43 protein-coding genes, 2 tRNA genes and 1 pseudogene are annotated in these 50,486 nt (G+C 58.5%); 38 read left to right on the top strand and 8 right to left on the bottom strand.

The genetic code is table 11. The features are described 5' to 3' along the window. The 15 genes and pseudogenes from B9Z31_RS15010 to B9Z31_RS14940 all read left to right on the top strand — a co-directional run. A pseudogene (locus tag B9Z31_RS15010) lies at window positions 1–131 on the top strand (elongation factor Tu); the annotation flags it as partial. Window positions 132–142: 11 nt separating this feature from the next. Beyond that, window positions 143–218 (top strand) — tRNA-Trp (locus tag B9Z31_RS15005). Window positions 219–317: 99 nt separating this feature from the next. Continuing rightward, on the top strand, window positions 318–701 hold the full coding sequence (gene secE / locus B9Z31_RS15000) for a preprotein translocase subunit SecE (protein ID WP_100120363.1): 384 nt from the start codon (window positions 318–320) through the stop codon (window positions 699–701). Continuing rightward, the gene (gene nusG / locus B9Z31_RS14995; RefSeq protein ID WP_100120362.1) at window positions 701–1,282 is read left to right on the top strand and encodes a transcription termination/antitermination protein NusG; all 582 of its coding nucleotides are present in this window, start codon (window positions 701–703) and stop codon (window positions 1,280–1,282) included. Before secE ends, nusG begins: the two co-directional genes overlap by 1 nt. 125 nt (window positions 1,283–1,407) lie before the next feature. Beyond that, the gene (gene rplK, locus B9Z31_RS14990) at window positions 1,408–1,839 is read left to right on the top strand and encodes a 50S ribosomal protein L11 (protein WP_100120361.1); all 432 of its coding nucleotides are present in this window, start codon (window positions 1,408–1,410) and stop codon (window positions 1,837–1,839) included. Next, window positions 1,840–2,535, top strand: coding sequence for a 50S ribosomal protein L1 (rplA, locus tag B9Z31_RS14985; RefSeq protein ID WP_100120360.1), 696 nt, complete (start codon window positions 1,840–1,842; stop codon window positions 2,533–2,535). Between the two features lie 258 nt (window positions 2,536–2,793). Then, a complete protein-coding gene (gene rplJ, locus B9Z31_RS14980; RefSeq protein ID WP_100120359.1) occupies window positions 2,794–3,300 on the top strand; it encodes a 50S ribosomal protein L10 in 507 nt (168 codons plus the stop codon). Window positions 3,301–3,340: 40 nt separating this feature from the next. Next, window positions 3,341–3,715, top strand: coding sequence for a 50S ribosomal protein L7/L12 (gene rplL, locus B9Z31_RS14975; RefSeq protein ID WP_100120358.1), 375 nt, complete (start codon window positions 3,341–3,343; stop codon window positions 3,713–3,715). 301 nt (window positions 3,716–4,016) lie between these two features. Further along, window positions 4,017–8,141: a DNA-directed RNA polymerase subunit beta gene (gene rpoB / locus B9Z31_RS14970; RefSeq protein ID WP_100120357.1), complete on the top strand. Its 4,125-nt coding sequence runs from the start codon at window positions 4,017–4,019 to the stop codon at window positions 8,139–8,141. 23 nt (window positions 8,142–8,164) lie between these two features. Next, window positions 8,165–12,379 (top strand): DNA-directed RNA polymerase subunit beta', encoded by a 4,215-nt coding sequence (gene rpoC / locus B9Z31_RS14965; protein ID WP_100120356.1) that lies wholly within the window; start codon window positions 8,165–8,167, stop codon window positions 12,377–12,379. A gap of 102 nt (window positions 12,380–12,481) precedes the next feature. Further along, entirely contained in the window at window positions 12,482–13,030 is a 549-nt protein-coding gene (locus B9Z31_RS14960) for a hypothetical protein (RefSeq protein ID WP_100120355.1), read from the top strand. A gap of 19 nt (window positions 13,031–13,049) precedes the next feature. Continuing rightward, window positions 13,050–14,405: a 16S rRNA (cytosine(967)-C(5))-methyltransferase RsmB gene (gene rsmB, locus B9Z31_RS14955; protein WP_233201003.1), complete on the top strand. Its 1,356-nt coding sequence runs from the start codon at window positions 13,050–13,052 to the stop codon at window positions 14,403–14,405. 73 nt (window positions 14,406–14,478) lie between these two features. Then, window positions 14,479–15,000 carry a DUF4390 domain-containing protein gene (locus tag B9Z31_RS14950; protein WP_233201002.1) on the top strand — a complete coding sequence of 174 codons (522 nt, stop codon included), beginning with the start codon at window positions 14,479–14,481 and terminating at the stop codon, window positions 14,998–15,000. Window position 15,001: 1 nt separating this feature from the next. Next, window positions 15,002–17,299: an ATP-binding protein gene (locus tag B9Z31_RS14945; RefSeq protein WP_100120353.1), complete on the top strand. Its 2,298-nt coding sequence runs from the start codon at window positions 15,002–15,004 to the stop codon at window positions 17,297–17,299. A gap of 20 nt (window positions 17,300–17,319) precedes the next feature. Continuing rightward, the gene (locus B9Z31_RS14940) at window positions 17,320–17,979 is read left to right on the top strand and encodes a response regulator (protein ID WP_100120352.1); all 660 of its coding nucleotides are present in this window, start codon (window positions 17,320–17,322) and stop codon (window positions 17,977–17,979) included. A gap of 137 nt (window positions 17,980–18,116) precedes the next feature. Here the strand turns inward: B9Z31_RS14940 and B9Z31_RS14935 are convergent, their stop codons facing one another. After that, window positions 18,117–19,583: a serine hydrolase gene (locus tag B9Z31_RS14935; protein WP_100120351.1), complete on the bottom strand. Its 1,467-nt coding sequence runs from the start codon at window positions 19,581–19,583 to the stop codon at window positions 18,117–18,119. A 137-nt stretch (window positions 19,584–19,720) separates the two neighbouring features. Between B9Z31_RS14935 and B9Z31_RS14930 the strand changes: the two genes are divergently transcribed. Further along, the gene (locus tag B9Z31_RS14930) at window positions 19,721–20,881 is read left to right on the top strand and encodes an MFS transporter (RefSeq protein WP_100120350.1); all 1,161 of its coding nucleotides are present in this window, start codon (window positions 19,721–19,723) and stop codon (window positions 20,879–20,881) included. Window positions 20,882–20,920: 39 nt separating this feature from the next. Here the strand turns inward: B9Z31_RS14930 and B9Z31_RS14925 are convergent, their stop codons facing one another. After that, complete coding sequence (locus B9Z31_RS14925) at window positions 20,921–21,787, bottom strand: dienelactone hydrolase family protein (RefSeq protein WP_158235692.1); 867 nt, start codon at window positions 21,785–21,787, stop codon at window positions 20,921–20,923. A 332-nt stretch (window positions 21,788–22,119) separates the two neighbouring features. On the opposite strand from B9Z31_RS14925, the gene B9Z31_RS14920 reads away from it, so the two are divergent. Beyond that, window positions 22,120–22,195 (top strand) — tRNA-Phe (locus B9Z31_RS14920). 267 nt (window positions 22,196–22,462) lie between these two features. Further along, window positions 22,463–24,274: a hypothetical protein gene (locus B9Z31_RS15420; RefSeq protein WP_143473860.1), complete on the top strand. Its 1,812-nt coding sequence runs from the start codon at window positions 22,463–22,465 to the stop codon at window positions 24,272–24,274. 66 nt (window positions 24,275–24,340) lie between these two features. On the opposite strand, the gene B9Z31_RS14915 is transcribed toward B9Z31_RS15420, so the two are convergent. The 3 genes from B9Z31_RS14915 to B9Z31_RS14905 all read right to left on the bottom strand — a co-directional run bounded on the left by B9Z31_RS14915 (window position 24,341) and on the right by B9Z31_RS14905 (window position 27,621). Next, window positions 24,341–24,634 carry an RNA-binding protein gene (locus B9Z31_RS14915; protein WP_019425964.1) on the bottom strand — a complete coding sequence of 98 codons (294 nt, stop codon included), beginning with the start codon at window positions 24,632–24,634 and terminating at the stop codon, window positions 24,341–24,343. A gap of 358 nt (window positions 24,635–24,992) precedes the next feature. Continuing rightward, window positions 24,993–25,916, bottom strand: a complete 924-nt coding sequence (locus B9Z31_RS14910) for an MBL fold metallo-hydrolase (RefSeq protein ID WP_100120348.1) — start codon at window positions 25,914–25,916, stop codon at window positions 24,993–24,995. 19 nt (window positions 25,917–25,935) lie between these two features. Then, a complete protein-coding gene (locus B9Z31_RS14905) occupies window positions 25,936–27,621 on the bottom strand; it encodes an AMP-binding protein (protein WP_100120347.1) in 1,686 nt (561 codons plus the stop codon). Window positions 27,622–27,846: 225 nt separating this feature from the next. Here B9Z31_RS14905 and B9Z31_RS14900 point away from each other — a divergent pair, with 225 nt between their 5' ends. The 8 genes from B9Z31_RS14900 (at window position 27,847) to B9Z31_RS14865 (ending at window position 36,543) form a co-directional block, all read left to right on the top strand. Continuing rightward, window positions 27,847–28,521 (top strand): GNAT family N-acetyltransferase, encoded by a 675-nt coding sequence (locus tag B9Z31_RS14900; RefSeq protein ID WP_233201000.1) that lies wholly within the window; start codon window positions 27,847–27,849, stop codon window positions 28,519–28,521. A gap of 116 nt (window positions 28,522–28,637) precedes the next feature. Next, a complete protein-coding gene (locus tag B9Z31_RS14895; RefSeq protein ID WP_100120346.1) occupies window positions 28,638–29,522 on the top strand; it encodes an HlyC/CorC family transporter in 885 nt (294 codons plus the stop codon). Continuing rightward, window positions 29,519–31,081, top strand: a complete 1,563-nt coding sequence (gene lnt / locus B9Z31_RS14890; protein ID WP_100120345.1) for an apolipoprotein N-acyltransferase — start codon at window positions 29,519–29,521, stop codon at window positions 31,079–31,081. The genes B9Z31_RS14895 and lnt overlap by 4 nt, the downstream gene beginning before the upstream one ends. Before the next feature lie 70 nt (window positions 31,082–31,151). Further along, window positions 31,152–32,057, top strand: a complete 906-nt coding sequence (gene glyQ, locus B9Z31_RS14885) for a glycine--tRNA ligase subunit alpha (protein ID WP_100120369.1) — start codon at window positions 31,152–31,154, stop codon at window positions 32,055–32,057. Between the two features lie 11 nt (window positions 32,058–32,068). Then, the gene (gene glyS / locus B9Z31_RS14880; RefSeq protein ID WP_100120368.1) at window positions 32,069–34,213 is read left to right on the top strand and encodes a glycine--tRNA ligase subunit beta; all 2,145 of its coding nucleotides are present in this window, start codon (window positions 32,069–32,071) and stop codon (window positions 34,211–34,213) included. 35 nt (window positions 34,214–34,248) lie between these two features. Continuing rightward, entirely contained in the window at window positions 34,249–34,845 is a 597-nt protein-coding gene (gene gmhB, locus B9Z31_RS14875; RefSeq protein ID WP_100120344.1) for a D-glycero-beta-D-manno-heptose 1,7-bisphosphate 7-phosphatase, read from the top strand. A gap of 12 nt (window positions 34,846–34,857) precedes the next feature. Beyond that, window positions 34,858–35,607, top strand: coding sequence for a 1-acyl-sn-glycerol-3-phosphate acyltransferase (locus B9Z31_RS14870; RefSeq protein WP_100120343.1), 750 nt, complete (start codon window positions 34,858–34,860; stop codon window positions 35,605–35,607). Window positions 35,608–35,625: 18 nt separating this feature from the next. Further along, window positions 35,626–36,543, top strand: a complete 918-nt coding sequence (locus B9Z31_RS14865; RefSeq protein ID WP_100120342.1) for a M48 family metallopeptidase — start codon at window positions 35,626–35,628, stop codon at window positions 36,541–36,543. Window positions 36,544–36,552: 9 nt separating this feature from the next. On the opposite strand, the gene B9Z31_RS14860 is transcribed toward B9Z31_RS14865, so the two are convergent. Continuing rightward, on the bottom strand, window positions 36,553–37,698 hold the full coding sequence (locus tag B9Z31_RS14860; protein WP_100120341.1) for an MBL fold metallo-hydrolase: 1,146 nt from the start codon (window positions 37,696–37,698) through the stop codon (window positions 36,553–36,555). 104 nt (window positions 37,699–37,802) lie between these two features. Between B9Z31_RS14860 and B9Z31_RS14855 the strand changes: the two genes are divergently transcribed. The 10 genes from B9Z31_RS14855 to B9Z31_RS14810 all read left to right on the top strand — a co-directional run bounded on the left by B9Z31_RS14855 (window position 37,803) and on the right by B9Z31_RS14810 (window position 45,780). Continuing rightward, the gene (locus B9Z31_RS14855) at window positions 37,803–38,207 is read left to right on the top strand and encodes a MerR family DNA-binding transcriptional regulator (RefSeq protein WP_100120340.1); all 405 of its coding nucleotides are present in this window, start codon (window positions 37,803–37,805) and stop codon (window positions 38,205–38,207) included. A gap of 88 nt (window positions 38,208–38,295) precedes the next feature. Further along, window positions 38,296–38,751, top strand: coding sequence for a PaaI family thioesterase (locus B9Z31_RS14850; protein ID WP_369804718.1), 456 nt, complete (start codon window positions 38,296–38,298; stop codon window positions 38,749–38,751). Window positions 38,752–38,807: 56 nt separating this feature from the next. Further along, window positions 38,808–39,989: an isovaleryl-CoA dehydrogenase gene (locus tag B9Z31_RS14845; RefSeq protein ID WP_100120339.1), complete on the top strand. Its 1,182-nt coding sequence runs from the start codon at window positions 38,808–38,810 to the stop codon at window positions 39,987–39,989. Window positions 39,990–40,018: 29 nt separating this feature from the next. Continuing rightward, entirely contained in the window at window positions 40,019–40,687 is a 669-nt protein-coding gene (gene can / locus B9Z31_RS14840; RefSeq protein ID WP_100120338.1) for a carbonate dehydratase, read from the top strand. Between the two features lie 43 nt (window positions 40,688–40,730). Further along, a complete protein-coding gene (locus B9Z31_RS14835; RefSeq protein ID WP_100120366.1) occupies window positions 40,731–41,915 on the top strand; it encodes an acetyl-CoA C-acyltransferase in 1,185 nt (394 codons plus the stop codon). 514 nt (window positions 41,916–42,429) lie between these two features. After that, complete coding sequence (locus B9Z31_RS14830) at window positions 42,430–43,107, top strand: SDR family oxidoreductase (protein ID WP_100120337.1); 678 nt, start codon at window positions 42,430–42,432, stop codon at window positions 43,105–43,107. Between the two features lie 20 nt (window positions 43,108–43,127). Beyond that, entirely contained in the window at window positions 43,128–44,255 is a 1,128-nt protein-coding gene (locus B9Z31_RS14825; RefSeq protein ID WP_100120336.1) for an acyl-CoA dehydrogenase family protein, read from the top strand. Between the two features lie 12 nt (window positions 44,256–44,267). After that, the gene (locus B9Z31_RS14820) at window positions 44,268–44,699 is read left to right on the top strand and encodes a rhodanese-like domain-containing protein (protein WP_100120335.1); all 432 of its coding nucleotides are present in this window, start codon (window positions 44,268–44,270) and stop codon (window positions 44,697–44,699) included. After that, the gene (locus tag B9Z31_RS14815; RefSeq protein WP_100120334.1) at window positions 44,699–45,088 is read left to right on the top strand and encodes a YchJ family protein; all 390 of its coding nucleotides are present in this window, start codon (window positions 44,699–44,701) and stop codon (window positions 45,086–45,088) included. The genes B9Z31_RS14820 and B9Z31_RS14815 overlap by 1 nt, the downstream gene beginning before the upstream one ends. 44 nt (window positions 45,089–45,132) lie before the next feature. Then, entirely contained in the window at window positions 45,133–45,780 is a 648-nt protein-coding gene (locus B9Z31_RS14810) for an HAD family phosphatase (RefSeq protein WP_100120365.1), read from the top strand. A gap of 26 nt (window positions 45,781–45,806) precedes the next feature. On the opposite strand, the gene B9Z31_RS14805 is transcribed toward B9Z31_RS14810, so the two are convergent. Next, window positions 45,807–46,565 carry a response regulator transcription factor gene (locus tag B9Z31_RS14805; RefSeq protein WP_100120333.1) on the bottom strand — a complete coding sequence of 253 codons (759 nt, stop codon included), beginning with the start codon at window positions 46,563–46,565 and terminating at the stop codon, window positions 45,807–45,809. Continuing rightward, entirely contained in the window at window positions 46,562–48,406 is a 1,845-nt protein-coding gene (locus B9Z31_RS14800; protein WP_158235691.1) for an ATP-binding protein, read from the bottom strand. The genes B9Z31_RS14805 and B9Z31_RS14800 overlap by 4 nt, the downstream gene beginning before the upstream one ends. A gap of 182 nt (window positions 48,407–48,588) precedes the next feature. Between B9Z31_RS14800 and B9Z31_RS14795 the strand changes: the two genes are divergently transcribed. Both B9Z31_RS14795 and B9Z31_RS15740 read left to right on the top strand, forming a co-directional pair. Then, window positions 48,589–50,358 (top strand): ShlB/FhaC/HecB family hemolysin secretion/activation protein, encoded by a 1,770-nt coding sequence (locus tag B9Z31_RS14795; RefSeq protein WP_233200998.1) that lies wholly within the window; start codon window positions 48,589–48,591, stop codon window positions 50,356–50,358. 3 nt (window positions 50,359–50,361) lie between these two features. Then, window positions 50,362–50,486 (top strand): ESPR domain-containing protein (locus B9Z31_RS15740; protein ID WP_199174520.1); only part of this gene is annotated, 125 nt, incomplete at its 3' end.

Raw genomic sequence — 50,486 nt, 5'->3', positions numbered from 1 at the left:
TGCCGGGTGACAACGTGTCGATCACTGTGAAGTTGATCAACCCCATTGCGATGGAAGAAGGCTTGCGCTTCGCTATCCGCGAAGGTGGCCGCACGGTTGGCGCTGGCGTTGTTGCCAAGATCATCGCCTGAAAATCATCTGTAGGGGTATAGCTCAATTGGCAGAGCGTCGGTCTCCAAAACCGAAGGTTGTAGGTTCGATTCCTACTGCCCCTGCCACCTGAAAAGGTGGATTTCCAAGCCCGCTAGCCCCTAGCGGGCTTCCTTGTCTGATAAGGGTCTTCGTTCATCGGGGGCTCAACAAAGGTTTCAAGCCGTATGGCAACGTCTGAAGTTCAAACAGTGAATGCTGCGGGTGACAAGATGCGAGTGGCGCTGGCTGCTGCATTGGTCATTGGTGCGCTCGTGGCCTTTTACATGTTGGCCGGCCGAGGTGGTTGGGTTCAGTGGGCGGGCTTGTTGGTCGGCTTGCTGGCTGCGGTGGCTGTGTTCTTCACTTCCGAGTCAGGCCGCCAATTGATCGCTTTCGGTCGCGATGCCGTGCGTGAAGTCAAGAAGGTTGTATGGCCCGAGCGCAAAGAAGCCATGCAAATCACGGCTTACGTTTTTGCTTTTGTGGTGGTGATGGCCCTCTTTTTGTGGCTCACCGACAAAACTCTGGAATGGGTTTTCTACGATCTGATTCTTGGGTGGAAAAAATAATGAACGATGCTGTAGTCAACGCCCCCATGGCGGGCTCTTCGACCAATCCAGATCTGAAGTGGTATGTCGTGCACGCTTATTCCGGTATGGAAAAAGCGGTCGAGCGAAACATCATCGAACGCATTGCGCGCTCTGGCATGGAGATCAAATTTGGTCGCATTCTGGTGCCGACCGAAGAGGTTGTAGAAGTTAAAAACGGCCAAAAGCGCACCACAGAGCGCAAGTTTTTCCCTGGCTATGTGCTGGTGGAAATGGTCATGGACGACGAAACTTGGCATTTGGTCAAGCACACCAACAAAGTCACGGGCTTTGTGGGTGGCGCCAAAAACCGACCCGCTCCGATTTCCGAAGCCGATGTCCAGAAAATCGTGAGCCAGATGCAAGAAGGCACGGACAAGCCACGCCACAAGGTTGAATTTGAAGTGGGTGAATACATCCGCGTCAAAGAGGGCCCGTTCACCGATTTCAATGGCACGGTCGAAGAAGTCAATTACGAGCGCAACAAAATGCGTGTTTCGGTGACCATTTTCGGTCGCGCCACACCCGTTGAGTTGGAGTTCGGACAAGTCGAAAAAACCTGATCGGTTTTTCTCAATTCCCTGTTTGGCGCTACCCGACTCGGCGCCCAACACTATTTCAGAGTCGTTAACCCCGGGGAGCCCAAAGCCGATTGGTTTTGAGCGTTAAAACCCGCAAGGAGAAAAGCATGGCGAAAAAAATCGTCGGCTTCATCAAGCTGCAAGTGCCAGCTGGTAAAGCCAATCCATCACCACCTATTGGTCCTGCACTGGGTCAACGTGGTTTGAACATCATGGAATTCTGCAAGGCGTTCAACGCCCAGACCCAAGGCGTTGAGCCGGGCCTGCCATTGCCAGTGGTCATCACTGCGTTTGCAGACAAATCCTTCACCTTCATCATCAAAACACCGCCAGCGGCCACTTTGATCAAGAAGTCACTGAAGCTGGACAAGGCTTCGACCAAGCCAGGTCTGGAAAAAGTGGGCAAGATCACCCGCGCTCAGCTGGAAGAGATCGCCAAAACCAAGATGAAAGACTTGACTGCTGCCGACATGGACGCAGCTGTTCGCACCATCGCTGGTACTGCCCGTTCCATGGGCGTGAATGTGGAGGGCGTGTAAATGTCCAAGCTCACTAAAAAACAAAAAGCCCTCGTTGGCAAAGTTGACAGCCTGAAGTTGTACGCTTTGGCCGATGCTTTGACCATGGTCAAAGAGTGCGCCACCGCCAAGTTCGACGAGTCCATTGACGTGGCCGTTCAATTGGGCATCGATGCCAAGAAATCTGACCAAGTGGTTCGTGGTGCTGTCGTGTTGCCTAACGGCACCGGTAAAACCGCACGCGTGGCCGTGTTCGCTCAAGGCGCCAAAGCTGAAGAAGCGCTGGCTGCTGGCGCAGACGTGGTCGGCATGGACGATTTGGCTGCACGCGTGAAAGCGGGCGATATGCCTTTTGACGTGGTGATTGCTGCGCCTGACGCGATGCGCGTTGTGGGTACTTTGGGTCAGATCCTGGGCCCACGTGGCCTGATGCCTAACCCCAAAGTCGGCACTGTGACCCCTGACGTCGCCACAGCTGTGCGCAACGCCAAGGCCGGTCAAGTCCAGTTCCGCGTTGACAAAGCCGGTATCGTGCACGGCACCATCGGTCGTCGCTCGTTCGACACCGACAAGTTGCAAGGCAACTTGGCGGCACTGATCGAAGCTTTGGTGAAAGCCAAGCCCGCCACCAGCAAGGGTGTTTACCTGCGCAAAGTGGCCGTGTCCTCGACCATGGGTGTGGGCGTTCGCGTCGACACACAATCCATCGCAGCTTGATGGCGATAAAAATTTGAGTCGGCTGAAAAGCTGGCTCGATGTGGTGGGCTGCAGTCCTTGCTAAAGGGTCTGCAGGCCATCCAAGACCGTTGGTGCACACAGAGGTGTGCTTAATCAACAGACCGCCAAGTTCGCTTGAAGGTTTGGGCCAACGCAGATGGCGATCCCGCTGCAGATGGATGAAGATCCTGAACAGTTGGTCGCTGCAAATAGGCGTGTTTTAGGGGCAACCCGACAACACATATAAAGGAGTAGACCTTGAGTCTGAATCGCAGTGAGAAAGAAGCGGTCATTTCCGAAGTGACCGACCTCGCCGGTAAAGCTCAAACGCTTGTGATGGCGGAATACCGTGGTATCACGGTCGCTGACATGACCAACCTGCGTGTCAAAGCTCGCAGCCTCGGCGTATCGCTGACGGTGTTGAAAAACACCTTGGCTCGCCGTGCTGTGACAGGTACGCAGTTTGAAGTTGTCGCCGACCAGATGACCGGTCCGCTGATCTATGGCTTCTCTGAAGATGCAGTCGCCGCCGCCAAGGTGGTGGCTGACTTCGCGAAAACCAACGACAAGTTGGTCATTCGTGCAGGTGCATTTGCAGGTAAAGCTTTGGACGTGAACGGCGTTAAGCAATTGGCAAACATCCCTTCGAAAGAAGTTTTGTTGGCCCAGTTGTGTGGCTTGTTGATGTCGCCCATGTCGCGTACAGCCGTTGTGCTGGGTGCGTTGGCGGCCAAAAAAGGCGAAGGCGAAGCTGTTGCCGCTTAAGGCCAGCATTCGTGTTTTAACCAATTGTTAGGAAATAAAAATGGCATTCGATAAAGACGCATTTTTGACCGCGCTGGACAGCATGACGGTCATGGAACTCAACGAACTGGTGAAAGCCATCGAAGAGAAGTTTGGTGTGAGCGCTGCCGCTATGGCTGCTCCTGCTGCTGCTGGTGGCGGTGCTGCTGCTGCCGCTGAAGAGAAGACTGACTTCAACGTCATGTTGCTCGAAGCCGGCGCCAACAAAGTGTCCGTGATCAAGGCTGTGCGCGAAATCACCGGTCTGGGCTTGAAAGAAGCCAAAGACTTGGTGGACGGCGCTCCTAAGGCGGTCAAAGAAGGCCTGCCAAAAGCTGACGCTGAAGCCGCTAAGAAAAAGCTGGAAGAAGCCGGCGCCAAGGCCGAACTCAAGTAATTCGGTTTTGTTCCAAGGCTGGAGTGTCCGAAAGGGCCTCCAGCCTTTGGTGCTTGAAGAGCACACCGAAAAGCAGACCCTCATCAGTCTTGTTTTCAGCGTTTTAACGAAACACCGGAAAGCAGATTGATCCCAGTCTTCTTTCCAGTGTTTTCTGACCCGACTGCAGAAGACCCTTGGTTCGGGTTGCGTGCAATGCGCAATCGTCCGCCAAAGCTGGTAGAGGCCAGCCGCCAAGCCCGTTGTGCGAGCCTAAAACTCGCGCAACACACAGTTCTGAAAGATCAAGCCCGGAGATCTCATGGCCTATTCATACACCGAACGCAAGCGAATCCGCAAAAGTTTCGGCAGCCGCGAAAGCGTGCTCGAAGTTCCTTACCTGCTGCAAATGCAAAAAGACGCTTACACGTCTTTCCTGCAAGCGGGTGTTGTTTCATCCAAACGCACACACGAAGGTCTGCAAGCCGCATTTGAGTCGGCATTCCCGATCGTGTCCCACAACGGTTTTGTGGAGATGAAATTCGTCGAGTACAACTTGGCCAAACCAGCGTTCGATGTGCGCGAATGCCAGACGCGTGGTCTGACCTTCTCGTCGGCTGTGCGCGCGCGCGTTCAGCTCATCATTTACGACCGTGACTCTTCGACCTCACAAAACAAAGTGGTCAAGGAAGTCAAGGAGCAAGAGGTCTACATGGGCGAAGTGCCTTTGATGACCGACAAGGGCTCCTTCATCATCAACGGAACAGAGCGCGTGATCGTGTCTCAATTGCACCGCTCGCCTGGCGTGTTCTTTGAGCACGACAAGGGCAAAACCCACAGCTCGGGCAAACTGCTGTTTTCCGCCCGCATCATCCCTTACCGCGGTTCGTGGCTCGACTTCGAATTCGACCCGAAAGACATCCTGTACTTCCGCGTTGACCGTCGTCGCAAGATGCCCGTGTCGATTCTGCTCAAAGCCATTGGCTTGAACCCTGAGTCGATCTTGGCGAACTTCTTCGTCAACGACAACTTCCGTCTGATGGACAGCGGCGCACAGATGGAATTTGTGGCCGAGCGTCTGCGCGGCGAAGTGGCCCGTTTTGACATCACCGACAAGTCCGGCAAAGTGGTGGTGGCCAAAGACAAGCGCATCACAGTGCGCCACACCCGTGAGCTCGAACAATCGGGCACCACGCACATCAGCGTGCCAGAAGACTACCTCTTGGGTCGTGTGGTCGCGCGCAGCATTGTGGAAGCCGATACGGGCGAAATCATCGCCAAGGCCAACGAAGAGTTGACCGAAGCGCTGCTGAAAAAGCTGCGCACCTCGGGCATCCAAGACCTGCCTTGCATCTACACCAACGAGTTGGACCAAGGTGCGTACATTTCGCAAACCCTGCGCATCGACGAAACCGTCGACGAATTTGCTGCTCGCGTGGCCATCTACCGCATGATGCGTCCTGGCGAGCCGCCAACAGAAGACGCCGTGCAAGCCCTGTTCCAGCGCTTGTTCTACAACCCCGACACCTACGATTTGTCACGCGTCGGTCGCATGAAGTTCAACGCCCGTGTCGGTCGTCCAGACTCCACAGGCCCCATGGTCTTGACCAACGAAGACATCTTGGCAGTGGTCAAGATTTTGGTGGACTTGCGCAACGGCAATGGCGAGGTCGATGACATCGACCACTTGGGCAACCGCCGCGTGCGTTGCGTGGGTGAACTGGCCGAAAATCAATACCGCACAGGTTTGGCGCGCATCGAAAAAGCCGTGAAAGAGCGTTTGGGCCAGGCCGAGCAAGAGCCGCTCATGCCGCATGACCTGATCAATTCCAAGCCGATCTCGGCAGCGCTCAAAGAGTTCTTTGGCGCATCGCAGCTGTCCCAGTTCATGGACCAGACCAACCCCTTGGCCGAGATCACCCACAAGCGCCGTGTTTCGGCCCTTGGCCCAGGTGGTTTGACCCGCGAGCGTGCAGGCTTTGAAGTGCGTGACGTGCACGTGACCCATTACGGTCGCGTCTGTCCCATTGAGACGCCAGAAGGTCCCAACATCGGTCTGATCAACTCGCTGGCTTTGTATGCCCGCTTGAACGAGTACGGTTTCATCGAAACCCCTTACCGCCAAGTGATCGACGGCAAAGTCACGATGAACATCGACTACCTGTCGGCCATCGAAGAAGGCAAGTACGTCATTGCCCAGGCCAACGCCACGTTGGACAAAGACGGCAAGCTGACCGGTGACTTGGTCTCGGCCCGTGAAAAAGGCGAATCCATCCTGTGCGGTGCCGAGCGCATCCAATACATGGACGTGTCGCCAGCCCAGATCGTGTCTGTGGCCGCATCTCTGGTCCCATTCCTGGAACACGATGACGCCAACCGCGCTTTGATGGGTGCCAACATGTCGCGTCAGGCTGTGCCTGTGCTGCGCCCTGAAAAGCCCATGGTCGGAACCGGCATCGAGCGCGTTGCAGCGGTCGACTCCGGCACTGTGGTCACCGCGACACGCGGCGGTATCGTGGACTATGTCGACGCCACCCGCATCGTGATCCGCGTGAACGACGCCGAGGCCTTGGCGGGTGAAGTGGGTGTGGACATCTACAACCTGATCAAGTACCAGCGTTCCAACCAGAACACCAACATCCACCAGCGCCCCATCGTCAAGCGTGGCGACAAGTTGGCCAAGGGTGACGTGATTGCCGACGGCGCATCGACCGACCTGGGCGAAATCGCCATTGGTCAGAACATGCTGATCGCTTTCATGCCATGGAACGGCTACAACTTCGAAGACTCGATCTTGATCTCTGAGCGTGTGGTGTCGGAAGACCGCTACACCTCGATCCACATCGAAGAACTCGTGGTCATGGCCCGTGACACCAAGCTGGGCGCCGAAGAAATTTCGCGCGACATCCCCAACTTGTCCGAGCAGCAATTGGGTCGTTTGGACGATTCCGGCATCATCTACGTGGGTGCAGAAGTGCAGCCCGGCGACGTGTTGGTGGGCAAGGTCACACCGAAAGGCGAGACCACCCTCACGCCTGAAGAAAAACTGTTGCGCGCCATCTTCGGCGAAAAAGCCAGCGATGTGAAAGACACCTCCTTGCGCGTGGACCAGGGCTCGCAAGGCACTGTGATCGACGTGCAGGTCTTCACCCGTGAAGGCATCGTGCGTGACAAGCGTGCTCAACAGATCATTGACGACGAACTCAAGCGTTTCCGCCTGGATCTGAATGACCAGTTGCGCATTGTTGAAGCCGACGCGTTTGACCGCATCGAGAAGTTGCTGGTGGGCCGCGTGGCCAACGGCGGCCCTCAAAAGTTAGCCAAAGGCACCAAGCTTGACAAAGCCTACATGGAGTCGGTTGAAAAGTTCCACTGGTTCGACATCCGTCCAGCGGAAGACGACGTGGCCATGCAACTCGAGTCCATCAAGAACTCGCTGGAGCAGACCCGCCACAGCTTTGACTTGTCGTTTGAAGAAAAGCGCAAGAAATTGACCCAAGGTGATGAGTTGCCCGCAGGCGTGCTCAAGATGGTCAAGGTCTATTTGGCCGTCAAGCGTCGCTTGCAGCCAGGTGACAAGATGGCTGGCCGCCACGGCAACAAGGGTGTGGTCTCCAAGATCGTTCCCGTTGAAGACATGCCTTACATGGCTGACGGTACACCTGCCGACATCGTGTTGAACCCTTTGGGCGTTCCTTCACGCATGAACGTGGGTCAGGTGCTGGAAGTTCACTTGGGCTGGGCTGGCAAAGGCATCGGTCAGCGCATTGGCAACATGCTGCAAGCCGAAACCCAGCGCATGGAAAAGATTGCCGATCTGCGCAAGCTGTTCGAGCAGCTGTACAACAGCATGGGCCGCAAGGAAGACCTGTCGCAACTGAGCGACGACGAGGTCTTGGCCATGGCCGGCAACCTCAAAGAAGGTTTCCCATTCGCCACGCCCGTGTTCGACGGAGCTGCCGAAGAAGAAATCCGCGCGATGCTGCACCTGGCTTACCCAGAAGACCTGGCCAAAGCCAAGGGTCTGACGGCCACACGCACACAAGCCAACTTGTTTGACGGCCGCACAGGCGACGCCTTTGACCGTCCAACCACCATTGGCTACATGCACTTCTTGAAACTGCACCACTTGGTGGACGACAAGATGCACGCCCGCTCGACCGGTCCTTACAGCTTGGTCACTCAGCAGCCGCTGGGTGGTAAGGCGCAGTTCGGTGGTCAGCGTTTCGGTGAGATGGAAGTGTGGGCACTGGAAGCGTATGGCGCCTCTTACGTCCTGCAAGAGATGCTCACCGTGAAGTCCGACGACGTGCAAGGCCGTACCAAGGTGTACGAGAGCATCGTCAAAGGCGAACACTCCATCGAAGCGGGCATGCCCGAATCGTTCAACGTGCTGGTCAAGGAAATCCGTTCGCTGGGCCTTGACATCGAGCTCGAGCGTTCTTAATTCACAGGCAAAGGATTTAAACCATGAAATCACTACTCGACCTGTTCAAGCAGTTCACGCCCGATGACCATTTCGATGCGATCCGCATCGGCCTGGCATCGCCCGAGAAGATCCGTTCGTGGTCTTTCGGTGAAGTGAAAAAGCCGGAAACCATCAACTACCGCACCTTCAAGCCCGAGCGCGACGGTCTGTTTTGCGCCAAGATTTTTGGCCCCATCAAAGACTACGAATGCTTGTGCGGCAAGTACAAACGCCTCAAGCACCGCGGTGTGATCTGCGAGAAGTGCGGCGTTGAAGTCACACAAACCAAAGTGCGTCGCGAGCGCATGGGCCACATCGATCTGGCTGCGCCTTGCGCCCACATCTGGTTCCTGAAGTCTTTGCCGTCGCGTTTGGGCCTGGTGCTCGACATGACGCTGCGCGATATCGAACGCGTGCTGTACTTTGAAGCGTATGTCGTGACCGATCCCGGCATGACCCCGCTGAAGAAATTCGGCATCATGTCCGAAGACGACTATGACGCCAAAGTCAAAGAGTACGGCGATGAATTCACGGCCAAGATGGGCGCTGAAGGCATTCGCGAATTGCTCGAAGGCATTGACATCGAAAGCGAGATCGAGCGCCTGCGCGGTGACTTGACGGGTTCCGAACTCAAAGTGAAGAAGAACTCCAAGCGCCTCAAAGTGCTGGAAGCCTTCAAGAAGTCGGGCATCAAACCCGGTTGGATGGTGCTCGAAGTGCTGCCCGTGTTGCCACCGGACTTGCGTCCATTGGTGCCGCTGGATGGCGGTCGCTTTGCGACTTCCGATCTGAACGACTTGTACCGCCGTGTCATCAACCGCAACAGCCGCCTGCGCCGTTTGCTGGAATTGAAGGCGCCCGAGATCATTGCGCGCAACGAAAAGCGCATGCTGCAAGAAGCCGTGGACAGCTTGCTGGACAACGGCCGTCGCGGCAAGGCCATGACCGGCGCCAACAAGCGCGCCCTGAAGTCTTTGGCCGACATGATCAAAGGCAAGAGCGGTCGTTTCCGTCAAAACTTGCTGGGCAAGCGCGTCGACTACTCTGGTCGTTCGGTCATTACCGTCGGTCCAACACTCAAACTGCACCAGTGCGGTTTGCCCAAGTTGATGGCCATCGAGTTGTTCAAGCCGTTCATCTTTGCGCGTCTTGAAGCCATGGGCATCGCGACCACCATCAAGGCCGCCAAGAAAGAAGTTGAAGCCGGCACTCCCGTGGTGTGGGACATCTTGGAAGAGGTCATCAAAGAGCACCCCGTGATGCTCAACCGTGCGCCTACGCTGCACCGTTTGGGTATTCAGGCGTTTGAGCCCTTGCTGATCGAAGGCAAAGCCATTCAGTTGCACCCCCTCGTTTGCGCGGCCTTCAACGCCGACTTCGACGGTGACCAGATGGCCGTTCACGTGCCTTTGTCGGTGGAAGCGCAAATGGAAGCCCGCACCTTGATGCTGGCTTCGAACAACATCTTGTTCCCTGCATCTGGCGAACCATCGATTGTGCCCTCGCAAGACGTGGTGCTGGGTTTGTACTACGCGACCCGCGACCGCATCAACGCCAAGGGCGAAGGCTTGATCTTCTCCGACATCGGTGAAGTGCAGCGCGCCTTGGACGCCAACGCTGTCGAGTTGACGGCCAAGATCAACGTGCGCATGACCGAGTGGACCAAAGACAAAGCGACGGGTGAATTCACCTCGTCCGTGTCGATGGTGGAAACCACTGTGGGCCGCGCCTTGCTGTCGGAAATCCTGCCCAAAGGCTTGCCTTTCTCCAACCTGAACAAGGCGCTGAAGAAGAAGGAAATCTCCAAGCTGATCAACACGTCTTTCCGCAAGTGCGGCTTGAAAGAGACCGTGGTGTTCGCCGACAAACTGTTGCAAAACGGTTTCCGTTTGGCCACACGTGCCGGCATCTCGATCGGCATCGACGACATGTTGGTGCCGCCAGAAAAGCCCGCCATCATCGAAGCGGCCGAGAAAGAAGTCAAAGACATCGAGCAGCAATACGTCTCGGGTCTGGTGACCGCTGGCGAGCGCTACAACAAGGTGGTGGACATCTGGGGCAAAGCGGGTGACGTCGTCTCCAAGGTGATGATGGACCAACTGCGCAAAGAGAAGACCATTGACCGCCATGGCAACGAAGTCGATCAGGAATCGTTCAACTCGATTTACATGATGGCCGACTCCGGTGCCCGTGGTTCTGCCGCGCAGATCCGCCAGTTGGCCGGTATGCGGGGTCTGATGGCCAAGCCTGACGGCTCCATCATCGAGACCCCCATCACGGCGAACTTCCGTGAAGGTCTGAACGTGTTGCAGTACTTCATCTCGACACACGGTGCGCGTAAAGGTCTGGCCGACACGGCTTTGAAGACCGCCAACTCGGGTTACCTGACCCGTCGTTTGGTGGACGTGACGCAAGACTTGGTCGTGACCGAGCTCGATTGCGGCACCTCGGATGGTTCGCTGATGCGCGCCATCGTTGAAGGCGGTGAAGTCATCGAATCTCTGCGTGACCGCATCTTGGGCCGCACGGTGGCCGAAGATGTGTTGCATCCAGAAAACCGCGCGGTGTTGGCCCAAGCGGGCGTGATGCTCGACGAAGACCTCATCGAGGAGCTGGAAATCGCGGGTGTGGACGAAGTCAAAGTGCGCACCGCACTGACTTGCGAAACACGCTTTGGCCTGTGTGCCAAGTGCTACGGCCGCGATTTGGGCCGTGGTGGCCTGGTCAACAACGGTGAAGCTGTCGGCGTGATCGCTGCCCAGTCCATCGGTGAACCCGGTACCCAGCTGACCATGCGTACCTTCCACATTGGTGGCGCGGCTTCGCGTGCGGCGGTGGCCTCCAGCGTGGAAGCCAAGTCCAACGGCACCATCGGCTTCAATGCCACGATGCGTTACGTGACCAACACCAAAGGTGAGTTGGTGGTGATTTCCCGTTCTGGCGAAATCGTCATCACCGAGCACGGCCGTGAGCGCGAGCGCCACAAAGTGCCCTACGGTGCCATCTTGTCGATCAAAGCCGACCAGACCATCAAGGCCGGCACCATTTTGGCCAACTGGGACCCATTGACCCGCCCGATCATCACTGAATTCGCCGGTCAGGTGAAGTTCGAGAACGTCGAAGAAGGCCTGACCGTGGCCAAGCAGCTCGACGAGGTGACGGGTTTGTCCACTCTGGTGGTCATTGACCCCAAGCGCCGTGGTGCGGCCAAGGTCATCCGTCCACAGGTGAAGTTGATCGATGCAGCAGGCAAAGAAGTCAAGATCCCCGGCACCGACCACTCGGTGACGATTGGCTTCCAGATCGGCTCGCTGATCCAGGTGCGCGACGGCATGGACGTGGGCCCAGGCGAAGTGCTGGCCCGTATCCCTGTGGAAGGTCAGAAGACCCGAGACATTACCGGCGGTTTGCCCCGTGTGGCCGAGCTGTTCGAAGCCCGTACGCCCAAAGACAAAGGCATGCTGGCCGAGATCACCGGTACCGTGTCGTTTGGTAAAGAGACCAAAGGCAAGGTCCGTTTGCAGATCACTGACCCTGAAGGCAAGGTCTGGGATGAGCTGATCCCTAAAGAGAAGAACATCCTGGTGCACGAAGGCCAAGTGGTCAACAAGGGCGAAAGCATTGTGGACGGCCCAGCCGACCCACAAGACATCCTGCGCTTGTTGGGCATCGAAGAGTTGGCCCGTTACATCGTGGACGAAGTGCAGGACGTTTACCGCTTGCAGGGCGTGAAGATCAACGACAAGCACATCGAAGTGATTGTTCGTCAGATGTTGCGCCGTGTGGTGGTCGAGAACATTGGAGAGTCCACCTACATCTCGGGTGAGCAAGTCGAACGTTCCGAAATGCTCAACACCAACGATGCCTTGCAAGCCGAAGGCAAGATCCCTGCGACATTCAGCAACTTGTTGCTGGGTATCACCAAGGCTTCTTTGTCGACCGATTCGTTCATCTCGGCCGCTTCCTTCCAGGAAACGACCCGTGTGTTGACCGAAGCGGCCATCATGGGCAAGCGCGACGAGCTGCGTGGTCTGAAGGAAAACGTGATCGTGGGCCGTTTGATTCCTGCAGGTACAGGTCTGGCTTATCACAAGGCCCGTGCTGTCAAGGACGCCATGGACGACGCCGAGCGCAAAGCCATTGCCGATGCAGAAGCAGCGGACCTGGCGGGCGAGTCGGCGGAAGACACTGTCACCGATGCTGGCGAAGCCGTCTGAGTGATGCGTTCACCCGTTAAAAGGTGAACGGTGTGAACAGCCCCTGCACCGTTTTGCGGTCAGGGGCTGTTTTTATGGTGAAGGTTCAACAAGGGTGCGGGCATGGAAGCGTTGATCTTTGGCGTGCTGATGGCGATGGCCTTGTTCTGGGCAGTGGGGGCACACAACCGTCTGGTGCGATTGCGCGCCGAAGTGGTTCGCCAGTGGGGCAGTGTGGATGCCGTTTGGTTGCGCTTGCTGGTTCGGCTGCAAGGCGGCATCGCGGCACGCCAATCGCTGCACACGTCGCTCACCGAAGCAGAGGGCGAACTCCAAACCCTGCAATCGGCCTGTGATGAACTGGTGGAAGCCTTGCTTCAGGCCCGTTTGCAGCCGCTGGCGGTCGAGGGGCAAAAGCAAGTGCTGGCACTTCACCACAAGGTGGTGCTCGAAATTCGGGCGTTGCTGCAAAAAGACAACGAGGCCATCAAACCCGATCTGGAGATTGCGCTGAACCGGATGCGGCAAACTTTGCCTGCTGCTTTGATTCCATACCATGTGGCGGTGGTGGCTTATAACGACGCCTTGGCCATGCCGCCCGCAGCGTGGCTTGGCAGGCGCTTGGGCCTGCAGCCCGCCACCAAAATGGATCTGTCGGTGGGCGTGAGCTGACGCCTGACCGAAGTCAACGATGAAACAAAACGACACCATCCACGCACACACCATGCAGGGTCAATCGGCCCCACTGTGGCGTTTGCTTCAATCGACGGCAGCGGCTGTGCAGGCGACCCGGCAAGGGCGCTCGCTCACGGCGCAACTGGAAAGCGTTCCTGCCGAACTGCGACCCGGCGTGCAAGCCTTGAGTTTTCAGGTGCTCAGACATTTGGGGCGTGCCACGGCTTTGAGGCAATGCCTGGCCAGCAAAACACCGCCACCAGCCGTTGATGCCTTGCTCTGCAGTGCCTTGGCCTTGTGCTGGCGTGATGCCGATGCGGTTTACCCCATCCACACCTTGGTCAACCAAGCGGTGGAGGCCGCTCGCCAACAGCGAAGCACGCAAGCGCAAAGCGGGTTTGTGAACGCCTGTTTGCGCCGTTTCATGCGCGAGCGCGAAGCCTTGGTGCAGCGTACAGACACAGATGTTCAAGCGCAATGGAACCACCCGCGGTGGTGGGTTGAGCGCTTGCAGGCAGACCACCCCTTGCATTGGCAGACGCTGCTGACCCTGGCCCAGACCCCAGCACCCATGACGCTGCGGGTGAACACCCAGCACCAAGGGGTGGCGGACTACAAAAAGAAGCTCGATGCGCTGGGTGTGCCCTCTCAAGCGGTGGGCGATCACGGTTTGCAGTTGGGCAAAGCCTTGCCCGTTCAGCACTTGCCGGGCTTTTCTGAAGGCCATGTATCGGTGCAAGACGCCGCCGCACAATTGGCCGCACCTTTGTTGATGCAGGGCTTGGACAAGCAAGCCGAATGGCGGATTTTGGATGCTTGCGCTGCACCGGGTGGCAAAACCGGGCATTTGTTGGAGCTCTGCCCCAAGGCCAGCGTGGTGGCGCTGGATGTCGATGCTTCGCGTTGCGAACGCATTCACCAAAACCTGCGGCGCTTGGGCGTGCAAGGGCAGGTGATGGCCGCAGATGCAGGCCAGCCTGCGGACTGGTGGAATGGGCAAGCCTTTGATGCCATCTTGCTGGACGCGCCGTGCACGGCATCTGGCATCGTGCGCAGACACCCCGACGTGCGCTGGTTGCGCAGACCCACCGACAGCGGCCAGTTGGCCAAAACGCAAGCCATGTTGCTCAAGGCACTGTGGCCTTTGCTCAAGCCCGGCGGTCGACTGCTGTATTGCACTTGCTCTGTGTTCAAGGCCGAGGGCGATGAAACAGTGCAAGCGTTTCTTCAACGCAACACCGATGCCCATTTACGGCCCTCTCCTGGGCATTTGATACCCGGTCAGCCCCCGGCAGGCTTGCCAGTCGATCACAATCCCTTGGGTGAACACGATGGGTTTTATTACGCACTGCTGGAAAAGCGCCAAGGTTGAACCTCGGCGGTGGGGAAGCTGGGTCCTGGGGGCCTGGCTTTTGCTTGCGTCTGTGGCATGGGCGCAGAACTCTGTGGCGGAGTTGACGGAGCTTCGTCCTGAGCGCAGGGATGCCGCACTCTATTTGACCACCCAGCTCAAGCTGGAACTGGCGCCCGCAGTCGAGGACGCTTTGATCAAAGGCCTGGCGGTCCATTTTGTGGCCGAAGCGGAGGTCATGCGTGACCGCTGGTACTGGTCGGACCGCAAAGTGGGCACGGCCAGCCGTTACTACCGATTGGCCTTCCAGCCCCTGACACGCCGTTGGCGTTTGAATGTTTCCAATGAGCCGATCTCCAGTGGGGGCCTGGCCGGTAGCATTTCACAAAGTTTCGAAAATCTGCCCGACGCATTGGCGGTGATTCGACGTCAATCGGGTTGGAAAATCGCCGACATGGCCGATTTGCCGCCGGACACACGCCAATACATCAACTACCGGTTTTGGCTGGACATGTCCCAATTGCCACGCCCGTTTCAGATTGCGGCAGGCAACCAGACCGAATGGTCCTTGTCGGTGGCCAGACAAATTCGCTTGACGGCTGACATGGTGCGCTGAAATGCGGGGCTTGACCAAGCGTTCGGAAAAACAGGCACAGGCGGCCTCTCGCACCAGCCGTTGGCTGTTGGGTTTGGGTTCACTGGCCGTGGTGGTGATTGGTTTGGGCTTGTTGGTCTTGATGACCCAGGCCACGGGCAACCGCGAAAGCTACAACCAAAATTACGAATGGTTGGCTTTGGTCAACGCCATTGTGGCCAGCGGTTTGCTGGTCACCATCTTGTGGGGCGCGGTCCGTCTGTTGCTGCGGCTCAAACGTGGCCAATTCGGGGCGCGCTTGCTGGTCAAGTTGGCCGGCATATTCGCCTTGGTGGGGGTGATACCTGGCTTGCTGATTTATGTGGTGTCCTACCAATTTGTCTCGCGCTCCATCGAAAGTTGGTTCGACGTCAAAGTGGAGGCTGCTTTGGTGGCGGGCCTCAACTTGGGGCGTGCGACCTTGGACACGCTGAGCTCGGACCTGTCCAAGCAAGCGCGTGTGGCCGCCACGCAGTTGAGCGATGTGCCCGATGTGAGCGCCGGCATTGCCCTTGAAAAAATGAGAGAGCAACTCGGTGTCTCGGATGCCGTGTTGTGGACCGCCAGTGGCCGCATGGTGGCCAGCGCTGGGCAGTCCCGATTCCAAATCCGTCCTGAGCGCCCGCCCACTCAGCAAATCAAGGACGCGCGACAAAAAGGACGCGTGGAGTGGGTCGAGGGCTTTGACGACAGCACACCCGGTGCAGACCAAGGGCGCATCAAAGTGTTGGTGTTGCTGCCCCAAGCAGGACTCTCCTTTGAAGAAGACCGCCGCTTCTTGCAGTTGACGCAAGAGCTCCCGCCCACCTTGGTCAACAACGCCTTGGAGGTGCAAGCCGCTTACAGCGAGTACCAAGAGCGCGCTTTGGCCCGAGATGGCTTGCGGCGCATGTACATTGGCACGTTGACCCTCAGTCTTTTTTTGGCCGTGCTGGGGGCCATTTTGTTGGCCGTGTTGCTGGGCAACCAACTGGCACGCCCTTTGTTGCTGTTGGCCTTGGGCATGCGGCAGGTGGCTTCTGGCGATTTGACGCCCAAGCTTGCTTTGCAGGGCAAAGATGAACTGGGTGGTTTGACCCGCTCGTTTGCGGCCATGACGCAGCAATTGCTCGATGCCCGCACCCATGTGCAGCGCAGCTTGCTCCAGCTGGACACCGCACGTGGCAATTTGCAGACCATTTTGGACAATTTGACGGCGGGTGTCATGGTGCTCGATGCCCAAGGCGTGATCCAATCGGCCAACCCTGGCGCGACGCGCATTTTGCGCGTGCCCGTGGCCGCGCACCAGGGGCTCCCCCTGCTCAGCTTGCCGAGCCTGGAGACGTTTGCCAAGGGTGTGGCCGAGCAATTCGCCTTGCTGCGAGTGGACAAGGACGCCCATGAGCTCGACCATTGGCAAAAGTCGTTTGAAATCCACGCCACAGGACAAGGTTTGACAGAGACGGCGGTCACCTTGTTGGCCCGTGGTGCTTTGTTGCCGGACGGCATGCGCCTCTTGGTGTTTGACGACATTTCGGAAATCGTTTCGGCGGAACGCGCTCAAGCTTGGGGTGAAGTGGCCAGGCGACTGGCCCATGAGATCAAAAACCCCTTGACCCCCATTCAGTTGTCGGCAGAGCGCCTGCAGCGAAAACTCATCGGAAAACTCGACGCGCAAGACGACGCCGTGCTCCACAAATCGGTCAAGACCATCGTGGACCAAGTGGATGCCATGAAGCGCTTGGTCAATGAGTTTCGTGACTATGCCCGCTTGCCATCTGCCGAGTTGCAGCCCGTACAGCTCAATGACTTGATTGCCGACTTGATGGTCTTGTATGCCAATGAGCCGACCGATCAAGAGCGCCGTGCCGTGGTGGTCACTGACCTCGATCCTGCGTGCCCGCCCATCATGGGGGATGCGCAGCAACTCAGGCAAGTCATTCACAACCTCTTGCAAAACGCCCAAGACGCCTGCGAGATCAAGGGACTGGTGCCGCAAAACGCAAGCGTGGGCTTGCGTACAGAGTGGCTGGAAGCCCGTCGGCGTGTCCGTTTGACGGTGACCGATACAGGCCCCGGTTTTGAGCCCAATATCCTCAAGCGAGCCTTCGAGCCCTATGTCACCACCAAGGCCAAAGGCACGGGTTTGGGCTTGGCGGTGGTCAAGAAAATTGCCGATGAACATGCGGCCAAAATTGAACTGGGCAACACCTTGCAAGATGGCGAAATCCAAGGCGCTCAAGTCTCGTTATCATTCGCCTTGGATGCCACGATGGGCCGCGCACATCCGCCTATTCATTGAACAGAGACAAGACAGACACTATGGCAAATATTTTGGTGGTTGATGACGAGCTGGGCATTCGTGACCTGCTCTCGGAAATCCTGTTTGACGAAGGCCATCAGGTGGAGTTGGCTGAGAATGCTGCGATGGCGCGTGAAGCCCGTCAGCGCATGCGTCCCGACCTGGTGTTGTTGGACATTTGGATGCCCGACACCGACGGCGTGAGCCTCTTGAAAGAGTGGGCCACCACAGGCCTGCTCAACATGCCCGTCATCATGATGAGTGGGCACGCCACCATCGACACCGCGGTGGATGCTGTCAAGATCGGTGCGCAAGCCTTTCTGGAAAAACCCATCACCTTGCAAAAATTGCTCACGGCTGTCGAGCAAGGCCTGGCGCGTGATCAAGTCAAGCAGGCCATCCACGCGGCCACGGTTTCGCCGGCAGTTTCGGTGGTTTCAAATGCCCTCAGTGGAGAGGCCAGCGGTGCTGCACTGGAGGTGGCACAAACCTTTGACCTGGACCGCCCCTTGCGCGAAGCGCGTGATGCTTTTGAGAAGGCTTACTTCGAATTCCACTTGGCACATGAATCGGGGTCCATGACCAAAGTGGCGGAGAAGACAGGCCTTGAGCGGACGCACCTTTATCGAAAGCTCAAACAACTGGGTATTGACTTGTCCCGCAGCAAGCGTTTGGGTTGAATGGTTTTTGGCCTGCGACAAACGCGGCCGGCGGCTGGACGACAGACAAGGCCGAGTAGGAAAGCCAACGCCAACACCACAACACCCAGCCCGTTTTGCCAAGCTGCGCAGGGGTGGCGGCCAAGGGCCCGCAGCCTTTATTGACGCATGAATACCAACGGCGCCAAGGTGGGTTCGACGGGTATGGTGATCCGGTCCACGACCCCCGCATCGTTGCCAGCGAATGCAATGGCTTGATGGACCAACATCTGTCCAAAGAAGTTGCTGGCTTGCGGATCGATAGAAAAAACGTCGTAGTGGTGATGCACCAAGTTGGCACTGAGTCGGCCCAGACGCATGGCCAAGCCCTCTTGCGTTGGCTGGATCTCGACGACACCATACGCGGGATGGTGGTAGCGACCCACAAACGCAGACAAAGGGCGACTGGGCTGGGTGTTCGGAATGCGCGCATGCATGAACTTGGCGCGCATCGCATCCTGAGCTTTCTGCAAGGTTTGCTCATTCAAAGTTTCGCGCTCAATCCAGTCGCTTGCATCCAGGCCCAGGGCCAAATCAAGCACTGAATTTTGGACAACACGTGAAGCGGATGTTTCACTGTTTGTCAAAACGACAAGCCCTAACTTGGCATCTGGCACCCAAGCCATGGACGAGATGAACCCCTCAACCGCACCGCCATGAGAAAAAAGGGTGTGACGCCCATATTGGCTGCGCATCACGCCCATCGCGTAGTCTCCCGTCTCCACATCCTCAAAATAATTGCCCATCGGCATTTGACTGCGGTCGATCTCTTTGGATTGTTCTTGAGACAGCAGCGGGCCCCCGTTTTTCGGCGGGTAGCCTAAGCGAAACTGAAGGTACTTCAGCATGTCGGGCACCGTTGAGTTGATGGCACCAGCTCCGGCGACAGCATCGATGTTTTGGCGTTCGATCAAACGTAAGCCACCTTCTTGGTAGCGATAAGGCTGTGCCCACTGTTTCGCCTGAGACCAATCTTTCCATGTGGCGTTGGAGTTCGTCATGCCGAGGGGCTCCAAGACACGCTGGGTCAGCAGCGCATGCCATGGCAGACCCGTCACCCTTTCTTGCAAATAACTCGCTGTCATTTGCATCATGTTTTGATACTGAAATTTTTGGCGGAATGAGGTATTGGGCTCCAAATGCGGCAAGGTCGCCAACACATCTTGCTGAGCCATGTTTCGGCTGAACAACGCCAAGTCATGCCTCGGTAAACCTGAGTTGTGGATGAGCAAATCCCGCACGGTCATGTGCTGCGTGGCGTAGCCATCTTTGAGTTTGAACTCAGGCAAATGCTCGACCACTTTGCTGTCCCAGCGAAGCTTTTTCTCGTCCACCAACAAAGCCATCAACAAGCCATTGAAAGACTTGCTGTTCGAACCAATGGGCATCACCGTGTCCACGGTCATGGGCCTTTTTTTCTCGACGTCCCTCCACCCGTATGCCTTGGTGTAAACCACCGCTCCATTTTGGGTGATGCCAAGCGTGAGGCCTGGCACGTGCCATTTCTCCATCACCTTTTCAACGATGACATCAACCCTTGAAAACTGAAAATCAATCCCCTGAGTAGGGGGCTCCTGCATGTCCATGACTTACCACCTTGTGAAGTTGAATTAAACTAATTTAAAAGTGTGCATTTTAATTATTAAAATTTATTTTTGATGCAATGCCGATGTCAGGCCCGGCAACTGCATCGCCCTTCCTATTCCTCAAACCGAGTGCCCCCATGAACCCTGCCATTTATGCCCTCGCCTTGGCCTCGTTTGCCATCGGCACCACCGAGTTCGTCATCATGGGCTTGCTGCCTGAAGTGGCCACCGATCTCAACGTCAGCTTGGTTCAAGCGGGGTGGCTGATTACCGGCTATGCCTTAGGCGTTGCACTGGGGGCGCCCTCTCTCACGCTGATGGGTCGCTATTGGCCGCGCAAGCGCCTCTTGATCGGGCTGATGTGTTTATTCATTGCCGGGAACCTGTGGGCTGCATGGGTCAATGACTACACCCAACTCATGCTGGCGCGGGTGCTTGCTTCACTCGCACATGGCAGTTTTTTTGGGGTGGGCTCGGTCCTGGCGGCACGCTTGGTCCCTCCAGAAAAGCAGGCACAGGCTGTGGCCGTGATGTTCACCGGCTTGACTCTTGCCAATATTCTGGGTGTTCCTGCAGGCACATGGATGGGGCAACTCTGGGGGTGGCACAGCACATTTGCAAGCGTTGCCGCCTTGGGTGTCATGACTTTGCTGATGCTCATGTGGCTGCTGCCCGAACAAGCCCGTGAAACGCCCACACCTTTGAAACAAGAACTCGCCGTTTTAGCGCGCCTGCCACTGCTGCGCGCGCTGGCCTGCACCGTGCTGAGCTTTGGTGGCGTATTTACGCTGTTCACCTACATCTCACCCTATTTGCAATCCGTGTCATCGGTCCCCACGGCCTGGATGGGGGCTTACTTGCTGCTGTTTGGTATCGGCTCGACCCTGGGAAATATTCTGGGAGGACGCTGGGCAGATCGGTCACTGCGCAATTCCTTGCTGTTCTGGGTGTGGGGCATGGTGCTGGTTCTGGCGCTCATGCCGTTCTTGGCCACCGAGCCCTTTTCCGCTGCGATCGCCATGCTGATGTGGGGATTGTTCGGCTTTGCCATCGTGCCTGCCTTACAAATGCAAGTGTTGCAGCTTGCACGTGAAGCACCTCAACTCTCAGCCTCACTCAATATTTCGGCATTCAACATAGGCAATGCTTTGGGCGCTTGGATTGGCGGACTCGTTTTGCCGCTTGGTTTTCCTGCCGTGGCATGGGCGGCTGCGGCCGTGACTGCACTGGGCGGTGTCCTGTTGTTATGGCCAACGCCCCCCAATCCAAACGTTGCGCCTGCAACTCAGAAAGCGTAAATCAATTGGCGCTTGAATAAGAAATTAGGAAGAGCAGGGTCACTGGGGTTTGAGTTGATCGCGCAGTATGTTCAAGAGCATAGATTTGCCTGCTTCAGTTGTGGCGGGATCGCTTTGGTTGGTGTTGGTACAACCTCGTCCCTCGCAAGCCAGTGGTTCATGGAATGAGTAAGTTTGCCCATGATCCCAACCATGGGTGGCGTTTTCAAACACGTGGACCTTGGTCATGCTCTTTTGCTTTGCATCTGGCATGAGGTCAACTGCGTCAGCACACATGGTGGGTTTTTTGTTGTCATAGTCGTCCTTGCCACCTGCGAGGATCGTGAGAGGCGCGCCAGTGAATTTATTCAAAAAGTCATCAGGATAATTTGAGTTCTTGAATCTTCCAAGGTCGTTTTGATACGACTTTTTGATGATCCAGCAGGCGGGGTAAAAGGCAACCGAAGACGCAAATTTGTGACCATCACCGTACTTTTTTGTGGCCCAATCACTGACTGCATAAATGGACTGAAATGCTCCCGCCGAAAGGCCCATGACGGCGATTCTGGATGGATCAACATCGGACAAACTGGCGAGATGTTTAAGGGTGGCAAAAACCTTGGGAACCTGAAAATGACTGGGCTGCATACGCGACCTGAACATCACAGTTTCGGCTGTTATGTAACCGGCGCCATTGAGCAGCGTGGCATATTGCTTGGTCGTTTGGGTATCCCATCCCCCACCGTGATGCAACACAACAACAGCAGGCTTTTTGTCGCCTGCTGTATTCGCTGCAGGCTTTGAAATCCGCATCTCTAATTGTTCGGGCTTGCCGTTCCAGTTGACGAACGGGACGCTGACCATCTCTTCCGACGCTTGAGCAGACAAGGCCGTGAAAGCAAAAAATAGGGAAAAAATGCGTTTCATAAATTGATTATTTATTGGGGTCGATCTTGGCTCAGTGAATCCATAACCAGCTGGTTGCCTTGGATCGAGGTGACTGTCCTGCTGTATGAAATGAAGCGATAGTAATTCATCAAGCTTCAAAAAATTGTCGCTTGAATAGGAGTTCCGATCATGCGTGCCGTTATGCATTGCAAGGCAGCGCACCCGAGTACGATCAATCCTTGTGTGCCAGGGCTGTGCAATGCCGCTGACACAGCAAAACCGAAGCCCAAGTGAGGGTCTCCCTGTGACGCACATTTTTCAACACAGCAGTCATCCTCACGGAAAAGTACTGCTACAATCTCACCCTTACCGGCCCGGTAGCTCAGTTGGTAGAGCAGCGGATTGAAAATCCGCGTGTCGATGGTTCGATTCCGTCCCAGGCCACCAGATTCACCCCACAGTTTCGCAAGAGGCTGTGGGGTTTTTCTTTGTGGTCTCAGTGCAATGCATGCTCGTCCTACGCGCCCTCTGCTTGCAACACGATGTGGGGCTTGCTGAATGACGCAGTCCCCACATGCCACCTCGTGTTGAGACAGCGAGCGAGACGCGGACGGGAAAAAGTCTGCGTTTCAAAAGCCACCCTCCGTTCCCCCCTCTCAACTCTGCAAGCAGCACAGCCGCAGTCGATATTAAATTTGAGTTCAATGTGCTACCATGCGGTATCTTTACGACTTGCTGGAAATATATTGGAGATTGATGATGGTTACGATTCGGCGTTCCTTGGTGCTTGGTGCCACTTGCTTGTTGATCTCTGCATGTGGTGGCGGAGGTGGTGCTTCATCAACGACAGCCGTTCCAACTGGTGTTGCTGCCGTGGGAGCGCCTATCAGTGCTGGAACACTTTCAGCCATTGACGTTAACGGACGTACGGCGTCAACCACGATCGCCAACGACGGAACGTATTCAATTGACTTTTTGTCAACCCTTCAAGCACCAGTGCTTCTTAAAGCAGAAGGAATAAGTGGTGGACGTACAACTGTTCATTTTGGCGTTGTAACCAGTACGACTGATCAAACCATTAACGTTACCCCTGTATCAACCGCCATCGTTTCACAGGTCATGCAGGCTGATCCAGGCGCCGTTTTTGCTGCGACAGATACATCCAAAATTGCATTGTTGACAACTTCACAGGTGAGTGCAACCAATACCATTATCGGTAATGCACTATCCGCAGCAAGAAGTGCCGCCGGTATTATCGGTAATGGAGCACTTGATTTCTTGAATACACCATTCTCAGCAGACAAGACTGGTTTGGATAAGTTACTAGATTTGGTAAAGATTTCCGTTCAACCCGATCGAAGCGTTCAGTTGAAGAATAAAACTTCCGACGGGGTTACAACAGTTTCTTCGGGCGGTAACGTCTCAGGCGCGCTTGGGACCATTGCGTCATTAGATACTGCAGGCATCGATCTGCTTGGTCGAGAATTGCAGGCCACATTTCAAACGCCATCTTCGTGGCAAAACGCTACAGCGTCAGTTTTGAATCTTTTTTCGAGCAGTTTTCTCCACGGTGGCGAGAATCGTTCAGCCATTATTACTTCAATAGCAGGTGATGCGAATGATATGGTTGGCGCCCAATTTTTGCCAGCAAAAGTTTTAAATTGCGCCACAACCGGATCATTTCCTGTTTGTGAAGTTCTATTTACTGTTAAATACAATGATGGTGGCTTCGAGCCGTTCATTTTTCCAGTCAGCCTTGAAGGCGGGTCGTGGAAAATATATGGTGATCAAGCACCTGTGAATACTGAATATGGTGCAGTTGTTTCTAGAACTGTCCAAGGTAATGATGCTCCTCAAACACGGTCAGGATTCAATATTACAATTTACGATGATGCAACTATCGGAAATACTGTTGTTGGATATGCCAAGGCTTGGTTTGGTACAAATACCTCTGGTGCGCCTGATTTTGTTTTCGTGAATCCTTTAGAAGTTGACGGTTGCAATGGCATATCCGTAGGCTATTTAGAAGTTTTGACTGACCCTTCGAACATCAATTCTTGTGCTGGAAATTTTGCAGAACTTAGCAATTTGAGAATTGACCAATTGAGATCGACTTTCGCTACCCAGAGGCCAAAAATAACGGTTAAGTACTATGACGGGTCTAATAATTTGATTCCCAATCATGACCATGTCATCACAGTTGAAGCGCTGCCCTTGAAGCCCAGTGAAGTGACTGATGGGTACTTCGCGACCATTACAAATGCGAGTTGGAGCGAATTTCTGGCTGCTGGCAACAATGCGCCATTCACGCTTGTTTTGAACAAGGGGTCTTCAGTCGGTCTTGAAGATGTCATGGGTGCCCGTCCAATTGGTCCACCAGACGAAGCGCAAAGGTTGCCATTTTCAACTGTCAGAACAGGTTCTTCTTGGCGCGTTCGGAAGATCGGTTCAGGTTCCGGTAGCCGGATAAACACAGTGACGCGTGATGCTGACGGCCGGATGTACTGGTACCAGCGGCAGCCCTGAGAACCATAATCGCTGATGCCGAAAAAAAGCCGCTCAAGAGCGGCTATTTCGGAGCAGCTGATTGGATCAGTTGCGGGTGTCGCGGTAACCGCTGCCGTAGCCGGTGCTGGGCTCTTTGGGCTTGGAGATGTTCACCACGATGGAGCGACCGCTGACCGACATGCCGTTCAGGCCTGTGATGGCGGCTTGGGCTTCTTCGGCGCTGGACATTTCGACAAAGGCAAAGCCTTTGGATCGACCGGTGTCGCGGTCCATCATGACTTTGGCCGACAGAACGCCGCCAAATTCAGAAAAGTTTTGACGCAAGCTGGCGTCGTCGATGGTGTAAGGCAAGTTGCCCACGTAAATTTTGCTGCTCATGGTTGAGCCTTTCAGAGAGGTGGCGTGCAGGTTTTGAGGCAAACCCTGCATGCAGGAAAAGGTGGTTTCTAAAAAAGATCCCACCGGGAAAAGTGCCTAGCCTGACAGCTAAATCACATTTGTCGGGGACATTGAATGGGGTTGTTTGAGAGCGCCCTATTCGGTAGGCGCTCAGAGCTGAGAGGTAAGTCATGTCCTGCAGCTCAACAGGGCATGAGATGGAAGGCCCATCGGTTCAGTCTAGATGCTTGCAGAAGCACTGGTGTCGTGCCCCGTCAAACCCTGGCAATGGCCAAAGTGTATTCTTAATGAGAATATTGGTCAATGTTTTTATTTCTCTTGGTTTTAAAGTGCGCATTCAGAGGTCATGCAGCACCCCGTCATGCACGGCCAGTGCGCCGCTGCGGGCGAGTTCGGCGAGCATCATGTCCAGCCAGGTGGACAGCTCATGGTCCTGTCCAAAGCGCTGGTGCAGGTCATTCAAATATGGCACTTGCATGGCCCAGGTGCAAAACTCGGTTTTAGAGATGCGCCCCCATTCCAAGAGCTTGAACTTGAGCAAGACTTTGGTGCCGTAGCGGGCATGCCGCTCGGGGTTTTGCGCAAAGGCATCGAGTTTGCTGCGGGCCAAAGCCAAGGCCGGGGCGAGCTCACTGAAGACGGCGCCATGTCCGGGAATGACGATGGCAGGATCGAGCCGCTCAATCAAATCCAGCGTTTGGCCCACCTCGTCAAACGCGTCGATGCCAACCAATTCAGGGAACACCACACCAAACCCGTTTTGCCACAGTGCATCGGCCGACATCAGCAGGCGGTGCTCCGGGGCAAACAAAATCACCGAATGCGGGTCGTGGCCCGGCGCGGCGTGGACCTCCCAGTCCATTTGGCCCCAGCGGTGCAGCGCACCCGGCTGCAGCAAGCCCGTGAAGCTGAAAGCCGGGCAACTTTGGCCGGTCGGCTTGTAGCTCAGCGCGTCTTCGCGCCAGGCGTGGATATCGGGTGCCAAGCCCGGTGGAATCCAGGTTTGCAGGCCGGGATAACGCGCTTGCAGCGCTTGGTTGCCACCGCAATGGTCGCTGTGCAGGTGGGTGTTGGCCAGTTGGTCCAATGCGCGGCCCTGCAGTGCGTGCTCGACCAAAGCCAAGGTTTGGGCGTGGTGGCTGACATAGCCGCTGTCCACCAAGGTGGCGTTGTGCTCATCGACCATCAGCACGTTGTTGGCAGACAGCCAGCCGCGCTCAAAAACAGTGACGCCCGCAGGCAAGGTGATGGGGGCGCTCATGCGTTCAGGGCTTGGGGCTTTATTTCTGGCTGCGCAGTTCACGGCGCAAGATTTTGCCGACGTTGGATTTGGGCAACTCGTCGCGGAATTCGATGTACTTGGGCCGCTTGTACCCGGTCAGGTTGTCATGGCAAAAGCGCGATACGGCCTCTTCGGTCAGCATCGGGTCGTTGCGCACCACGAAGACCTTGATGGTTTCGCCTTGCATGCTGTCGGCAATGCCAATCACGGCGCACTCGACAACCCCGGGGCAAGTGGAGATGACGTTCTCCAGCTCACTCGGGAAGACATTGAAACCACTCACGATGATCATGTCTTTCTTGCGGTCCACGATGCGGGTGAAGCCCTCCGAGTCCATGATGCCCACATCGCCCGTGCGCATGAACCCATCGGCGGTGAAGGTTTTGGCATTTTCTTCGGGCTGCTTGTAGTAGCCCCACATCACGTTGGGGCCGCGAATGCAAATTTCTCCCGAGCTGCCCACGGGCAAGCTGTGACCGTCGTCGTCCTTGATGGCGATGTCGATGCTGGGCAATGGCAGGCCAATGTTGCCGCTGAAGTGTTTTTGGGTGACGGGGTTGTTGGTGCCGATGGCGCAGGTCTCGCTCATGCCCCAGCCTTCGATCATGGGGCTGCCCGTGGCGGCCTGCCAACTTTTGGCGGTGCCTTCCGAGGCGGCCATGCCCCCGGCTTGGGTGAGCATGAGCGAAGAAAAATCAATCGTCTTGAACATCGGGTGCTGCATCAAGGCGTTGAACAGGGTGTTGACACCGGGCAGCATGTGAAAGGGCCGCTGCTTGAGCACCTCGATGAACTTGCCAAAGTCGCGCGGGTTGGGCACCAAGGTCAGGTGAGAGCCTTGGCGAATGGCCAGCAAACACAGCGTCAGAGCGAAGATGTGGTACAGCGGCAAGGCGGCGATGCTGTTGATCTTGCGCAGATCGCCCACGCTGGACAAGGCCGGGGTGAACCAGCCTTCGGCCTGCAGCATGGCGGCCACAATATTGCGGTGCGTCAAAACAGCACCTTTGGACAAACCGGTGGTGCCGCCTGTGTACTGTAAAAAAGCGGTGTCATCCAGGGTTTGGACCGAGGGCTTCAGGTTCAGTTGTCGACCTTGGGCGATGACTTTCTTGAACGGAATGACTTGGCGTGCGCCCGTCAGCGGCAATTCAAATTCGGGCACCATTTTGGCGAGGTGGCGCACAGCGAAGGTCATCCATCGGCCGTACCAAGGGCCCAGCAAGTCGCCAATGGACGCCAGCACCACATGCTGAACCGCCGTGTCCTCGATCACTTCTTGCAAGGTGGCGGCGAAGTTTTCCAAAATGACGATGGCACAGGCCCCGGAGTCCTTCAGCTGGTGCTTCAACTCCCGGGCGGTGTAGAGCGGGTTCACATTCACGCAGGTGTACCCGGCGCGCAAGATGGCGGCCATGGTCACGGCAAACTGCGGCAGGTTGGGCAGCATGATGGCCACACGGCTGCCGGGCTCCAGCCCTTGGTTTTGCAGCCAAGCGCCTAGGGCTTTGGAGAGTTCATCCAGCTCTTTGTAGCTCATCCACCGGTCCATGCAAACCGAGAACGGGCTGTCCCCATGCGCGCGGAAAGCCGACTCCATCATGTCGGTCAGGCTGCTGTATTGGTTGGGGTCAATCTCGTGTGGGACGCCGGGGGGGTAATTCTTCAGCCAAATACGTTCCATCGTCGAATCTCCTTGATCCGACGATTGTGGTCACTTGCGCGGCCAGGTGTGACCGGGCAAGTCCTGAGTAATGAGCAAAAAGGTCTCAAAGGCGACAAATCACCGGGACTGACAAAGCCTGGCCATTGCGTGCAAAATAAGGGCAAACCCTTATTCGTCATGAACTCAAAACCATCTGTATCCCCTGGATTTTGGCGCCAACTGAGGCAGCGTTGGGGTGAGGTCGTGAGCGCTTGGCAGTCCGCCACTTCAGGCACGGCGCGGGGGGCCAGCGGTTGGATTCCCATCCGCTCCCTCTCGCCTCGCCACAAACCGCGCATCTTGGCCCATTTGCTGTCACTCCAGCCCGAGGACCGTTACCTGCGTTTTGGTTATCCCGCCACCGATGAACAGATCGCGCGTTACGTGACGGGTTTGAAATTTGACCGGGATGAGATTTTTGGTGTTTTCAACCGCCGACTGGCCTTGGTGGCCATGGCCCATTTGGCCTATTCCGTCGATCCGCAGTGGGCCACTTGCGCCGAATTCGGTGTTTCTGTGTCCTCGCACCAAAGGGGCCGAGGTTTGGGCGTTCGCATGTTCAACCATGCGGCGATGCACGCGCGCAACCAAGGGGTGAGCCTGTTGTTCATCCACGCCCTCAGTGAAAACGTGGCCATGCTCAAAATTGCCCGCCGTGCGGGCGCCAAGGTGCAGCGAGATGGCAGCGAGAGCGAGGCTTATCTGTCTTTGCCGCAAGCCACTTTGGACAGCCAGTTGAGTGGCTTGATGCAGGAGCAGATGGCCGAGCTCGATTACCAGCTCAAAAGCCAGGCCCAGCAGTTTCGGGCGTGGTTGGCCACCGTGCAAGAAATCCGCCAAGGCGTGCGCGATGCGCGCCATGGTTTGCACAAACCCTGAAACTCAGAAGGCGGCGTGCGGTTTGCCCCCTGCGCTGGGGCGGCTTGTCATGTTTTGTCATGGGAATCCGCTATCCTAGAGGCTTCGCCATAACCGCATGTCCTGCAACCCTGACTGTGTCCGACCCCCACCCTGCGCGCTCTGTTGAGCGCGAAGACAAAAGAAGTTTTCTGCAAAAACTGGCCGAGTTCATCCACCCCGGCCCCGACTCCACCGACGAGTTGATCGAAACCTTGGCCGAAGCCGAGGACAACCAGATCATCAACGCCGAGAGCCGCCTGATGTTGGAGGGGGTGATCCGCATGGCCGACATGACCGCAGGCGATGTGATGGTGGCCGCTCCCCGCATGGATTTGCTCAACATCGAAGACCCGTTTGAACAGTTTTTGCACCAGGTCATCGAAACGGCGCATTCGCGCTTTCCGGTTTTTGAGGGTGAGCGAGAAAACATCATTGGCATTTTGCTGGCCAAGGACTTGCTGAAATTGCAGCGGGCCCCCGAATTGAACATCCGCGCTTTGCTGCGTCCCGCTGTTTTTGTGCCAGAAAGCAAGGGTCTCAACGACCTCTTGCGCCAATTCCGGGACAACCGCAACCACCTGGCCATCGTCATCGATGAGTTTGGCCGCACGGCCGGCTTGATCACCATTGAGGATGTGCTGGAACAAATCGTGGGCGAGATCGAAGACGAATTCGACATTGCCGACGACGAGGGCGATATTTTTGGTCTGCCTGACCGCAGCTTCCGTGTCAGTGGTGACACCTCGTTGGCGCGTGTGAGCGAGGCGTTTGGTGTGAACCTGCAAGATGCCCGCGAGGACAGCGAAGGCCCCGATTTCGACACCATTGGCGGTTTGATCGCCCACGAAATGGGCCATGTCCCACGGCGCGGTGAAAAATACGTGTTGGCCGGTCTGCAGTTTGTGGTCTTGCACACCCGGGCGGGCGCGGTGCGCTGGTTCAAGGTGTCACCCGCCACCCCCCAAGAGCCCCAAGCATGAGCCTCGGCCGCGCTGGATCACGCGGCCTGCAACTCTTGTGGCCTGCTCTGGCGGGCGCCCTCCAAGCGGTATCGATGGCCATGCCGGGCAGTGGCCAAGCGCACGGCTGGTTGCAGATCTTGAGCATGACCCTGCTGGCCACGGGTTTGGCCCGACTTGCTCAGCCTTGTTTTCGAACACGTTTTGCGCACCAGCAAGCCGCTGTGTTGGGTGGTGTGTTTGCCGCTGCATGGTTGGCGGGCAGTTTTTGGTGGTTGTTCGTCTCCATGCACGAGGTTGGCGGTTTGCCTGCCCCCTTGGCCGCGCTGGCCGTGCTGGCCTTGGCCTGTGCGTTGGCCTTGTATTACGCCGCGGTGTGCGCGGTCTGGGTGAATTGGGCGCAGGGGCTTGGGGCCTCACGTCCGGGCGCTGCCAGTGCGCTGTTTGCGGCCCTGTGGACTTTGGCGGAGCTGATGCGGGGGCGTTGGTTGACCGGTTTCCCTTGGGCTGCGGGTGGGTACGCGCACGTCGACGGCATCTTGTCCGTTTGGGCGCCTTGGGTTGGGGTGTACGGCATGGGCGCGCTGGCCGCATGGTTGGCCATGCGGCTGGCCTTGTCTGGCTGGCGCTTGCGCGCTTTGAAGCCCCTGATCGGTCTGGGCGTGTTGTCTTGGGGGCTGCAGGTTTGGGGGCCTGTTTTCACCACCTCGGCGGGCGCCGGCCGGGTCGAGTTGCTGCAAGCGAATATCTCTCAAACGGCCAAATTTGATGGCGCCAGTGGCATCCGGGATGCGCTGCAGTGGTACGACGCGCAGCTGCGCGCCAGCCAACAGCCGCTGGTGGTCGCGCCTGAAACGGCGATTCCTTTGCTGCCCCAACATTTGCCGCAAGCCTATTGGTCAGGACTGCAGCAATACTTCGCCGGCTCAGACCGGACGATGGCGCTGGTGGGGGCACCCTTGGGCAGCTTGGCTGAGGGGTACACCAACTCGGTGTTGGCCTTGGGGCCTGGCGACACAGCGTCTTACCGCTACGACAAGTCGCATTTGGTGCCATTTGGGGAGTTCATTCCGCCCAGTTTCGGCTGGTTCATCCGCATGATGAACATCCCTTTGGGCGACTTCAAATCAGGGGGCTGGGACCAGGCTTCGGTGGTGTGGCAAGGCCAGCGCCTCGCGCCCAACGTGTGTTACGAAGACTTGTTTGGCGAAGAGCTGGCCCGGCGCTTCAGGGATCCGGCCACGGCGCCGACGGCCTTGGTGAATGTGAGCAACATCGCCTGGTTCGGCAACACGCTGGCCGTCGACCAGCACCTGAACATCTCGCGCATGCGGGCCATGGAGCTGGGCCGCCCCATGCTGCGGGCCACCAACACCGGGGCCACGGCCATCATCGACCATACCGGCCAAGTGACCGCGCAGCTGCCGCGCTTTACCCGAGGCAGTCTGGTGGGGTCGTACGAGGGGCGCAACGGCCTCACGCCCTTTGCCAGGTGGGCGTCGGCATGGGGGCTTGGGCCCTTGTGGGCCTTGTGCGGTGCCGTGGTGGCACTGGCGTTCTGGCGTCGGCAAAGGCCGTAAAATCAAAGGTTCGCGCCATGCTTGCGCGCCCACTAACTTTGGCCAGCTCGCTGCTGGCAACGCTTCGGCCATGTTGACCTTCCAGCAAATCATTTTGAAATTGCAGCAGTACTGGGATGCCCAGGGCTGCGCCTTGCTCCAGCCCTACGACATGGAAGTCGGTGCGGGCACCAGCCACACCGCCACTTTTTTGCGCGCCATTGGCCCCGAGCCTTGGAAAGCCGCCTACGTGCAGCCCAGCCGTCGCCCCAAAGACGGGCGCTACGGCGAAAACCCCAACCGCCTGCAGCACTACTACCAGTTTCAGGTCGTTTTGAAGCCCGCGCCCAGCAACATCCTGGAGCTGTACCTCGGCTCGCTCGAAGCGCTGGGCTTTGACCTCAAGAAAAACGACATCCGCTTCGTCGAAGACGATTGGGAAAACCCCACGCTCGGCGCCTGGGGTCTGGGCTGGGAAGTCTGGCTCAACGGCATGGAAGTCACACAGTTCACTTACTTCCAGCAAGTGGGTGGCATCGACTGCAAGCCGATCACGGGTGAGATCACTTACGGTCTGGAGCGACTGGCCATGTATTTGCAAGGCGTGGACAACGTCTACAACCTGCAATGGACCGAGGGCTTGACCTACGGCGATGTGTACAAGCAAAACGAAGTCGAGCAGTCGACATACAACTTCGAGCACAGCGATGCCGAGTTCTTGTTCACCGCCTTTGGTGCGCACGAAAAGCAAGCCCAGCACCTGATGGGCGCGCAGCTGGCGCTGCCCGCTTACGAGCAGGTGCTCAAAGCCGCGCACACCTTCAACTTGCTGGACGCGCGCGGCGCGATCAGCGTGACCGAGCGCGCCGCCTACATCGGCCGCATCCGCAATCTGGCCCGCAGCGTGGCCCAGAGCTATTACGAAAGCCGCGAACGTCTGGACTTCCCGATGGCCCCGCGTGAATGGGTTGCGCAAATGCCCAAGAAAGCCGCGTGAGGGAGAACGACATGACGACACAAAATCTGCTGGTAGAACTGTTTGTGGAAGAGCTGCCGCCGAAGGCGCTGAACAAGTTGGGTGCTGCTTTCTCGGGCGTATTGGCCGAGCAACTCAAGGCCCAAGGCCTGGCCGCAGCCGACGCGGTGGTGACCGCTTTTGCCTCACCCCGACGTCTGGCCGCCCATGTGAGTGGCGTGCTGGCGCAGGCCGCCGACAAGGCCGTTCAGCAAAAGCTGATGCCTGTGGCTGTGGGCTTGGACGCAGCGGGCAACGCCACACCCGCACTGCTGAAAAAACTGCAAGCCTTGGGCGCAGACGTGAGCGACCCTGCTGCGGCCGTGGCCGCGCTCAAGCGCCAGCCTGATGGCAAGGCCGAAGCGCTGTTCTACGACAGCTTGGTCAAAGGTGCCTCATTGCAAGTCGGCTTGCAAAAAGCGCTCGATGAAGCGCTGGCCAAGCTGCCCATCCCTAAGGTCATGCAGTACCAGTTGGAAACCGATTGCGGCATCGACCACTTTTTGCCCGGCTGGACCAGCGTGAACTTTGTGCGCCCTGCGCACAGCCTGATCGCCCTGCACGGCAGTGCCGTGGTGCCCGTCCAGGCGCTGGGCCTGACCGCGGGCAACAGCACCCAAGGCCACCGCTTTGAAGCCAAAGTCTCGCCCGTGGTCTTGTCGCACGCCGACCAATACGACGAAGTGCTCAAGCGCGACGGCGCGGTCATCGCCAGCTTTGCCGAGCGCCGTGCAGAAATCGTGCGCCAGCTCCATGCCGCAGCGGCCCAAGTGGGCAGCGGTGCGCGCCCCATCGAAGACGATGCCTTGCTGGACGAAGTGACCGCGCTGGTCGAGCGTCCGAACGTGCTGACTTGCCAGTTCGAGACCGAGTTCTTGGGCGTGCCGCAAGAGTGCCTGATCCTCACGATGAAGGCCAACCAAAAATACTTTCCCTTGATCGACGCATCGAGCAAGCTGACCAACCGTTTCTTGGTGGTGAGCAACATCACCCCCGACGACGCTTCGTTTGTGATCGGCGGCAACGAGCGCGTGGTGCGCCCGCGCTTGGCCGATGCCAAATTCTTCTTCGACCAAGACCGCAAGAAAACGCTCGAGTCGCGCGTCGAAGGCCTGTCGAAAGTGGTTTACCACAACAAACTGGGCACGCAAGGCGAGCGCATGGCGCGGGTGTGCGCCATCGCCCAAGCCATCGGCCAGCAAGTTGGCGGTGACGCCCTGGCCGCGCAGGCCAAGCAGGCCGCACGCTTGGCCAAGACCGATTTGCTGACCGACATGGTCGGCGAGTTCCCAGAGCTGCAAGGCATCATGGGTGGCTATTACGCCCGCCACGACGGCCTGTCCAACGAGGTGGCCGAGGCGATTGAAGACCACTACAAACCGCGCTTTGCGGGCGACGATTTGCCCCGCAACCCGGTGGGTTTGGTGGTGGCGCTGGCCGACAAGCTCGAAACCTTGGTCGGCATGTTCGGCATTGGCAATGTGCCCACGGGCGACAAAGACCCGTTTGCGCTGCGCCGCCATGCGCTGGGCGTGATCCGCATGCTCATCGAACAAGATGTGGCTTTGGGTTTGCCCCAGTTGTTGGCTTTGTCCGCCCCGGTTTTCGGCGACAAGATCACAGGCGGCGCTGAAGCCTTGATCGACTTCATTTGCGACCGCTTGGCCGGCAACTTGCGCGAGCAAGGGTTCAGCGCGCAAGAGGTCGACGCCGTCATGGCCCTGCGCCCGGCACGGTTGAGTCAGGTCAGCCAGTTCCTGCAAGCTGTGCGCGCCTTTGCGGCTTTGCCCGAGAGCCCCGCCTTGGCCGCTGCCAACAAGCGCATCGGCAATATTTTGAAGAAGGCGGGCGAGGTGGACGCGCATGTGAACGTCGCGCTGTTGCACGAAGAGGCCGAGAAAAACCTGTACGCCGTCATGCAAAAAATTGTCCCCGAGTCCGAGGCCCAGTTCAAAGCGGGCGATTACACCGCCAGCTTGCAAACCCTGGCCGCCTTGCGCGCACCCGTCGACGCTTTCTTTGATGACGTGATGGTCAATGCCGAAGCCATGGACCTGCGACTGAACCGCCAAGGCTTGCTCAAAAGCCTGCATGTGGCCATGAACCGCGTCGCCGATCTCTCGCGCCTGGCGGCTTGAGCGCCCGAACACCTCGCCACTGACCCGCCCCGCCGATGAACAACCACCTCAAACTTGTCATCCTGGACCGGGACGGCACGATCAACCAAGCCAGTGAGGAGTTTGTCAAATCGCCCGAAGAGTGGCACCCCTTGCCGGGTGCGCTCGAAGCGATCAGCCGGCTCAACCATGCGGGTTTTCATGTGGTGTTGGCCACCAACCAATCGGGTTTGGGCCGGGGTTTGTTTGACATGGGCGCCCTCAACGCGGTCCATGCGCACATGCTCAAGGCCTTGGCCACTTTGGGCGGGCGCATCGATGCGATTTTTTATTGCCCCCACGCGGCCGAAGAGGGGTGCAGCTGCCGCAAGCCTGCGCCGGGTTTGTTGCAGCAGATCGAGGAGCGCTATGGTCTGAGTCTGACCGGTGTGCCCTATGTCGGAGACAGCCTACGGGACATGCTGGCCGCACAGGCTGCGGGCTGTGTGCCCCATTTGGTGCTTTCCGGGCGGCATGCGATGGTCGACCCCGCCCGTTTGCCGCCCGAGTTTCCGCGCAACACCCGCGTGCATGCCGATTTGATGGCTTTTGCAGACCACCTCTTGGCCGCTGCAGAGTCAAGCCCCATTCCGCCCCGATCACCCACCCCTTAGGCCCACGCTCGCATGAATTTTCTTCGCTCACTGGCTCACGTGCTCTGGATGGCGCTCACGGTCGTGCCTTGGGCGCTCTTCGTGATCGTGGTGTCCTACCTGGTCAGCAGCACCCGCCTGTATTGGATTTGTGCCGCTTGGCTGCGCGTGGCGGTGAACAGTGGCACTTGGATCCTGGGGATCGAAAACCGGATTCAGGGCATGGAAAACTTGCCCCAAGGCAGCAAAGACCCGGCCGTTTTGCTGGTCAAGCACCAGTCGACTTGGGAGACCTTTGTCATGCCCGTGATCATGCCGCACCCCCTGGCTTATGTGTTCAAAAAAGAGCTCCTCCGAGTGCCCTTTTTTGGCTGGGCCATGGGCCGCCTCGACATGATCCACATCGACCGCAAGCAGCGTTCGCGGGCGTTTGCCAAGGTGGTTCAACAAGGCCGCCGCCTCATGGAAGAGGGCGTTTGGGTCATCATGTTCCCAGAGGGCACGCGCATCCCGCGTGGCCAAAAAGGCGAATACAAAAGCGGTGGGGCCCGTTTGGCCATCGCTGCGGGTGTGCCGGTGATTCCCATCGCCGTGACCTCGGCGCGTTGCTGGCCGACCAAGGCCTTCATCAAAACACCGGGGGTGGTGGACATCTCCATTGGCCGCGCCATCTCCAGTGAGGGCCGCAGCGCCGATGAACTCATGTTGGAAGTGGAGACCTGGATCGAATCGGAGATGCACCGGCTCGATCCCGAGGCTTATCCCGGCGTCGCCGGCCATTGAACTGGAGTGAGGCGAACCATGCGCGCGCCTTTGCAGTTTGTGTTGGATTTCTTCACGGGCGGCGACCCTGTCCCGCCGACCCAGCCCAAGCCTGCCATCTTGCCGCCTGAACCGGCCCCTTCCGCGCTCAAGCCCCCCGCCTCAGGCCATGACGCACTCCGGGGCATGGACGCACCGCTGCCCATGGCGGCAGGCTTCACCCATCCTGCTGCCAATCGCCATGCGCAACTTCAGGGCGTGGCGGTGTCTTTCCGTTTTGAGCGCTCGCGCCGCAAAAGCATCGGTTTCATGGTGGGGGCCGATGGCTTGGTGGTGCGTGCGCCCAACTGGGTCACCTTGCGCGAGGTGGACGCTGCTGTGCAGGAAAAAGGCGCTTGGATTGTGGCCAAGTTGCAGCAGTTCAAAGACCGACAAACCGAGCAATTTCAAAAAGCCATTGAGTGGCGCCACGGGGCCGAGGTGCCTTTTTTGGGGCGCACGGTGCAACTGTGTGTGATGGAGCGCGGCGTGGGGCGTGTGCATGGGCAAGACCTGCCGCCCGATCAAATTTTGCCGGTGACGGTGCCGCCCGGTGCCTCGGTGACGCAGGTGCGTGATGCTGCGCAGGTGTGGCTCAAAAAGCAGGCCAAAACCTTGTTTGAAGAGCGGCTGCACCACTTCGCGCCACGGCTCGGGGTGCGTTGGCGCCAACTCAGCCTGTCCAGTGCCAGCACGCGCTGGGGCAGTGCGCGCCAGGATGGGCACATCCGTTTGAACTGGCGCCTCATTCACCTGCCCATCAGCCAGATTGACTATGTGGTGGTGCACGAGTTGGCACACCTGCGCGAAATGAACCACAGCCCCCGCTTTTGGGAAACGGTGGGAGAGGTCATGCCCGACTATGCGCAGCGGCGGCAAGCGCTGCGCCAGGCCCCGGTGGATCTGAAAGAAGGCTGAGCCCTCGACTCACGCAGCCGGGCGGGTGCTGAAGCGGTAAACCCCATCGGCGTCGCGCGAGCGCTGCAGCTGACCCGACAGCCACAACAAGTTCAAGTGGGCCACGGCCTCGCCCAAAGCAAAAGTGGTTTGGTGCACATCCAGCGGACGCTTGAACAACACCGGCAGCAGTTCGTAGGCGTTGCAAGCTTGGGGCCTGCAGGCTTGCAACAACTCGGACAAGCGCTCGGCGTGGTGTGATTTCAGTTGCGCAATTCGGGTGAGAGCGCCCCGAAACGGACGCCCGTGCGAGGGCAGCACCAAGGTGGCATCGGGCAGGCCCGCCATGCGCTCCAGGGAGTCGAGGAACCACTGCAGTGGGTTGCCGTCGGGCTCCATGGCGTAGACACTGATGTTGGTGGAAATGGAGGGCAGCAGCATGTCGCCACTGATGAGCACTTGGTTCTCCGCGTCGTGCAGGGCCATGTGTTCAGGGGAGTGGCCATAACCGGCGATGCACGACCAAAGCCGATCGCCAATGCGCACTTGGGCGCCGGCCATCAAACGGACATAGGCGCTTGGAATTTTGGGCACCATGCTGGGGTAGTAGCCCATGCGTGATTGGATGACCGCGAGGTCTTCGGCCTTGCGCCAGCCGTGCGCCTCAAAGAACGCGACCGTGGCCGGGCCACCAAAATTGGACAGACCGCTGCAGGCGAGCAGTGCCGACTGGTACTCACTGGTGCTCATCCACAGGGGGGCTTGCCAGCGCTCGCACAGCCAGTGGGCCAGCCCCATGTGGTCCGGGTGCATGTGGGTCACCAGCACCCGCAAGATCGGCAAGCCCTGCAGCATGTCTTGCTCCACCTGTTCCCAGGCTTGTCGGGTCAGCGGGTTGTCGATGCCGCAGTCCACCACCGTCCAGCCTTCTTGCTCAACGCCCGCTTGCGAAGGGTGAGGCATGCGGTCACGCAGCAGCCACAGGTTGATGTGGTTCAGAGCAAAGGGCAGCCCCACACGCAACCAAAAAATGCCCGGTGCAACTTCGGTGGCTGAACCCGACTCGGGCAGGTGTTCGCCCAAAGGGTAGTGCAGCGGGGGTGGGGTGGGCTCCACTGCGGGCGTGGCCATGGCGTTGGGCAAGGTGGACATGCGGCGTGTGGATTGGGTTAGCATTCGGAGGGTTGACGTTGACGTTAACGTCAAACACACATTGAATTCTAGGGTGCGGCTGCTTGCATGGCTGTCTCCCTTGCGCAAGCGGTTGAGGAGCCCAAGCCATGGCGAACATGTTCACGATCAGCGATTTGGCCCAGGAATTTGACCTGACCACCCGAGCCATCCGTTTTTACGAAGACATGGGCTTGCTCGAGCCCGAGCGTTCGGGCCCCGGTGGGCGCAACCGTGTGTACTCGGCCCGAGACCGCACCCGTTTGAAGCTCACCTTGCGCGCCAAGCGCTTGGGCTTGTCGCTCAATGAAGCCAAGGGCCTGATCGACATGTACGACAGCCCAAGGGACACCGTGCCGCAGCTGAAAAAATTCTTGGTGGTGCTGGCCGAGCACCGCCAGCAATTGGAGTCGCAGTTGGCCGATTTGGAGGCCACGCTGGACGAAGTCAAAACCCATGAAAAAGAAACCCGAAGTTTGCTGACCAAGGCCAGCAAGGCGAACCCCGCGGCCTGATGCGCACAGGTCCAGCCGCGACGATTTGATTGACGTTGACGTAAACGTCAATTAAAGTCTGGGTTTGTTTTCAACCATTGGATGTGACGTGAGCCTTGCCAGTTCTTCTGCTGTGTCGCCGCCGAGCCCCCATGAGCGGGTGGCCAGCAGCCTGGCGCGCCAGGGCATGATGCAGCACTTGGGTGTGCAATTGGTATCGGCAACGGCGGGCCGTGTCGAGTTGTCCCTGCCTTATGGGGACAAGGTCACGCAGCAGCAAGGTGGTTTTCATGGCGGCGCCATTGGCGCGCTGGCCGACATCGCCGGGGGGTACGCTGCGTTGACGGTGGCGCCAGACGGCATGGAAGTCGTCACCATTGAATACAAAATCAACTTTTTGAACAGTTTGCAGGGCGGCCGCATCCACGCCATCGGTCAAGTGACCAAGGCTGGCAAGCGGGTCATCGTGTGTTCGGCAGAGGTCGTGCACATCGCCAGCGATGGCCAACAAACCCCTTGCGCAGTGATGCAGCAAACCTTGACGGCGGTGCCGCAAACCTATTGAGCCAGCGGCTTTTGCCCGCGATCCCACCCCTTTTTCCTTGAGCTGGAGCCCTCCTTATGAACAACTTGCCCGGTCTGAATTTCCAACTTGGTGAAGACATCGACGCCCTGCGAGACGCGGTGCGCGAGTTTGCCCAAGCCGAAATCGCCCCTCGCGCCGCCGAGATCGACCGCGATGACCAGTTTCCCATGGACCTGTGGCGCAAGATGGGCGACTTGGGCGTGCTGGGCATCACCGTGGGCGAGGAATACGGTGGCGCCAACATGGGGTATCTGGCCCACATGATCGCCATGGAGGAAATCTCGCGCGCCAGCGCCTCTGTGGGGCTGAGCTACGGCGCGCACTCCAACCTGTGCGTCAACCAGATCAAGCGCAACGGCACGCCCGAGCAGCGCGCCAAATACCTGCCCAAATTGATTTCGGGCGAGCATGTGGGCGCCCTGGCCATGAGCGAACCCGGCGCGGGGTCGGACGTGCTGAGCATGAAGCTCAAGGCGGAGGACAAAGGCGGCTATTTCCTGCTCAATGGCTCCAAGATGTGGATCACCAACGGCCCTGACGCCGACACCCTGGTGGTGTATGCCAAGAGCGAGCCCGAGCTGGGCGCTCGCGGCGTGACGGCCTTCCTGATCGAAAAGGGCATGAAGGGTTTCAGCATCGCGCAAAAACTCGACAAGCTGGGCATGCGCGGCAGCCACACGGGCGAGCTGGTGTTCAACAACGTCGAAGTGCCTGAATCCCATATCTTGGGGGGTCTGAACAACGGCGCCAAGGTGCTGATGAGCGGCTTGGACTACGAGCGCGCTGTGCTCACGGGCGGTCCGCTGGGCATCATGCAGTCCGTCATGGACAACGTGATCCCCTACATCCACGACCGCAAGCAGTTTGGCCAGAGCATTGGCGAGTTCCAGCTGATCCAGGGCAAAGTGGCCGACATGTACACCGTGCTGCAAGCCGGTCGCAGCTTCGCCTACACCGTGGCCAAAAACTTGGACCTGTTGGGCACCGAGCATGTGCGCCAGGTGCGCAAAGACTGCGCATCCGTCATTTTGTGGACCGCCGAAAAAGCCACCTGGATGGCCGGCGAGGGCGTGCAGATCTTCGGTGGCAACGGTTACATCAACGAATACCCGCTGGGCCGTTTGTGGCGCGACGCCAAGCTGTACGAGATCGGCGCGGGCACCAGCGAGATCCGCCGCATGCTGATTGGCCGCGAATTGTTCTCCGAAACCGCCTGAGGACTTTGCTGCACTGCCACAATTGACGCATGAGCCCATCACTTCAGCATCTTTTTGACAACAACCGCGCCTGGGCGCAGAGCATGGTCCAGCAGGACCCTGCTTATTTCTCGCGCCTGGCCAACCAGCAAAACCCCAAGTACTTGTGGATCGGCTGCTCCGACAGCCGCGTGCCCGCCAACCAGATCACCGGCCTGGATCCGGGCGAGGTGTTTGTGCACCGCAACGTGGCCAACGTGGTGGTGCACTCGGACCTGAACGCCCTGTCGGTCATCCAGTACGCGGTCGATGCCCTCAAGGTCGAGCACATCATGGTGGTGGGGCACTACGGCTGCGGCGGTGTGCTGGCGGCCACGCGTGGCCTGCGCGTGGGCTTGGCCGACAACTGGCTGCGCCACGTGCAGGACGTGCGCCTGCGCCACCGCCAGCGCCTGAACCACTTGCCGCAAGAAGAACTTGAATCGGTCATGTGCGAGATGAACGTGATCGAGCAGGTCGGCAACGTCGCCCTGTCCAACGTCATGCAAGACGCCTGGAGCCGTGGCCAAAAAGTCACCGTGCACGGCTGGATTTATGGCCTGGACAACGGTCTGGTCAAAGACTTGGGGGTGACCATGAGCGGTGCCCATGAAGTGGTGGACGTCTTCCGCAACGCTTTCAAGCGCTACCCCCGTGGTGGCGTTCTTCCTGCCGCGTGACCCTTCGGGGGCGTGGCGACTGTTGATTCAATTGGAGAAAACCATGTCCGACCCCATCGTCATCGTCAGCGCTGCCCGCACGCCCATGGGCAGCTTCCAAGGCGATTTTTCCTCACTGGCTGCCCACGACTTGGGCGGCGTCGCCATCAAGGCCGCGGTCGAGCGCGCGGGCATCAGCCCTGAGCTCGTCACCGAAGTGCTGTTTGGCAACTGCCTGATGGCCGGCCAAGGCCAGGCCCCAGCCCGCCAGGCGGGTTTCAAGGGCGGCTTGCCCAAGAGCGCAGGCGCGGTCACCTTGTCCAAGATGTGTGGCTCGGGCATGCGCGCGGCCATGTTTGCCCACGACATGCTGGTGGCGGGCACACACGACGTGCTGGTGGCTGGTGGCATGGAAAGCATGACCAACGCGCCGTACCTGATGCTCAAGGGCCGTGGCGGTTACCGCATGGGCCACGACAAAATTTTCGACCACATGATGCTCGACGGCTTGGAAGACGCTTACGAAGCGGGCCGCAGCATGGGCACCTTTGGCGAAGACTGCGCGGCCAAATACAAGTTCACCCGCGAGCAGCAAGACGCCTTTGCCATGGCCAGCGTGCAGCGTGCGCAAAACGCGATCCAAAACGGCGGCTTTGCCACCGAAATCGCGCCCGTGACGGTCAAAACCCGTGCAGGCGAAGTCGTGGTGTCCATCGACGAAGGCCCTGGCAAGATCAAGATCGACAAGATCCCCACACTCAAGCCCGCCTTCAAGAAAGACGGCGGCACCATCACCGCTGCGGCCAGCTCGTCCATCAACGACGGCGCGGCCGCCATGGTGCTGATGCGCGAAAGCACGGCCGCCCAACTCGGCTGCAAGCCCTTGGCCCGCATCGTGAGCCACGCCACCCATGCGCAAGAGCCCGAGTGGTTCGCCACCGCCCCGGTGGGCGCCAGCCAGAAGGCCTTGGCCAAAGCCGGCTGGAAGGTTGAAGACGTCGACCTGTGGGAAATCAACGAAGCCTTTGCCGTCGTGCCCATGGCGCTCATGACCGAGCTGAACGTGCCGCATGACAAGGTCAATGTGAACGGCGGCGCCTGCGCATTGGGCCACCCGATTGGCGCATCCGGCGCCCGCATCATGGTCACGCTGATCCACGCCCTCAAGGCCCGTGGCCTCAAGAAGGGCCTGGCCACGCTGTGCATCGGCGGCGGCGAAGGCACGGCGGTGGCGCTGGAGCTCGTGTGATGTTGTTGTTTGTAGGTCGGGGCTTCAGCTCCGACATCTGCCTGCAAAGGCTCCATGTCGGGGCTAAAGCCACCGACCTACAGCTCAGGCATTGGTCGAATGCCTCAAGTCCCAGCAAATGCCCCAAGTGCCAGATGGCTCCTTCGCGAGCAGGGGCTCGCTCCCACGATCCAATGCAGCTGCTGTGGGCACCACAAGGGCCGAACGCGGCTTTTGTGGGAGGCCGCCCCTGCGGCCGAATGGCTCAAGTCCCAGCAAATGTCTCAAGTGCCAGAGGGCCCCTTCGCGAGCAGGGGCTCGCTCCCACGATCCAATGCCGCTGCTGTGGGCGCCATCAGGGCCGAACGCGGTTTTTGTGGGAGGCCGCCCCTGCGGCCGAATGCCTCAAGTCCCAGCAGATGCCCCAAGTGCCAGAGGGCCCCTTCGCGAGCAGGGGCTCGCTCCCACGCCGCATCGCATGGCCGTCAGTGCCCCACAGCCATGAGCACCCTTCAACCATGAGTACCCCGCAACCATGAACACCGTCCTGCTGATGGGTGCATCTCGCGGCATTGGCTTGGAGCTGGCGCGCCAGTACATGGCCGACGGTTGGCGTGTGATCGCCACCGCCCGCTCTGACGAAGGCCTTGCAAGCCTCAAAGCCCTGGGCGCGCAAACCCTGCGCCTCGATGTGGCCAACCCGGCCAGCAACTCAGGCCTGGCTTGGCAGCTCGACGGCGAGAAGATTGATCTCGCCATCTACGTGGCGGGCGCGATGGACCGCGCCAGTGCCAACACCCCGCCCACCCGCGACAGCTTTGACGCGGTGATGCACACCAATGTGATGGGCGCGATGCAGGTCATCCCCCAGATCGTGCCCATGGTGCAAGAAACGCAAGGCGTGATCGCCTGCATCAGCTCCGTCATGGGCAGCATGCAAGAGACCAGCAGCGGCAACGCCGCGCTCTACCGTGTGAGCAAGGCCGCGCTCAACATGGTGGTGCGTTGCACCCAGGCCGAGCAGCCGGACATCACCGTGTTGGCCATCCACCCCGGCTGGGTGCAGACCGAGATGGGCGGAGAGCAGGCGCCCCTCACGCCCGAGCAAAGCGCGAGCAGCCTGCGCCAGACCCTGAGCCATGTGCTTGAACAGCGCGACCCGAAACACCGGGGCGCATTTTTGAACCACGACGGCCAGCCGCTGCCGTGGTGACCCGATAAAGAAAGACAGACATGCTGCTGACCCCCGACCAGGAAATGATCCGTGACGCCGTGCGCGACTTTGCCCAGCGCGAGCTGTGGCCCCATGCGGCCGAGTGGGACAAGAAACACCACTTTCCGAAAGACGTGCACAAGGGCCTGGCCGAGCTGGGCGCTTACGGCATCTGTGTGCCCGAGGACTTGGGTGGCGCGGGTTTGGACTATGTGACGCTGGCGCTGGTGCTCGAAGAAATCGCAGCCGGTGACGGCGGCACCAGCACCGTCATCAGCGTGACCAACTGCCCGGTCAACGCCATCTTGATGATGTACGGTAACGCCGCGCAAAAAGCGCAGTGGCTCACGCCGTTGGCCCAAGGCCAGATGCTCGGCGCGTTCTGCCTGACCGAGCCCCATGTGGGCTCGGACGCCTCGGCCCTGCGCACCACGGCGGTGAAAGACGGCGACAGCTACGTCATCAACGGCGTCAAGCAGTTCATCACCAGTGGCCAAAACGGCGACGTGGCCATCGTCATAGCGGTGACCGACAAGGGCGCAGGCAAGAAAGGCTTGAGTGCCTTCATCGTGCCCACCCGCACGCCCGGTTACACGGTTGCGCGCCTCGAGGACAAACTGGGCCAGCACAGCAGCGACACCGCGCAGATCAACTTTGACAACTGCCGCGTTCCTGCTGACAACCTGATCGGCCAAGAGGGCGAGGGCTACAAAATTGCCCTGTCGTCTTTGGAGGGCGGTCGCATCGGCATTGCCGCGCAAAGCCTGGGCATGGCCCGCAGCGCGCTCGATGTGGCCATTGACTACGCCAAGCAGCGCGAGAGCTTTGGCACGGCCATCTTCAACCACCAAGCGGTGGGCTTCCGTTTGGCAGACTGTGCCACGCAGCTTGAAGCCGCACGCCAGCTGATCTGGCACGCCGCCAGCCTGCGCGACGCGGGCCGCCCTTGTCTGAAAGAAGCGGCCATGGCCAAACTGTTCGCCAGCGAAGTGGCCGAAAAGGTCTGCTCCGCCGCCATCCAGACCCTGGGCGGTTACGGCTACGTGAGCGACTTCCCAGTTGAGCGCATCTACCGAGACGTGCGCGTGTGCCAAATTTACGAAGGCACCAGCGACGTGCAAAAAATCATCATCCAGCGCGCGCTGTAAGAGGAGATCGCCATGCCCATCACCAAAGGTTTTCAGGCGCTGGTTGACGAAGCCATGGCCCAGGTCACCACCTACAGCGTGGACGAGGTTCGTGCCCGCTTGGACGACCCGAAAGTGCAGATCGTGGACATCCGTGACCCCCGTGAACTCGAACGTGAGGGCACGGTGCCCGGTGCCTTGCAGGCCCCTCGCGGCATGCTCGAATTTTGGGTGGATCCAGCCTCACCCTATTTCAAGCCTGTTTTTGGCGACGAGAGCAAAGAGTTCATCCTTTTTTGCGGCGCGGGCTGGCGCAGCGCGCTCGCCACCCAAACCTTGCAAGACATGGGCATGACCAACGTGGCCCACATCGACGGCGGTTTTTCGGCCTGGAAAAAAGCAGCGGCACCCATCGTCACCCTGGAACAACACAAAGCGGAAAGCGCGGCGCGCAAAGGCGCTTGATGGCCACACCTTGCCCCTGTGGTCGTACCGGTCCCAAAGGCCAAGTGCAGGCCTTGGACGATTGTTGCGGCCCATTGCACGCAGGCCAGCCTGCCCCCGATGCCGAGCGCCTGATGCGTTCGCGCTACAGCGCTTTTGTGCAGGGCGATGTGCCGTATCTGTTGGCCACTTGGCACAGCACCCAGCGACCTGCCGAGTTGACGCTGGAGACGGGTGGCAAGTGGTTGGGCTTGGACATCAAGCAACACCGCGTCACGGGCGCCGACACCGCGGAGGTGGAGTTTGTGGCGCGCTTCCGAGTGGGCGGCAAGGCGGTGCGCCAGCATGAACGCAGCCGTTTTGTGCGCGAGGACGGTCGCTGGTTGTATGTGGACGGCGATGTGCTTTGAGCAGGGGCCCCGCCAGGCCATTCAAGCCCCGTATGATCCAGCCCATGAACTTTGAAGCCATTTTGTTTGACTGCGACGGCGTGCTGGTCGACAGCGAAGCCATCACCTGCGGCGTGCTGCGCGACATGTTTGAAGAACAAGGCTGGCGCATGACGCTGGCCGAGTGCATGCAGCGCTTTGTGGGCCACACCGTCAAAAGCCAGCGCGACACCATTGAGGCGCACACCGGCCAGCCGCTGACCGATGCGTGGCTGGAACAGTTTTATGCCCGGCGCAACGAGCGCTTGACGCAGCGCATCACCGCCATCGACGGTGTGCACGAGGCCGTGGCGCATTTGCACGACCACTGCCAAGGCCGCATCGCTGTGGCCTCGGGGGCAGACCGTTTCAAGATCGAGATGATGCTCAAGCAAGTGGGCTTGATCGACTTTTTTGCAGGCCGCATTTTCAGCGGCCACGAAATGCCGCGCAGCAAGCCACACCCCGATGTGTACTTGGCCGCCGCCGCCCATTTGCAGATCGACCCGGCGCGTTGCCTGGTTATCGAAGACACCACGGTGGGCATCACGGCGGGTGTGGCTGCAGGCGCCACCGTGTGGGCTTATGCACCCCCGGGCGCCAAAGCGCAAGCTTTGCGCCAGGCCGGGGCCGCCAAGTTGTTTGAGCACATGCGGGATTTGCGTTTGGCTTGAATCGCCTGGCGCATGGGCTCACCCCTTCATTGACCCCATTTGGTCTCTTGGGCTTTGATGGCCAATGGGCGCGTCAGGCTGTAACCGGTGCCGTGGTCTGTTTTGATCTCCAGTCGATCGACGGGGAACTTGGCCAATTTGCTGCGCAGTCTGCTGACGATGACTTCCAGACGCGCCTTGGCTTGTTTGTCGCTCAATTCGGTGTGACCCAATTGATCCGTCAATTGCTCGTACGTGCACAGGCCATTGCCCAAGGCCAATGTCTCCAGCAGCAGGCATTCGCTGGGTGTGAGACTGAGCATGTCCAGTTTCGGCGAGAGCAGGCGGTGGTCTTTGACATGCAAAGTCCATGGCACGTCTTGGGGTTGCGTTGATGCGGGTGTCGCCAATTGCGAGCGACGCAGCAAGTTGTGCACCACGGCCACCAGCTCTTCAGCCCGCGTGGGTTTGGTCAGGTAAATGTCGGCACCCGCGACATAACCTTCGGTTCGGTCGATGCCCATCACGCGGGCCGTGAGCATCACAATGCCAACGCGTGGGTGGGTGCTGCGCAACCACTTGCACAGGCTGATGCCGTCTTCACCGGGCAAGTTCAGGTCCAGCAGCACAATGTCAGGCTCTTGCTGGGCCACGCAGCGGCGCAGGCTTTCGCCGTCGTCGGCGCACCGCACAGTCCACCTCGCCGCATTCAGCACCAAGCTCAGTTCTTCACTCAGGCGCAGGTTGTCGTCCACCACAATCAGTTCACCCAGCGGGGCAGCGGAAACGGCGGGGTATGAATTCATTGGGTGGTCAAAACCAAGGTGAAACTGATTTTTTTGGGGTCGATTTGCATGACCACCTCGCTCCCCAATGCGTGCGCCAGCGCTTGCGAGAGCCACAGGCCAAGGCCCGCACCCGAGAGGTTGCGTGCAGATTCAGCGCGGTAAAAACGCTCAAATGCCAAATCGGGCGAGGGCGTTCCGGCTTCGCCCACTTCGTTGGAAACGCAAAACTCCACCATGGCCGCTTGCCCGTTGCCCAGCCTTGCTTGCACAGCCAGCTCGACCAGTGTGTCGGGTGGCGAGTATTTGAGTGCGTTCGTTAGCAAATTGCTGAAAATGATCTTCAGGTAATGCATGTCAGACAACAGCACCGCATCACCTGAGATGCCCTGCACCAAGAAGTAAATGCGCTCATTGGGGTTAGACGCTTTGATGGCCGCCATCAAATCGTTCAAGGTGAATGAAACGATGCTCATGGGCAATTGCCCCTGCTCAAAACCATCAATCTCAGAGCATCGCTCAATGATGGCGTCGATCTCCTGGAGCGATTGCTCGATGGCGGCCGACCTCGCCAGCAGAGGTTCATCTTGACCCATCCGTGCCTTGATGCCCGATAGCGCCAAGTGGCTCACGGCCAAGGGGTTTTTCAATTCATGCGCCAGCATGGCGGTGAATTGGCGTTGACGCTCCAAGCGTTTGCTTTCCAAGTCCAAATTTTCCTGCGATACCTTGAGCGCGCTTTGGACCGCTTGAAATTGACCGAGTTGGAGACGCTCATAAAACCAACTGGCCAAACCAATGATCACCAAAAGCATGGTGAATCGGCTGAAGATGTTTTTCAGGAACAAATCCGATGTCAATGCGCGAGAGGCCTCCCCCAAAATCCCCACAGACTGCCAAGAGACGAACACGGTCATCACCATGACCAACAGCAAGACGACAAAGGTCACGCGGGTGGATTTTTCACTCAGGCTACTGGGCTCCCGAGCGGCCGCAAGCAGTAAAAAAGCAGTCAATGCCAATGTCCCCAGCCGCCACAACAGCATGCTCCCATTGGATGCCTCGCTGGGCTCAAAGATGGCATAAACGCCAATGCCCATCTGCAAAACGGGCCACACCCAAATCCAGCGCAACCACCGTTGCCTAGGGAAAATCAGGGTTGAGAAAATGATGAGAATGCCACCGGCGATGGCAATGTTGGCAATGATGTTGGACGATGCCAGCGCCATGCTCCAGGGCACAGGCAAGCCCAAAACGGTGATGGCGTAACCCATTCCGGTCCAGATTTGAATCTGCGATGACACCAGTAAAACGCAGACCAACAAGCTCATCCAGCTGAACTTGCGCACACTGCGCCAGACCATCACAAAAAGAAACAAAAGCGACAGCGTGGCGAAGACGGTCATGGCCACGGCCATTTTTCTCTCGTGGCGTGCAAGTTCGTCTTTGCTCCCCACAAAAGCGAGGACCGCTGCATTGTGGCGAGAATTAATCCGGAGATAAAAATCGTCGCCCTGGCGAACAGCCCCCATCGATGTCATTGCGATGAAGTCCTGCGGTGCCACGGTACGCTGATGCCAGAGCCCAGAACTTGCTGGTGTATACAGCGTCACGTCACCCAAATGGACGGGTAACAGGTGAAGAAAGAGCGGGCCCGCAGCCGCATCGACTTGGTCAATGTGCAGACGCAGCCATACCACTGTGTCGCCAATCGCCAAACGCTCCAAAGCGTTGAAGGACTTGAAATTTTGTGTGCGTGCACTTTCAAAGTCCAGCTGCTGACTTTCATCGATCCAGATGGATTGTTTGACTTGGGTACCCGGGTCTTGCGCCTCCACCTGGGGCAGTGCGCTTTGGGCCATCGCCCAGCTCCCCCAAAAAATCGCACAACACAGCACAAGCAGCCAGTGCCGGGCGCTGTGTCGCGTGGTGAAAAGGCGGGTCGGTAACCGGAACATGTGGGGCATCTTAGCGGCGGGCGCAAGCAAACCTTGCGCCGCATTGCAAGGTTTTGAGGAATCGTGCTGATAAAAATTGCAAAACCATGAAAACCATGAACATGCAACCCCTCCAAATCACCAAGGTCAAATCGCTTGCCTTTCCCCATCGCTGGGGCTTTCTGGCACTGCTTGGATACGGTATTTTTCCTTCTTGGGGCCTTGCGCAAACCCCTCCCGATGCGAGCACCTTGCAGCAGCAAATCGAGCGCGATCAACAGGCCGACAAGCAGCGTGTGCAGGTTCAGCAGGCGCCCCAACACCCTGTAGAAGTCCCCCTGCAGGGGCAAACCATCGTGGTCGAAGAATTCAAGTTCAAGGGCAACACCTTGCTCAGCAGCGCCACATTGCGTGCCGCATTGGCCCCGCTGCTGGGTCGCCCGCTGGACTTTGCGCGGCTGCAAAGCACGCCGGTGTTGGTGGCCGATGTGTACCGAGACAAAGGCTGGGTGGTGCAAACCTTTTTGCCCGAGCAAAGCATTGAGCAAGGCAGTGTGACGATCGAGATCGTCGAGGCCGTTTTTGGCCAAACCCTGGTGGCCGGGGACCCCGCGACGCGCGTGCCCAAAGAAGATGTGTTGCAAATTTTTGCGCGCCAGCAAGAAGCGGGCAAGTTCCTCAACATCCATGCGGTGGACCGGGCCTTGCTTTTGGCCGATGACCTGCCGGGCATCACCGTCTCGGGCGCTTTGGCCCAAGGGGCGCAAGCTGGGCAAACCGATTTGGTCTTGCAAATGGCCAATGAGCCTGGGTTGAACGCCAATGTGTCTGCCGACAACACCGGCGCTGTCTCCACAGGCACCGCACGCGTCATGGCCGCGCTCAATATCAACAGCCCCACGCTCAGGGGTGACGCCATCGGCCTCAATGCCCTGGCGTCCCAAGGCACACGTTATGCCCGCTTGGCATACGGTCTGCCCATGGGCACGGACGGCTGGCGCTTGGGGCTCAATGCCTCGCGTTTGCATTACGAGTTGATCACCGAGCCTTACGCCAGCCAAAAGCGCCAAGGCAACCCCACACAGGGTGACGCCACCACGGCGGGCTTGGAGCTGAGCTACCCCTGGGTGCGCAGCCGCACGTTCAACCTGAACACCAGCTTGAGTGCTGAGAAAAAAACTTACGACAACATCGCCAGCGGCCTCACCTCGTCGGCCTACAAAAGCACCCCTTTGTCACTGGTCTTGAGTGGCAACAGCTTTGACAGCTTGGGCCAAGGTGGTGCGAACGCGTTTTCTTGGACCATGACGGCGGGCAAGCTCAACTTGGACGGTTCTCCCACCCAGGCAACCGACGCCAGCACCACCCAAACCGCGGGTGTTTTTGCGAAGGTCCGCTACGCCATCAGTCGCCAGCAGCAGCTGACCCCCAAGTGGTCGATGTACGCCGCCTTCAGCGGACAGTGGGCCCACAAAAACCTGGACTCTTCAGAAAAGTTTTACCTGGGCGGCAGCAGCGGTGTGCGTGCCTACCCCAGCAGCGAAGGGGGTGGCACCTTGGGCCAATTGCTCAACCTGGAGCTGCGCTGGCAAGTGGCCGACGGCTGGAGCCTGACGGGCTTTTATGACCACGGCCGCATCCGTGTGAACAAATTCAACGACTTTGAGGGCGCGGCTGCATTGAACGCCTATGCCCTCAAAGGCGCGGGCTTGGCCGTGGCTTGGCGCAACAGTGTGGGCACCTCGGTGCAAATGACCTATGCCCGGCGTCTGGGCCAGAACCCCAACCCCATCACCACCGAAGTCAACCGCGGCGCAGACCAAGACGGCACTTTGAAGGTCAACCGCATCTGGCTTACAGCCACGCAGTCGTTTTAATTCATGAACAGCAACTACAAACTGGTTTACAGCGAAGCACTCAACACTTGGGTGGCCGTGGCCGAGCACGTCAGTGCACGCGGTAAAAAAAGTGCCCTGCGCCTGGTCACTGCGGCAGCGCTCATGGC

The organism is Limnohabitans sp. G3-2, from assembly GCF_002778275.1.
GTDB lineage: Bacteria > Pseudomonadota > Gammaproteobacteria > Burkholderiales > Burkholderiaceae_C > Limnohabitans_A.
This window is presented reverse-complemented; position numbering and strand designations above follow the sequence as displayed.

What these genes read in the sequence shown, in the direction of transcription:
- secE (WP_100120363.1), top strand. Translation starts at nt 318, where the DNA reads ATGGCAACGTCTGAAGTTCAAACAGTGAATGCTGCGGGTGACAAGATG.
- nusG (WP_100120362.1), top strand. Translation starts at nt 701, where the DNA reads ATGAACGATGCTGTAGTCAACGCCCCCATGGCGGGCTCTTCGACCAAT.
- rplK (WP_100120361.1), top strand. Translation starts at nt 1,408, where the DNA reads ATGGCGAAAAAAATCGTCGGCTTCATCAAGCTGCAAGTGCCAGCTGGT.
- rplA (WP_100120360.1), top strand. Translation starts at nt 1,840, where the DNA reads ATGTCCAAGCTCACTAAAAAACAAAAAGCCCTCGTTGGCAAAGTTGAC.
- rplL (WP_100120358.1), top strand. Translation starts at nt 3,341, where the DNA reads ATGGCATTCGATAAAGACGCATTTTTGACCGCGCTGGACAGCATGACG.
- rpoB (WP_100120357.1), top strand. Translation starts at nt 4,017, where the DNA reads ATGGCCTATTCATACACCGAACGCAAGCGAATCCGCAAAAGTTTCGGC.
- rpoC (WP_100120356.1), top strand. Translation starts at nt 8,165, where the DNA reads ATGAAATCACTACTCGACCTGTTCAAGCAGTTCACGCCCGATGACCAT.
- B9Z31_RS14960 (WP_100120355.1), top strand. Translation starts at nt 12,482, where the DNA reads ATGGAAGCGTTGATCTTTGGCGTGCTGATGGCGATGGCCTTGTTCTGG.
- rsmB (WP_233201003.1), top strand. Translation starts at nt 13,050, where the DNA reads ATGAAACAAAACGACACCATCCACGCACACACCATGCAGGGTCAATCG.
- B9Z31_RS14945 (WP_100120353.1), top strand. Translation starts at nt 15,002, where the DNA reads ATGCGGGGCTTGACCAAGCGTTCGGAAAAACAGGCACAGGCGGCCTCT.
- B9Z31_RS14940 (WP_100120352.1), top strand. Translation starts at nt 17,320, where the DNA reads ATGGCAAATATTTTGGTGGTTGATGACGAGCTGGGCATTCGTGACCTG.
- B9Z31_RS14935 (WP_100120351.1), bottom strand. Translation starts at nt 19,583, where the DNA reads ATGGACATGCAGGAGCCCCCTACTCAGGGGATTGATTTTCAGTTTTCA.
- B9Z31_RS14930 (WP_100120350.1), top strand. Translation starts at nt 19,721, where the DNA reads ATGAACCCTGCCATTTATGCCCTCGCCTTGGCCTCGTTTGCCATCGGC.
- B9Z31_RS14925 (WP_158235692.1), bottom strand. Translation starts at nt 21,787, where the DNA reads ATGAAACGCATTTTTTCCCTATTTTTTGCTTTCACGGCCTTGTCTGCT.
- B9Z31_RS15420 (WP_143473860.1), top strand. Translation starts at nt 22,463, where the DNA reads ATGCGGTATCTTTACGACTTGCTGGAAATATATTGGAGATTGATGATG.
- B9Z31_RS14915 (WP_019425964.1), bottom strand. Translation starts at nt 24,634, where the DNA reads ATGAGCAGCAAAATTTACGTGGGCAACTTGCCTTACACCATCGACGAC.
- B9Z31_RS14910 (WP_100120348.1), bottom strand. Translation starts at nt 25,916, where the DNA reads ATGAGCGCCCCCATCACCTTGCCTGCGGGCGTCACTGTTTTTGAGCGC.
- B9Z31_RS14905 (WP_100120347.1), bottom strand. Translation starts at nt 27,621, where the DNA reads ATGGAACGTATTTGGCTGAAGAATTACCCCCCCGGCGTCCCACACGAG.
- lnt (WP_100120345.1), top strand. Translation starts at nt 29,519, where the DNA reads ATGAGCCTCGGCCGCGCTGGATCACGCGGCCTGCAACTCTTGTGGCCT.
- glyQ (WP_100120369.1), top strand. Translation starts at nt 31,152, where the DNA reads ATGTTGACCTTCCAGCAAATCATTTTGAAATTGCAGCAGTACTGGGAT.
- glyS (WP_100120368.1), top strand. Translation starts at nt 32,069, where the DNA reads ATGACGACACAAAATCTGCTGGTAGAACTGTTTGTGGAAGAGCTGCCG.
- gmhB (WP_100120344.1), top strand. Translation starts at nt 34,249, where the DNA reads ATGAACAACCACCTCAAACTTGTCATCCTGGACCGGGACGGCACGATC.
- B9Z31_RS14870 (WP_100120343.1), top strand. Translation starts at nt 34,858, where the DNA reads ATGAATTTTCTTCGCTCACTGGCTCACGTGCTCTGGATGGCGCTCACG.
- B9Z31_RS14865 (WP_100120342.1), top strand. Translation starts at nt 35,626, where the DNA reads ATGCGCGCGCCTTTGCAGTTTGTGTTGGATTTCTTCACGGGCGGCGAC.
- B9Z31_RS14860 (WP_100120341.1), bottom strand. Translation starts at nt 37,698, where the DNA reads ATGCTAACCCAATCCACACGCCGCATGTCCACCTTGCCCAACGCCATG.
- B9Z31_RS14855 (WP_100120340.1), top strand. Translation starts at nt 37,803, where the DNA reads ATGGCGAACATGTTCACGATCAGCGATTTGGCCCAGGAATTTGACCTG.
- B9Z31_RS14845 (WP_100120339.1), top strand. Translation starts at nt 38,808, where the DNA reads ATGAACAACTTGCCCGGTCTGAATTTCCAACTTGGTGAAGACATCGAC.
- can (WP_100120338.1), top strand. Translation starts at nt 40,019, where the DNA reads ATGAGCCCATCACTTCAGCATCTTTTTGACAACAACCGCGCCTGGGCG.
- B9Z31_RS14835 (WP_100120366.1), top strand. Translation starts at nt 40,731, where the DNA reads ATGTCCGACCCCATCGTCATCGTCAGCGCTGCCCGCACGCCCATGGGC.
- B9Z31_RS14830 (WP_100120337.1), top strand. Translation starts at nt 42,430, where the DNA reads ATGAACACCGTCCTGCTGATGGGTGCATCTCGCGGCATTGGCTTGGAG.
- B9Z31_RS14825 (WP_100120336.1), top strand. Translation starts at nt 43,128, where the DNA reads ATGCTGCTGACCCCCGACCAGGAAATGATCCGTGACGCCGTGCGCGAC.
- B9Z31_RS14820 (WP_100120335.1), top strand. Translation starts at nt 44,268, where the DNA reads ATGCCCATCACCAAAGGTTTTCAGGCGCTGGTTGACGAAGCCATGGCC.
- B9Z31_RS14815 (WP_100120334.1), top strand. Translation starts at nt 44,699, where the DNA reads ATGGCCACACCTTGCCCCTGTGGTCGTACCGGTCCCAAAGGCCAAGTG.
- B9Z31_RS14810 (WP_100120365.1), top strand. Translation starts at nt 45,133, where the DNA reads ATGAACTTTGAAGCCATTTTGTTTGACTGCGACGGCGTGCTGGTCGAC.
- B9Z31_RS14805 (WP_100120333.1), bottom strand. Translation starts at nt 46,565, where the DNA reads ATGAATTCATACCCCGCCGTTTCCGCTGCCCCGCTGGGTGAACTGATT.
- B9Z31_RS14800 (WP_158235691.1), bottom strand. Translation starts at nt 48,406, where the DNA reads ATGGCCCAAAGCGCACTGCCCCAGGTGGAGGCGCAAGACCCGGGTACC.
- B9Z31_RS14795 (WP_233200998.1), top strand. Translation starts at nt 48,589, where the DNA reads ATGAAAACCATGAACATGCAACCCCTCCAAATCACCAAGGTCAAATCG.